A 43,515-nucleotide genomic window follows, 5' to 3' on the forward strand; every position below is an offset into this window, starting at 1 on the left:
GTAGGACTCTCATCTGCGTACCTCTCCTTTTTTAATTTTTTGAACTATTTATTTTTACTTTCTGTAAGAAACTGCCAAGCGGACGATCTTGAAAAAAGTTTTTAGAGTTAGTACGAACAACAACCTTTAGGCAGGCAAGTCCTTCGGCTGGCTTTCGACAAGCTCAGGGCCCAGCTCTTCGAAAGTCGCAGCGTATACTGCAACCTCTCTCAAGCCAGGCCCTGATGCATCATTCGTCTCGAATTCCTTCGCCCATATCTCAAAACAGCAGCTAACGAATCTCTTTTACCGTCGCACGGACTTTCGTCGCTACCTCTTGCGGCAGAGGAGCATAGGTCAACTGCTGGGCCATGGGTTCGCCCTTATCCAGCATCCAATTGAGAAAGTCCAGAATGATCTTCTGCGTGCCGGCGTCTTTGGCCTGCGCAGGGATCAGAAGCCAAGTGAAGGTGGAGATAGGATAAGCATTTTTGCCGGGTGCGTTGGTGATGGAGACACGAAAATCGGCTGGCATGTTCTTAACAGACGCAGCAGCAGTGGTTACTCCTTCGAGGCTGCCTTTCACAAAACTGCCCGCAGCGTTCTTTACGCTGCCATAGGCAATATTGTTTTGTACGGCATAAATCAACTCGACATAACCGATGGCGCCTTCACTCTGCCGCACCATACCGGCGACGCCCTCACTGCCCTTTGCGCCCAAGCCTACGGGCCACTTAGGTGCAGCACCCTTGCCGGGTCCGCTGTTCCACTCTGGACTGACTTTGGAGAGATAGTCTGTAAAACAATAGGTGGTCCCGCTACCCTCGGAGCGATGCACCACGAGAATGGCCTCATTGGGAAATTTGACACCTGGGTTGATCTTGGCAATTGCCGGGTCGTTCCAGGCGGTTATCTTGCCGAGGAAGATGCCAGCCAAAATATCAGGGGTAAACTTCAGGTCCGTGGTCACACCCGCCAAATTGTAGATGGGGACCACCGCGCCAAGGACGGTAGGAATATGGTAGATCTTGGTTTTGGCTTGAGACAGTTGCTCATCTGTCATCGGGCCATCGGAGGCGCCGAAGTCCACAGTTCCGGCCAGCACCTGGCGAATGCCGCCGCCGCTGCCGATGGGTTGATAGTTAATCTGAACATCCGGATGCTCATTGTGATATTCACTGAACCACTTGGAATAGATGGGATTGGGAAAAGTCGCTCCTGCTCCGTTCAGCGTGGTTTGCGCAACTGTCCAAGAGCAAACCAGGAGGGTCATACACAAGACGAACGTGAGGCGTCGAATCATCATAATTCTCCTAAACATTAAGTTGGATTTCAATTCACTTCTAATGGGGTCTTGTTAACGTAATGTTAAAAAACTGTGAATTTCACGTGAAAGGGGGGAATAAAAGGACTTTTCGGCGGTTACATTCGGTTTTGCGGGTGCTCTGGCGGGGTCGTCTTGGTCGCGTAGTGAGTGCGCAGGTGCTCCAGGAACATTTGCTCATAGGGCTTATTTCGCGCCATTAACAGGTGGCGGACAGAGTGCCCACTTAAAAGATGGCATATCTCTTCAGCTAAATTCTTGGCGTGGTCGCCGGCGCGCTCCAGCGCCTGGGCCATGAAGATTACCTGAATGCTCTCGGGACCCGAGGCATGCTCAAGATGTGCGATCACCAGGAGGTTGCGCAAGCGGTCAATTTCCGAGTCGGCGCGCAAGACGCCAACTGCACATTCGAGGTCTCGGTTCAGGAAGGCCTGCAAAATATCGCCCAGCATTTTCTCTAGAATGGAGCCCATCTTAATAAGCTGGCTTACATCCTCCATTTCCAGGCGATCACGTACCGCTTCGGCGCGCACGGTAAAGCTCAACGTCAGGTCACCAATGCGCTCCAGATCAATCATCAGCTTCATGCAAGCCAGCAACTCACGGGCCTGATCTGGAGATACTGTAGTAATGGTTGCTGTAACGCTCTTATCAATCTCACGATCCAGAAAATCCAGCTTCTCCTCGGCCTCTTTGACCGCCTGGAAAGACTCGCGCGATCCCTTGGCCAAACTATTTGTCGCCTCCCCGACAGCAACCCGGGTAAGATGACATGCCTCGCGCGTCAGAGCAACAATTTGCGAAGGTGCGGTTACCTCTAACGCGGTGATCTCTGAAGAAGGTGGCTTTTCCATTGTCAATCGCTCCGACCTGTACTGCGCAGCAGTAATTCTGCAACGAACACCTGCTTATGGGAGGAAAACCAGCGCACCAGCCGTATTTTGGCTGAGGGGCCTCTTTCTATTTCACCGGACGGCATTGGGCCATCGGAATCAAGAGGATTTTTGATATCACCGGATTCCACGGCCGCCACTGGAGTTGGCATACACAATCCCCCTGCATGCCATTAAAGTGAGTTGTTGTTACAAGATGATTAAGAAACCGTGAATTTGTGATGAATTTCCTCAGCAGGCAATTCCTCTGCCGAACGCAGAAGGCCAAAAAAGAAGGTTGAACCACGGTTCAGTTGGCTTTCGACGCGTACGCTGCCCCCGTGATTGAGGATGATGTGCTTCACGATGGCGAGTCCCAGGCCGGTGCCTCCGGTCTCTTTTGAGCGGGCTTTATCCACGCGATAAAAGCGCTCGAAGATGCGTGGCAGATGCTCAGAAGCGATTCCCGGACCGAAATCACGCACGTAGAATTCCGCTCCATCCGGGGTTTCCCGTGCGCCGATCTTGACCTCAGATCCCGAATGCGCATACTTCACGGCATTTTCAATGAGATTGGAAAATACCTGGAGGATAGCGTGGCGATCGGCGGCCACGACCACCGCCGGGCAATTCTCCAAATCCACGTGAAAATTGATTCCTTGTGTGAGGTCGTGGAAATTGGTAAGCGCGTCTTCCAGCAAAGCGCGCGCTTCAACCGGTTGAAATTCCATCTTCTGTTCACCGGATTCTACCCGCGCCAGGGTAAGCAGATCGTTGGTAAGACGGGCCATGCGGTCGGCATTTTTACGTATCACTTCGAGAAATTCACGCGTCCTGACTTCCGATTGAGGGACCGCATCCAACAGGGTCTCGGTATAGCCCTGGACGGAAGTCAGGGGCGTACGCAGTTCGTGCGAAACGTTGGCGATGAAGTCTCGCCGGGTCTTCTCCACGCGTTCGATCTCGGTCATGTCGTGCAGTACCGCGACCGCTCCTCCGCCAGACATCGGAGCAGCGGTGACACTGTACATTCGTCCAGGAGAAATGGAAACTGCCCGAGCGCTGCGTACCTGGCGGGAAGAGATACTCTCTTCAATGGCGCGCAGAGCTGCGGGATCGCGCAATACGTCGGTAAGCGGCGAGCCCGGGCGCACATTTCTGCCGACAAGCCGCACCATCGCACCATTTACCCACTGCGTGTGGCGGCCGGAAGAAACCGCAATCACGGCGTCCTGGATACTGTTGAGTAGGGTCTCAAGCTCGCTGCGGCTGCGTTCTAATGCACTAAAGCTCTCTTCCAATTTGCGGGCCGTGCGGTCCAGGGAGCTGCCTACCTGGGCGATCTCATCATGGGAGAACTCCGCCACACGCGCGGAGAGGTCACCGGCTGCAATCTGCTCGGCAAACAGAACCACGCGCCGCAAACGGCGCGCAATGGAGTGCGCCATTAGACCCGCAAAAATCATGGCAGCTAAAACAGCGAGCACGGAGGCCCACAAGATCCGTCGCCGAACCTGGGCAATATCCGCTTGAATACTAGATAGAGGATAGGCAAGCCGGACAGCCCCGCCGGGAATAGGCGCCGCTACGTAAAGAAAGTCAATTCCCAGAGTGTGACTGGTGCGGATATTGCTTCCCGTCTGCCCCTGCAGGGCCGCAATGAACTCGGGACGTGTGGCGTGGTTTTCCATGGTGTCTGGGTTCGCCTCGGAATCGGCCAGAACCTTGCCCGAAGAATCAATCACAGTAGCGCGGGCCCCGGCCGCGGTGGCTTCTTCTTGTACCAACTGCACAAGAGGAAGGGTCTTATCATGTTGTACACGCGCAGCAAAAAGGTGGGTTTTTTGTGTAAGGGAGGCGGTAATCTCGCGTTGGAGAGAATTTTCCCAATCGCGCCGTAGAGTCAAATCCAGGGTTATGGTGGTAGTGGCAATCACCAGCAAAAATGCAGCCAGTAATTTGCCGAATACCTTACTCTTCACTTAGGAACCTCAAAACGATACCCTGCCCCGCGCACGGTGCGCAGATAACGCGGATTTTCCGGATCGCGCTCAATCTTTTCACGCAACTTGCGCACGTAAACATCCACCGAACGGGGCGTGACAAACTGCGTCTCTCGCCAAACGGCGTCAAGAATCTGGTCGCGGGTGAAAACTCTGCCGGCATGGCGTGCAAAATAGTCGAGCAGACGAAACTCTGTAGCCGTAGTGGAAACGGGCTTGCTGCGCACAGTAAGCAGCATGGCTCCGGAATCAATCCGGATATCGCCTGCCTCCACCACCGAGGGCGCCAGCGGACGCTCGAAGCGCCGCAAAACCGCCTTCACTCGCGCCACCATCTCGCGTGGGCTGAAGGGCTTGCTGATGTAATCGTCGGCACCCAACTCCAGGCCCAGCACCCGGTCAGCCTCACTGCTTCTTGCAGTCAGAAAAATAACCGGAATTACCCGCAATGATGCATTCTGGCGAATCTGGCGGCACAAATCTAAGCCGTCGCCCCCGGGTACCATGATATCCAATAGAAATAGGCACGGGCGAAGCTGCTCTGCTTCAGTCAAAACAGAGCTCACCCGGGGATAAACACGGACTGCAAAGCCGGCGGATTCCAAATGATGCCGCACCAGTTGGGCAATATCCTGATCATCTTCCACTACGAAGATGGCCTGCTTCACAAAGTGTATTGTATCTTCAGTGGCAGGATTCACAACATAAGATGTCGAATCAATAAAGTCAGGGCGGGCCAAGGGTCTAGTATTCTCCTCTTTTTATAGAGTCACTCAGGTGCGTCTTGCCGTGGCGGACATCCACGCCGCGCACCCAATAGAAGATGTCTTCGGCAATATTGGTGCAATGGTCGGCGATGCGCTCCAGATAGCGCGACGCCAGCAAAAGCTGGAAGTTAGGCTGCACTTTCTTGGGTGTAGCCTCCATGGCAGCCAACAGCCGCTGATAAACCTTGTCGCGGTACTCATCCACCAGATCTTCGCTTTCCAGGACCTCAGTCGCTGCCACCAAGTCGTGGCTCAGCAGCGCCCCCAGGCTCTTCTGGGTCATGGCCTTCACAGGCTGGGCCATGGCGATAAGTTCAGGCGGGGTCTCCACCGGGGGCATCTCGGCCAGCGAAATAACACGCTTGGCAATACTGACCGCGAGATCTCCCATGCGCTCCAGGTCGTTATTGATTTTTACGGTTGCAATCACCAGCCGGGCTTCGTCTTCCTGCACGGCCCGTCCAACCAACGCACGAACAGCGTTCTCATCAATTACGCACTCCATGGCATTGATGGTCGATTCACTCATGATGACCGTGCGCGCCATTTGTACATTGTGTTTCAGCAAGGCATCAATCACGGTTTCCACGTTGGAACGGACGGTTTGGGCCATCCGGGAAAGAAATGGAACCAGGGCCTGCGAGCTATCCAAGCCGCGCTTGGGCGTAACGCTGGATTCCACAATAGGTTTGCGGATGATCGCCGCCGGCATGAGGGCCTCCCTGTAAGAATGTGGAACAGGACAGCTTATCGGCTGGATGTTAAGAGATTATGAATTTCCCGGCGATTCACGCGTGATTTTAGTACACTACCGCGCCCGATTTGACCCTCACTCCATGCGGTTGTTAGTATGGAACTGCGGGGTGGAGCAGTCTGGTAGCTCGTTGGGCTCATAACCCAAAGGTCGGTGGTTCAAATCCACCCCCCGCAACCAAATCTTTAAAGCACTTACCTTGACTGATCCGATTCCACGTCATTGTGCGCCTTCCCAGCCGTCTCATCGCCAACCGTTGGTTGCCATTCATTCTCATTTCTCCTAAATAGTCGAATCTCGTTACAGAATTGCGATATTTCCCGTTGAATCCCCTCATCTTGCTGCAAGCATTGAGGATGACAGAGTGCTGTTTTTTAATGCGGCTTAGGCGAGTGATAGATCATCACTGGCTTTGCGTAAGGCATGTAAGTCGAATCCCCTCGATAGCAGGCGAAAACCGTGTCGTGTCCCACGAAAGTGGCTTGGGCAGCGGTGATCTTGGCTACGCCGTTTACGTCGAGTGTGCCGCTCCCAACAAGTGTGGTTCCTTCAATGAAATCTACACTGCCTGTAGGTGTAGGAGACGAGGTCGCAGAGACCGGAGAGCAGCAAACAATATTGGGTGTGACCGTAGCTGTGTAGGTCACAGTTACAGTCTTATGGAAAACCGAAGCTAAGGGAGACAGTGCAGGCGTGATAGCGACGGCCACGAGAACAGGCGTTCCTGATCCAAAATTGACTGTCTGGCTGAGAGGGGCGGAGGAGCTGCCGCTGAAGTTTGTGTCTCCGCCGTAGCCAGCGGTGATGGAGTGTGTACCGGACGGAAGCAGTGAGCCTGAGACTGTAATCACCGCCTGGGCATTGCCGTTTAATGCACGCGTAGCCACGGCGGTTCCGTCTATAGAAAACACAACTAGCCCGGTGGGTGTACCGGTGAATTGCGGGCTCACCGTCGCGGTGAAGCTGATCGCCTGTCCGGAAAGAGAAGGGTTCGTCCCTTTCGTCAGAGCAACCGCGACGCTACTTGATGCTTGAGTTACGGTCAAGGTGAGCACGCTGGAGGTGCTGCCGAGGAAGTTTCGATCACCCGAGTAGCTGGCGGTGATGCTATGAATGCCTGGTGTCAGCGATGATGTCGTGTAGCTGGCGACTCCGCCGCTCAAGATAACCGGCGAGTTCAACGGAGTTCCGTTATCCACGAACTGCACCGTGCCGCTGGCGACAACGGAAGAAACCGTCGCTGTGAATGTTACTGTCTGCCCGAAAGGGGAAGGATTACCGCTGGAACTCACTATGGTCGAGCTTGGCTCCGGCGCCGCATTTGTCCCCGTTCCCGACAGCGCGATGGTATGGACGTGGTTGGCCACACCGTTGTTGTCGTCCGTAACGTGCACGGTTCCGGTTGCCAATCTGGCAAGATCCAAGGAGGTCGGCGCAAAAATCACGCTGATGGTGCAACTGGCTCCCGCCGCCAATTGCGCCGGGCAGTTGTCGGACTCCAGGAAATGGCCGGAAACCGAGATCCTGCCGATATCCAGCGGACCATTCGCGTTCGTCAGCGTCACGGTCTGCGCCGGGCTGTTGGTATTCACCGGCTGCTGGCCAAAATCCAGGCTCGTCGGGGAGAGTCCCGCACTCGGTGGCGCTACCACGAACGCATACCCAGTAATGTTGCTCACAAAAGGAGTGGACGACGTCCCCTGGTTCGCGGAAGTAATATCCTGCAGGTCTGCGTAGGCATAGGCGATGTGGATTCCTGGCTGCAATGGTGTTGCCAATGTCGCCGTAAATTGTTCATTGCCTTCGCTTGCCGCCAAGGTCCACGGCCCTCGCCAGGTATCGATCTGCATGTACATCGCCTGCACTGGCGGAGCAAGTGGGGGAAACGCACCGCTGTCCGAAAAATGAAGAGTGGGCGTGAAGATTCCCGTGATGTTCCCCGGCAGCGGTGTGATCGCAGCTTGTAGCGGAATGGGTGGGGCCTGCTGTTCCTGGAGGACAAGTACTTTGCCTTCGGTGCCACCCGCAGTAGTGGTGTAAACCGTGTCGGTCACCGGATTCACTGCCATGCCACCGCTGGGCCCCAACCCGGAGGGAATCGTAGCGATAATGGTATTGGTAGGCCCGTCGATCACGGTTACGGTGGTATCGCCCGAATTGGCGACGTAAATCTTGTTCGTTACCGGATTCACTACCATGCCAACTGGCTGCTGACCGACGGTGATTGTCGTGGGGGTATTCGTCGCTCCGTCGAGTATCGTCACGGTATTGAACGTGTTGGCGAAGTAGATTTTGTTGGTGATCGGATTCACGTCCACCGCAAGCGGGGGGTCAATCCCGGTGGGAATCGTGGTCGCCGAGTTCGTGGCCCCGTCAATCACGGTCACGGTGTTGTTGCCAAAGGCGTTGATAGAGGAGTCGGCAACGTAGATCTTGTTGGTCACTGGATTCACTGCGATTGCCGCTGGAGCGTCTCCGTCAGGAATTGTCGTGGTGGAGTTCGTGGCTCCATCGATCACCGTCACGCTATTGCCCAGGTTGGCAACGTAAATTTTGTTGGTCACCGGATTCACCGCCACAGCAACCGGCTGCAATCCGGCGGCAACCGTGGTAGCGGAATTGGTGGCCCCATCGATCACCGTCACGCTATTGCCCAGGTTGGCAACGTAAATTTTGTTGGTCACCGGATTCACTGCCACGGCAGCCGGCTGCGATCCGGCGGCAACCGTGGTGGCGGAATTGGTGGCCCCGTTGATCACAGTCACGTTAGCGCTGGCGTTGTTGGCAATGTAAATCCTGTTGGTCACCGGATTCACCGCCACGGCAACAGGCTGCGATCCGGCGGCAACCGTCGCCGTCGCATTGGTGGCCCCGTCGATCACCGTCACGTCGTTGCTGTCCCGGTTGGGGGCGTAAATCTTGTTCGTCTCCAGGTTCGCCGCGATTGACTGTGGGTTTGTCCCGACGGTGACCAATGTTGTGGTGATGGCCGCCCCGTCGATAACTGTTACAAAGGCAAAGTTGTTGCCATAAACCTTGTTGGTCACTGGATTGAGCAACAATCTAACCTGATTCTGTGTTCCGGCAATTGTGGTGGTAGTGTTTGTCGCCCCGTCGATTACCACTATGTTGGAATTATTACCGCAGCCAACATAAATTTTGTTCGTCAGGGGGTTTACTACCACGGCCCCCGGTATTTCTCCGGTAGCCACTGTGATGGTGGAATTGGTGGCCCCGTCAATTACCGTCACATTGGCGGTTTGATTGTTGGCAACGTAAATTTTGTTCGTCAGGGGGTTTACTGCCACGGCCTCCGGATTACCTCCAGTGGAAACTGTGGTGGTGGAATTGGTGGCCCCGTCAATTACCGTCACGTTGGCGCTGAGATTGTTGGCAACGTAAATCTTATTGGTCACCGGATTCACTGCTACTGCCACTGGATCATTTCCAGTGGAAACAGTGGTGGCGGAATTGGTGGCCCCGTCAATCACCGTCACGTTGGCGCTGAGATCGTTGGTAACGTAAACCTTATTCGTCAGCGGATTCACCGCCACGGCCGACGGCTCCGATCCGGCGGCAACCGTGGTGGTGGTGTTGGTGGCCCCGTCAATCACGGTCACGTTGTTGCTACCATTATTAGCAACGTAAATCTTGTTGGTCACAGGATTCACTGCCACGGCCGACGGATTCAATCCGGCAGCAACCGTCGCGGTGGTATTGGTGGCCCCGTCGATCACCGTCACATCGTTGCTGTTGAAGTTGGCGACGTAAATCTTGTTGGTTACTGGATTTACCCCCACTGCGACTGTCCCGACTCCGGTAGTGATTGTGGTAGTGGAATTAGTGGCCCCATCGATGACGATCACGTTATTGGGACTGGTATTGCTCGTGAAGTCGGCAACATAAACCTTGTTGGTGACCGGATTCAGTTGCATCGCGTACGGAAATGATCCGACGTTGACCGTCCCCGACACGGCTTGTGCGCCCGCCACGGGACACAGCATTCCCGCCGCGCCGGCCAGCCAAATCGCTACCACCACCCACCCAGCCCGCGAACTCCACCCGATTTTCCAGTGCTTCCTCATTTGGCCCATCCCCATCCGTTGGTTCTTGTCCCATCAATGATCGTAATGCTATTACCGCCAGAGTTGGCAACGTAACTTTTGTTGGTTGCCGGATTCACGGCAATCGCCCCGGGCAGCAAGCGCGAAGATCATCGGCGCCAGCGAGAAGAGCGCCGCAGCGTGGGCCAAAAACAGATAGTTCCCATGCATTCCACAACTCCTTAATGCGCTCATACCTGTTCTCGGTATGGCCGCCATCCTAATTACCAGGGGCCCGGTTGCACGAGCTCAGATCTAGGTTTGCTAAAACCTGCTCACACTGTTGCTACCGTTGTTCGTGACCCAAATGCTGGCGCCGTCAGAGACCACTCCAAAAGGACCCGAGCCGACGGAGAACGTCCCCAGATTTGCTCCATCACTCGCGCGCAGCTTGGTGACGTTGTTGCCAGAGTAGTTTGTGACCCAGATATTCATGCCGTCAAAGGCCACTCCTTGCGGGAGAGAGCCGACGGAAAACGTCCCCAGATTTGACCCATCGCTGGCGCGAAGTTTAGTCACATTGTTGCTGGCGAGGTTGGGGAGCCAGACGTTAGCGCCGTCAAAGACTACTGCGTAAGCGGCGCTGGCGGAGAAAGTACCTTGCAGAGCTCCATCGCTGGCACGTAGCTTCGTGACGTTGTTGCTGCCGAAATTTACGACCCAGACGTTGGCGCCATCAAAGGCGATGCCTTGTGGGCCAGAGCCCACGGCAAATGTCCCCTGATTTGCCCCATCGCTTGCGCGCAGCTTCGTGACTGTGTTGGCGCCGTTGTTTGTGACCCAAATATTGGCGCCGTCAAACGCGACTCCCCTGGGCGCAGAGCCGACGGAGAAGGTTCCCAGGTTTGCTCCATCGCTCGCGCGCAGCTTTCTGACATTGTTACCACCGGTATTAGCGACCCAGATATTGGCTCCGTCGAAGGCCAATCCGACAGGGGTAGCGCCGGTGAAGAACGATCCCTGGAGAGCGCCGTCGCTAGCGCGCAGCTTGGTGACATTGTTGCTGACTTGGTTTGCTACCCAGATATTGACGCCGTCAAAGGCGATCGCGATAGGATTGCTACCGACTCCAAAATCCTGGCGATACCACTGCAGCAGCGCTGCTTTGTGCTGGAGCAGCGATCCGCCCGCGAACTGGTTGGTACTCATATTGGTGAGCCCTGAGCCGTCCCCGTTGAACACGCCGCTGGCAGAAACCGACGCCACCGCCGTGCCCGTATTGTCTCGCCACTCCTCAAGGTTAGCGGTTTGTGAGCCCGCTCCTTGCACAGCCAACCCCACGTTGCCAGCTGCCCCGGTCTGGATAACCTGCGTGCCGGTAGCAAAAGTATTAGCCACTGCTAATTGCGAATACAGGTTGTTGGTGAAATTTGTATCAAGGCTCAAAGTTCCGCTGGAAGTGATGGTGCCGCCTGTGAGCCCGGTGCCGGAAGAAACGCTGGTCACAATGGGAAAGGTCTGGCTGTTGACGAAGTTCACGATTCCGGTGTTGGCATTGATCGTAAATCCGCTGCTGCCGATGGCGACAATCCCGCCGTTGTCCGTGATATCAGAATTGATAAGATGCCGCGGGTTGGCGTCAAACTTGGCGAGAGTGCCCGGCGTTCCCGGAGTGAAGACAAGCTGGTAGAGCACAGGCCCGTCGCTCTGCTGCCGCGATGACGGGGTACGCTGCCAGTGCAGTTCCGCTGTGGGCCGCAGGCTGGCCATCTGCACGGGTTGGGGTTGCTGGGCAAAGATGCCACTCGTAATCAGTGAAACCCCGATCAATAAAAACAAAGATACAAACAGAACACGAGATACCCGGATCATCGATCTCCTCCTTAGAACTTGCTGATGCTGTTGGCGGTGTAGTTCGCGACCCAGATGTTGGCGCCGTCAAAGGCCACTCCGGTGGGGCCGGCAGCGGTGGTGAACGTCCCCAGGTTTGCCCCATCCATCGCACGCAGCTTGGTGATGCTGTTGCCCAAGTTGTTTGCGATCCAGAGATTGGCGCCATCAAAGGCCACTCCTTCGGGACTGGAGCCAGTGGCAAAAGTGCCGAGAGGGGCTCCATCGCTCGCGTGCAGCTCGGTGACGTTGTTGCTGCCTGCGTTCGTAACCCAGATGTTGGCGCCATCAAAGGCTATTCCTTCAGGATTAGTGCCGACAGAGAACGTCCCCAGGTTCGCCCCATCGCTGGCGCGCAGCTTGGTGACGTTGTTGCTGTTGAAATTTGTCACCCAGACGTTGGCGCCGTCGAAGGCTACTGCTGTAGGAAAAGCACCGACGGAGAATGCGCCCAGGTTCGCCCCATCGCTGGCGCGCAGCTTGGTGACAGTGTTGCCGCCGAAGTTCGTGACCCAGATATTGGCCCCATCAAAGGCCACTGCTTCAGGATTAGAGCCGGCCACAAATGTGCCCAGGTTCGCTCCATCGCTCGCGCGCAGTTTGGTGACATTGTTGCCGGAGCCATTCACGACCCAAATGTTGCTGCCGTCAAAAGCTACTCCTAATGGATCAAAACCGACCAAAAACGTGCCCAGGGCTGTGCTGTCGCTGGCGCGCAGCTTAGTGACAGTTCTGAAGAGATTATTCGTGACCCAGATATTGACGCCGTCAAAGGCGATTGCGATAGGGCCATTGGGGATTGCAAAATCCTGGCGATACCACTGCATGAGCGCAGCTTTGCGCTGGCGCAGGGTGCCATCCACGATTTGGTTGTTGCTCAGGTTGGTGAGTGCCGAGCCGTCTCCGCTGAATTTACCGCCTGCGGAAATCGAGGCCATCGCCCCGCCCGCGTTATTTCTCCATTCTTCAAGGTTAGCGGTCTGCGCGCTCGCTCCCTGCACAGCCAATCCAACTGTGCCTGCGGCCCCGGTCTGTACGAGTTGCGTGCCGGTAGTGAAGGTATTGGCCGCTGCGAGCTGTGCGTACAGGTTGTTTGTGAAATTCGTATCCAGGCTCAAGGTTCCGCTGGAAGTGATGGGGCCGCCGGTGAGTCCGGGGCCGGAAGCAATGCTGGTTATAGCGTTGGGAAATGTCTGCTCGTTCACGAAGTTGATGATGCCGGTACTGACATTGATCGCGAATCCGCTGCCGCCGATGGCGACAATCCCGCCAACATCGCTGATATCAGAGCTGACGAGATGCCGCGCGTTGGTGTCGAACTTGGCAATTGCGCCGGGCGTTCCAGGGGTGAAAACAAGCTGATAGAGCACGGGCCCATCGCTGTGCTGCTGTGTGGGCGAGATGCGCTGCCAGTGCAACCCCGGAGCCGGACGCAAACTGGCCATCTGCACGGGTTGGGGCTGCTGGGCAAGGATATTTATCGTAGCTGTCAGCGAAAAAAAGAATACCGACAGAACGCGTGCGCTCCGAAACATGAATGCCTCCAGTGCTGGAAAATCTTTTTCCCGATCGATTCACGCGATTTCAAAACCCACAACGGCAACCGGGGATGTAAACTTTTGCTCTCGTCGGTTGTTGTCCTTGCGTGCTACCGAGCTTGCTGAGAATGCAGGCTGCCTTCCGAATTCTTCGTTGTTATTAGTCTTTGGGCTGTCGAAACACACCTGACCACGCGCGCCGTGCTGGATCCCGGCTTCCGGGAGTGGCCCTCTTCCGATCAACACAATTTCAAAAGTCGGGCAAGGGAACCGAGGATGCAAATTTGAGCTCCTCGGTTCCCTTTGCCTTCTCCCCCAAGCCCGCTGATAAGGCGGGCTTGATCTGGAAAATTAAGGGCAGCAGCGACATAAAGTCCTCTGGAAGTTCTCATGAATTTCTGAAAAAGGCCCCATTGTGGCTGCAACCGCAACAAACTATGCGAGATAAGGCCTTACGCGTCGGGTCAGGAATGTGGCCAATGTGAGAACTTCGTGAGGACTTTCCTGCTCTCCAGAGCTAGTCTTGCCAACATAGATGTATCTATAGATTCATAGATATAGATAAGGTCAGAACATGCCGGAACAGACGAAAAGACAGCAACTAGAAACGCACCTGGCGGCGCGCGCCACGCAGGACCCCGATTTCCGGGAGCGGCTCCTGCGGGATCCGAAGCAGGCGATTGAACAGGAAATTGGCTTAAAGTTTCCTGACGGCTTACATATTTCTGTTCACGAAGAAAAGCTGAACCAATTGTGTGTAATCCTTCCGGTGGATCTGCTGACCTCAGAGGACCTGCTGCCCCATGACATCGGTTCAGACCAGAGTGCAGCCGATGAAACGCCGTTTTGGAAGAGGCTCAAACGCCGCAAAACCATGTGATACAATTCTTTTTCCTGCTTCTTGTTAATAGCCAGTGACTGCAGGGTTGCAGCCAACCTCCCTCTGGGGTGAGCTTCCAGATTTTTGGTTTCTTGGAAAATGGCACACCAGCCCAAGCCCGCGCGTGCCACCGCCGATTTCTTTGAATTCGGCCCATTCCGGCTCGACGTTGCCAATCGTTCGCTGTATCGCTCAGACGAATACGTTCCTCTCACGCCCAAAGTTTTTGAAACCTTGCTCCTGCTCGTGGAAGAGGCCGGTCGCGTGGTGGACAAAGAACAACTGATGCAACGGGTCTGGCCTGAAGCCTTCGTAGAAGAGGGCAGCATCACCAACAATATCTCTACGCTGCGTAAGATCCTGAATCCTTATTTCGAAGGAGAGGGCCCTATTGCCACAGTAGCCCGGCGCGGCTATCGCTTTACGGCAAGCGTGAATCTGCGAAACGAAACGGCCGACATTGTGCTGCACAGCGCCGCTCCTGCTGTTGCTGCCGAACCGGTACAGCAACCCGAGACAACGCTTTTGCCCCCGCCAGCGAAAACGGCGAAGCCTCGCATGATCGCTTTCGTGGCGGTGGGAATGATCTTTCTTACTCTCACTGGTGTTTTCTTCGTACGCACGTGGAAGCAGCCTGCGCGGACTCCTGCCGTTGCCGCGCGTCCCTCGGTTGCGGTGCTTGCGATGAAAAATCTTTCCGGAAGATCGCAAGACGCGTGGCTTTCCACCGCTTTGACAGAAACCATCACTGCCGAGCTGATGGCCGGCGGACAGTTGCGCCTGATTCCTGGCGACAGTGTGACGCAAATGCAGCAGGAGTTGGCGCCGCCCCCGGGCGTGGGGTTGGACCGGCAGCAGCTCGACAGCATCGGCCGCAACCTAGGCTGCGACATGGTTTTGACCGGCGACTATCTGGTCGTCGGCGACAAGATTCGCGTGGATATCCGGCTCGATGACCTCGCCTCGCAGCAACCCGTGGCCTCTGTCAGCGAGACGCAGGACGAAAAAGACCTGCTGGAGATGGTCTCGCGCGCCGGGGATGAGCTACGTTCCAAGCTCGGGGTTGCTGTTCCGCTCGCCGGTCAGGCTGAGGCGTTCCGCGCATCGTTTTCGCCGAACCCAGAAGCGCGCCAGTTTTACTTTCAGGGCCTTGATGCGCTCCGTCTACGCGATGGGCCACGCGCACGCGATCTGTTCATCCAGGCGGCCTCCGCCGACCCCAATTTCGCATTGGCGCACTCGGCTCTCTCGACGACATGGCGTCTGCTCGGCTACGATCAGCGTGGCTCCGAAGAAGCCAAACGTGCACTTGATCTTTCTGAACCGCTCTCGCGTGAAGACCGGCTTGCCATCGAAGCTCAGTACTACGAGGCATCGTCAAACTGGAGCAAGGCGATTGAGAAGTATCAGGCGCTGTGGAACTTCTTTCCCGACAACATCGAGTACGGGCTGAGGCTGGGAAACGTGCAGCAACTCGGCGGCAGGTACAAGGATGCCCAAGCAGTCATCGCGCAAATGCGGGCGTTGCCTGCTCCGCTTAACGCCGATCCGCGCATTGACCTGCTGGAATCCACCGTTGACGATCTTCTCGCCGACCGCACCGGTGCGATGAAAGTGGTTTCGCAAGCCGTGGAAAAAGCCAAGGCCTCGAATGCACGGCTACTGTTGGCACGAGCGCGCGTCAAACAGGCAATCTATGACAGCCGTCTGGGCAAACCGGATGAAGCCTTGCAGTACCTGGCCGAGGCCAAACAGATATTTCAGTCTATGGGCGAAATTGGCGGCGTGGTCGATACCATGCGCTGGAATGCTGTTGTGCTGACCCGGCGCGGCCAGGCGGCTGACGCCAACAAAGAGCTGGAATCTGCGCTGGCTCTCTCCCAAAGTCTCAACTATGTGCGGCTCACGACTGCGATTCTGTTGGCGCAAGCCGATGCCTTCCGCGTTCAGGGACAGCTCTCGACCGCCAGAACAAAGTGCGAACAAGCCCTGGCCTCGGCCCAGCAAGCCGAGAACAAATCCCTCATAGCCCATGCTCTCTTGAGCCTGGGAGTCATTCTGAAATTACAAGGCGACTATACGGCCGCTCGCGCCAAGATGTGGGAATCTGCGGAGATGACCGGCGAACTGGGAGAAAAAAGCGACCGCACCAATGCCTTAAACAGCGTCGCCGTCATTGACCTTTCTCAGGGAAAACTGCAGCAGGCGCGCAGCGAGCTCGAAGAGATCCTTCCCATTGACCGGAAAATCGGCGACAAAACCTCCATCGCACTTCGACTCAATAATCTCTCCCGGGTGCTTCGAATGCAAGGCGACCTTGCCGGAGCCGAGAAGCTGAATACCGAAGAGTGCCAGATACAAGAAGCATTGAACGCAAAGCCGGCTTTGGCGGGATGCCGCATTCGACTGGCCGTGCTGTGGATGGCTCAGGGACGCAACTCCAATGCTCGCGCCGCAATTGATAAAGTCACTGGTGACCTCAAGCTGGAGACGCTCACTCCAGGTGATCTGACGAGCATAGCCAGTCTCCAACTGGCAGCCGGCGAGCCGGAAAAGGCTGCTGCAACTTTGGTCGAGACGCAGCGTGTGCTCAGTGGCCGCTCGTATATTGCAGAGGAGGCTGTTCCCGTTGCAATAGCGGTTGCTCGCTTGGATGCAGCACAGGGTCACACTGCAACGGCGACGAAACACCTGGAACAAGCAAAGGCCGAAGCACAAAGATTCGATCTGCTGCCTCTGGTACTGGAAGCCAGGCTGGCAATGGCTGAGATCGCCGCCCGATCCGGCAACCGCTCCGAAGCAGCGGCGATAGCTCATGAGGCTGCCCAGGCCGGCTTTGGGTTGATCGCCAGCAAGGCCAATGCACTCGCTCGCTCCAAAAAATCTTGACGTATAGGGAAAACAAAACCGCATATTAGCGCGGCCCGAGATCGGTAACATTCGCGTTGTTCTAAATGAACAACGTTGTTTTAATTTCGAGCGCAAGATCAAACAGCTTGAAAGCGGCAGCGATACGCGCCAAGATGCGCGCATGCTGATGGTATAAACCTTAAAGCCCAGCGCAGCAGAACGTCCCATCACAAGAAACACCAAAAGGGCCGCCAAAAGGAAAAGAGGAAGAAAGAAACCAAGCTTCATAATCAATATCTTGAGCGACAGATGGATCATTCAGACAATTTGACCCCAGATTGCATAAGGAGTGAATTAGGAAAGCAATAAGAATTCATAAAGAACCAACATTCAGAAATGATCATCATAAGGATGGATATAAGCAAAATCGCGTTTCATAATCCCCGGACTAGGGTAAAACTACTGTCTAGTTATGCCCTTATTTGAATGGTTTGGCACTCCCAGAAACGGAAGCGTCAATCTTAATGTAGAAAAAATCGAGCACTATGCTCCGACTTAGGACTTACGTCAATGGAGATGACGCGGTGCCCAAGTGAGCGCACGAACTCCTCCAGCTTTCGCTCCTGCCTTAGCCTCCAGCGCTTTCTTCCTCCGATGACGACCACACTATTCGGAACCAGTATCCGTTGCAGGCATTGCTTCCGGTCACGGCAGAAATAGAGCTCTATGCTGACCTCTTCTGCATCTACACCCGAGTCAGAAATAAAAGCAAGGGAACGCTGCTCAAGGACATCAACTGATACGGAAGGACGATCAAGTGGGAAATGGAAAGAAACCACTTCAGGGATCACGAGTACAATTTGGAGTTGCAGGTCTCGGGCCAAATCCTGGGCAGCTCTCAGGGCGGCAACGGTTCCTTCCTGAGTGGTAAAAATGACGGTCACTCTCAGGCAGGCGCCTAGGTCTGACGGAGAAGGCTTGAGATATTCGCTGCGGGAATTCTCAAGTTCAACTGTCTGGAATCGCCTATTCTGTACCACGGTCACAGCGTGTACTAACCTAGTCTTCAGGTCGTAAACAAGTCATAAACAATTCATTAACAACTTATTAACGCGAAGACCCACTCGAACTAGGCCGTTCAGAGCAAACCACAGCAGGCAGAACATGTTTCTCGTCCACCATTCCAATCACCCCGATTTTATTTATGAAATTTTTACGAATTCCTTACTTCACTCTTATGTCTTTCCCTCTACCTTGTGGTTGATGACTCCTGTGCCCGATAGGAATGAAGGGCGATGGAAACAATGATTCCTATTTTGGCTGAACTCAGGCATTCATCACCGCACAAGAGGTATCGGCATGAGTGGAGGCGGACGAATACTGATCGTTGACGACGAGCCCCAGATTCGGCGGGTCATGCAAACAACGCTTGTCAACAAGGGATATGAGGTTACGGAAGCTCGAAGTGGTGAAGAAGCGTTGGAATTGGTCCACTCAGCCAAATTTGATCTGGTGCTTTTGGATATGAACATGCCTGGCATGAACGGCATAGAAACTTGCAGTGCGATTCGTATCAACTCCGATGTCACGATCATCATGCTTACGGTCCGCAATACTCAAAAGGACAAAGTAGATGCGCTCGACGCGGGAGCCGACGATTATGTTACGAAGCCGTTCAGCATGCCTGAGCTGTTGGCCCGAATACGGTCAGGGCTCAGGAGGGCTGCGGTCTCTACGGAGTTCGAGGCCACACAGTTGAGTCTGGGACACATTGAGATTGACTTTCAAGCCCGACGGGTCATCTCGGGTGGTGAACAAATACGGCTCACTGGCAAAGAGTTCGACTTGCTTTCCTATCTCGCGGCTCATCCGAATAAAACCATGAGACACAGGGAATTGTTACAAGCGGTCTGGGGTTCGGACTATGGCGGAGAGCAAGAGTATCTGCGGGTTTTTGTGAATCGGTTGCGAAAAAAGATTGAACGGAACCCGGCGAACCCCAAGTACTTGCTGACAGAACCTTGGGTCGGATATCGTTTGCGTGTTCCTGAGTGATTCCTGGTTTTATGGAGTGTTCACGAATTGTTTATGCTTCTTTTATGCCCGGGGTTCTATCTTTAGAACACCGTGGACGGTCCGAATAGGAGAACTGGTCCCGGGAGTGAAGTACGCTGCCGCTCTTTTGACCAATGCTTGGTGAGGTGCAGACATGCTTGATTTGTTGATGGTTGTTTTTACCATACTGTTTTTTACGGTCGCAATCGCCTATACCGTGGCTTGCGACAAGCTCAAGTGAGGGCTTCTTATGAGTCTTGAAACGATGATCATGTTGCTGGTGACCGTCCTGATGATGGTCTACCTGGTTTATGCGCTACTGCGTCCGGAGAAGTTCTAATGACACTCAACGGCTGGTTGCAAATCCTGTTTTATTTTGTCGTCGTGCTGCTGGTCACTAAGCCAGTGGGAATTTTCATGACCAAAGTCTTTAACCGTGAGCGGACATGGCTCGACCCGGTCCTGCGTCCGGTGGAAAAGCTGATCTACAAGCTCACGCTGGTGGATGAAAACCACGAGATGCGCTGGACCGAGTATTGCATCTCCATGCTGCTCTTCAGCGCGGTCTCCATGCTGTTGCTCTACGTATTTGAGCGCACCCAGCAGTGGCAGCCACTTTGGTTGAACCCGCAAAAGTTTGCCGCCGTTCCACAGGACCTTGCCTTCAATACGGCTGCCTCGTTTGCCACCAATACCAACTGGCAGTTTTATACCGGCGAGCAGGTCATGAGCTATCTCACGCAGATGGTGGGCCTTGCCTTTCATAACTTCAAGTCGGCAGCGGTTGGAATTGCCCTCGGCATTGCGCTTATCCGTGGCATTGCCCGCCGGGAAAAAGAAACCATTGGCAATTTCTGGGTAGATACGACCCGCGCTGCCCTGTGGATCATGTTGCCGGCGTGCATCATTTACGCTCTGCTTTTGGTGCAGCAAGGCGTCATCCAGAATTTCAAGCCCTATGACACGGTGAAGGTCGTAGAGCCGCAGCAGGTGCAAAGAGTTGGACAGGATGGAAAACCCGTCGTCGGTCCTGACGGGAAGCCGGTTATGGACACCGTAACCGACCAAGTCATTGCGCAGGGGCCCATCGCATCGCAGGAAGCCGTCAAGATGCTGGGCACGAATGGCGGAGGCTTCCTCAACGCCAACAGCGCTCATCCCTTCGAGAACCCGACTCCGTTCACGAATTTTCTGGAGATGTTTTCCATCTTTATCATCCCCGCAGGCCTCACCTACACGCTTGGGCGCATGACCGGCTCGCAGAAACATGGTTGGGCCGTATTTGCGGCCATGGCAATTCTTTTTGCCGCTGGCGTGGTCACCGCATATTGGGCCGAATCACAAGGCAATCCTTTGCTGCAAGGCACAGACCAGCACGTCTCGATGATGCAATCAGGCGGTAACATGGAGGGCAAGGAAGTCCGCTTCGGCATAGCGAACTCGGCTCTGTTTACAACCGTAACCACAGACGCCAGTTGTGGCGCCGTCAACGCCATGCACGATTCTTACACGCCCATCGGAGGCATGGTGCCGCTGGTGAATATCATGCTCGGCGAGGTTGTTTTTGGGGGCGTGGGCGCAGGTATGTACGGAATTCTGCTCTTTGTCATTCTTTCTGTCTTCATCGCCGGCCTTATGGTCGGCCGCACCCCGGAATACCTGGGCAAGAAAATCGAAAGCTACGACGTAAAGATGGCCATGCTGTACGTGCTTGTCTTCCCGCTCGTGATTCTTGTGTTTGCCGGGATTTCAGCGGTGACCCCTTCCGGACTTGCGACGCTCGGCAATGCCGGACCGCATGGCTTATCGGAAATCCTGTACGCCTTTACTTCGGCTGCCGGGAACAACGGCTCTGCTTTTGCCGGCCTCGGCCCTAACCGCTGGTACAACCTCTCCATGGCTTTCACCATGCTCATGGGAAGGTTCCTCATGCATGTGCCCATGTTGGCTGTAGCCGGCAGTCTCGCAGGCAAAAAGGCGGTACCGCCATCGGCAGGCACATTCCCGGTGACAACGCCGTTGTTTACCGTGCTCCTGGTGAGCGTGATCCTGATCGTGGGCGCTTTGACGTTCTTCCCGGCGCTGAGTTTGGGACCGATTCTCGAACATCTGCTGATGCATGCAGGAAAGACTTTCTAAGAGGACTCTATGTCAACGAAACAAAGCAAATCCAGATCATTGTGGGATGCGAAGATCATCCGCCAGGCGCTGATTGATTCGTTTGTCAAACTGAATCCGCGAGTCATGATGCGCAATCCGGTGATGTTCGTGGTCGAGGTTGGCAGTGTGATTACCTCCATCCTTTTGATTCGAGATATCACCAAGCACAGTCACGCATTTGGTTTCGATCTGCAAATCACCTTGTGGCTCTGGTTTACGGTTTTGTTCGCCAACTTCGCCGAGGCCATGGCCGAGGGTCGAGGCAAAGCCCAGGCCGAGACCTTGCGTAAAGCCAAATCGGAGACGATTGCGAACAGGCTTCTGCCCAACGGGCAGATCGAGCAGGTTTCCGGCTCCAAGCTTCACGTCGGAGATCTGGTTTTGGTCTCGGCCGGAGAGATGATTCCGGGCGATGGCGATGCGATAGAAGGCGTGGCTTCGGTGGATGAATCCGCCATTACCGGCGAATCCGCTCCCGTGATCCGTGAAGCTGGCGGCGATCGCTGTGCCGTGACCGGTGGGACTCGTGTTCTTTCCGATCAGATCAAGATAAAGATCACCGCCAATCCAGGCGAAACCTTTCTCGACCGCATGATCGCCCTGGTCGAAGGCGCCGAGCGGCAGAAGACCCCAAATGAGATCGCTTTGAACATCTTGCTGGCAGGACTCACAGTGGTCTTCCTGCTCGCTGTCGTGACACTTCAACCATTTGCGATTTATTCCGGTTCTCCCCAGACCGTTTTTGTTCTGGTCTCACTTCTGGTTTGTCTTATTCCTACGACGATTGGCGGTCTCCTCTCCGCTATTGGCATCGCCGGCATGGACCGCTTGGTCCAGCACAATGTGCTGGCCATGTCCGGGAGAGCGGTTGAAGCAGCAGGGGACGTTGATACCCTTCTGCTCGACAAGACCGGAACCATTACGCTTGGCAATCGCCAGGCAGCGGAGTTTATCGCTGCCCCGGGAGTGACCAACGATCAACTTGCTGATGCCGCGCAGTTTTCCTCATTGCCCGATGAGACCCCCGAGGGCCGCTCGATCGTAGTCCTGGCCAAGGAGAAATATGGGCTGAGGGGCCGTGAACTTGCCGATGGCCAGGTTGAATTTGTTCCCTTCAGTGCGACCACTCGCATGTCGGGCGTGAACTTTGATGGACGGGTGATTCGCAAGGGGGCCGCTGACGCGATTGAGGCTTTTCTCAAAGGGAATGAAGGCTATCTTCCCCCGGAGGTTCGGACGACGGTGGAGACCATTGCTCGTTCTGGAGGTACACCGCTGGTGGTTGCCGAAAACGCTCGTGCGCTGGGCGTGATCCACCTGAAAGATATTGTCAAAGGTGGCATACGCGAACGCTTCGCCCAACTTCGCGCCATGGGCATCCGCACCGTGATGATTACCGGCGACAATCCACTCACCGCCGCCGCTATCGCCCAGGAAGCAGGAGTTGATGACTTTCTAGCGCAGGCCACGCCCAAAGACAAGATGGACCTGATCAAACAGGAACAGGCACAGGGGAAGCTGGTTGCCATGACCGGTGACGGCACCAATGACGCGCCCGCTCTCGCGCAGTCTGATGTGGGTGTCGCTATGAACACCGGCACCCAAGCGGCCAAAGAGGCCGGCAACATGGTTGACCTTGATTCCAACCCAACCAAGCTGCTGGAGATCGTTGAAATCGGCAAGCAGTTGCTGATGACTCGAGGCTCGCTCACCACATTCTCTATTGCCAATGACGTGGCCAAGTACTTTGCCATCATCCCAGCCATGTTTGCGGGGACGTTTCCGGTACTGAATGCGCTGAACATCATGCATCTGGCAACCCCCGAGTCTGCGATTCTGTCAGCCGTTATCTTCAATGCTCTCATTATCATCGCGCTCATTCCGCTGGCGCTGCGCGGAGTCAAATACAGACCGATGAGTGCGGAATCATTGCTGCAGCGCAACCTGTGGTTCTACGGTGTGGGCGGGATCATTGTGCCCTTTGTTGGAATCAAGATCATTGACATAATTATTCGTGCGGTTGGGTTGGCCTGAGCGGAGGAATCATGAAAAAAAACCTTGTTATATCTATTCTCTATACCGTAGTCACAACTGTCGTTTTGGGAATTGGTTATCCCCTGGCTGTTACATTGTTGGCTCAAGTCGCCTTCAAGGACCAGGCCAACGGCCAGTTGATTCCAAAGAATGGCGTGACGGTGGGTTCGCGTATTATCGGCCAGACCTTTACGGGTGCAGGTTACTTCCACACTCGCCCATCGGCAGCCGGCAACGGATACGATGCCACCAATTCCGGTGGCACCAACTACGGGCCTACAAACCAGAAGCTGGTTGACCGTGTAAAAGGTGACGTCGCGACCCTGCAGGCGGAGAACCCAGGCAAACCTATTCCCATTGATTTGGTCACAACCTCTGGATCGGGCCTTGATCCGCACATCACGCCAGCCGGGGCCGAGTTCCAGGTTCCTCGTGTAGCTAAGGCTCGGGGTATCGCTGAAGATGACCTTCGGACACTGGTCCGGCAGCATACCGAGGCACGCCAGTTCGGTTTCCTCGGCGAGCCGTGTATCAACGTGCTCGAACTGAATCTAGCACTGGATGACAAACATCCTCTAAAGAATTCTGCGCCGTCCAAATGAGTTCGCGTTGTTTCGCTGGCCAGTGTCTGTTGCTAGAGCGTTTTCATGGGTGCTGTAGACTTTTAGGTCGGGACACGTGTCAGGGCGGAGCCTGCGGAAAAACAATCTCCTTGTCATTCCGACGCGTAGCGGAAGAATCCCTTTTGTGCCGAAACTCTTTGTTTCCCGCGCTTCCAGAGGCACAGGCTTTATCAGTGCCACGATGATGTTTGAACGATCGTATCAGGGCCCGACTTTAGTCGGGCCCTAGAAAAATCTACATTAACCCTGAAGACGCTCTAGGGCGAGAGGTTGTCATCTGAAGATCACCGCCAAGCCGGAGCCTGACAAACGCAAACTTCAGCGGCAATATCGCATACGAGTCACAATCTTTGCCCTTTGTGCCGTTTTGACGCTCGTTGTTCTCGGCATTGTTTACGACGCGATTCAAACCTTAAGCCGCTTAGACGCGGTGGAGCGCGAACGCGACCAATGGCAGCGTCCTGCCGAGGTAATTCAGGAACTGAATCTCAAGGAAGGAAATGTCGTAGTAGACCTCGGCTCTGGAGTTGGGTACTTTTCATTGAAGCTTTCCGATACGGTTGGCAAAACAGGAAAAGTTTTGCCAGTAGATATCCTGAAATTTCCGTTGTTCGTGTTGCGAACCAGGGCTTTTATAGACGGGAAGCACAATATTGATGTAATTCTTGGGGAACCAAACGATCCGCATCTATCCGCGGGAACTGTGGATGCAATGCTGATTGCGAATACCTACCATGAACTGACCGATTCAAAAACGATTCTGGGACACGTCTTCCAAGCACTCAAGCCGGGCGGGCGGTTGGTCATCCTGGACCGCGGGCCACGCTCGGAGAACGGAGAATCCCGTAGTGATGAAGCCGAGCATCACCATATTTCCCCAGCTTTGGTTGAGGCTGAGATTCGCGGCAGTGGATTCCAGATCGTCAAACGAGAAGATCATTTCATAGACCGGCCCGGTGACAGCCAATTGTGGTGGCTCATTGTTGCCCGCAAACCGTGACCAAATGCATTGGCCGCTGCATCCGGTAGGACCTGTACTCTGAACTGGCGCACCTTCCGCAAATGGAACGGACCGTACGTGATTTACGAGCATCGCTATGATCACCTGCAAACTGGCGGGCCGTTAAACTTCGACGATCTTAGCTTCGATGCGACTAACTTCGATGACTGGTTTCTACAATCGTCACTGTTCGCGTCGTGATTTCCCCGCGCATACGAAAGGACAGGTAGTAGACTGCAATCTTCAAGACTACCATGACCGGCAAGCGCCAGAGTGCTATCACTGTCTGCAGTTAAAACGAAAGAGTCACCTTCATAGCCAAATCCTCCGTGTCAATATTGACCCTTTACTTCGAATCCAAATATCCTCTGAACAATAAGCGCTCACTATGGACTACCACGCCATGCAGAAGCCGTCACTCATTGCCTCGACGATCACCAAATTGTCAGCGGCGGAAATGGCGCGTTTGATCCGCCGAAAGCAACTTTCACCTGCTGAAGTCGTTGAGGCGCATCTTGAGCGCATCGAACAGCTCAATCCCAAGATCAACGCTTTTGCCTGCCTGAATATTGAACAGGCACGGGTGGAGGCGCGCCGCGCAGAAACGGCCCTTATGCAAGGCGTGCAATCCAGGCCCTTGCTAGGTGTACCGGTCAGCATCAAATCTTGCGTTGACGTCAAGGGTCTGCGCTGTGAGGCAGGAAGCCGTTTGCGCGATGGCTATGTTGCCGCCGAAGACGCTACGCTGGTTGCACGACTCAAGCATGCGGGAGCCATTGTGCTGGGCAATACCAGCACCCCTGAGGTGCTGATGGCTTATCACACTGAAAACGAACTGCAAGGACGAACTAATAATCCATGGGACTTGGCACGCACGCCTGGCGGTTCCAGCGGAGGAGAGGCGGCCGCTATTTCAGCTTGTATGTCGGCTGCGGGAATTGGCAGCGATGGTGGAGGTTCGATCCGCGTGCCAGCGCACTTCTCCGGCATCTGCGGACTCAAGCCCACACCTGGCCAAATCCCCGCCACCGGCCATTATCCGCCGTGTGGCGGACCGTTTTCGTTGATCGGGGTTGTAGGCCCAATGGCGCGGACCGTCGAAGACCTGCGATTGCTGTTTGAAGTAACGGCTGGTTACGATCCAGGAGACCCTGCCTCCGTACCCGTGGCTCTAGAGCTTGCAGATCAACTTCAGGCAAACAAGCTGCGTATTGGCTTTTACGAAGATGACGGATTCAGCCCACCTACACCTGAAACCCGCGCTGCCGTTCACGCCGCCGCTCGAGCACTAAAAGAAGCAGGGTTCACGGTTGAACCCTTCCGCCCAGAGGGACTCGATCGCGCGCGCGAACTATGGTTTGTGATTTTTGTGGAAGCCAGCGCGTTAGTCTTAAACCCGATGGTCAAGGGCCGCGAAAACGAAATCAGCGACAATACGAAAGAATTTCTTGCTTTGGCGGCCCTGCAACCCCCGCTCAGCGGTGACCGGCTATTACACACATTGATTGAACGAGACCAAGTGCGATTTCGTGTGCTGACGCAGATGGAAACATTTCCTATTCTGCTGGCGCCTGTCTGCTCGATTCCTGCGTTTCGCCACGAAGATGCCGGATGGGGCACGAGCCACGCTGCCGACTACCTGCGCACTATGACGTATTGCCAGCATTACAACCTGCTGGGCAACCCTGCGGCGGTCGTGCCGGTTGGAAAATCTCCTGAAGGACTACCGATTGGGGTTCAGATCATCGGACGTCCGTACAAAGAGAGCGAGGTGCTGGCGGTCGCCGCTGTCTTGGACAAGCAATTCGGATGGAAAGAACCACCGTTATAAACTACAGCGTGCGTTCACCACTGGTCTGAGAGAATGTACCCGATGCTTACCGCCTCGCAAATTGCCGTTCAGGAAATAGACTGGTCTGGGTTTCTTCATCGTCCAGCATGGCCTTCCCGTGTCTCTGACTGGAGTGAACTTATTACCGGAAAGACGATCTTGATTACAGGTGCAGGTGGTTCCATTGGCTCCTCCCTTGCTCTCCTGCTGATGGCCGGGCCTTCACACAATCTCATTTTCCTTGACCGGTCAAAGGACCATCTGGATCTCCTATATAAAAGATACAAACAACGGGATATTACCCTCCCGGAAGTCTGGTTCATCCAGGGAGACATTTCTGATCAGGTTCTGCTGGAAGAAATATTCACCAGGCATCAACCTCATGTTATTTTCCATGCCGCCGCGCTCAAGCACCTCGTGCCGCTTGAATCAGATCCTTTTGCAGCTCTTGAAAACAACACTTTGGGGACCGCGGAACTCCTGCAGATCGCCGCGCGCTTTAACGTTGAACATTTTGTGAACATTTCCACCGACAAGGCGGTCAACCCCACCAGTGTCTTAGGAGTCTCAAAACGGATTGCCGAACTTTTTTTGCTGGCACACAAACAGACAGAAGTGCGAATTACATCTCTACGGCTGGGAAATGTGCTGGGAAGTTCCGGCAGCGTCGCTTCCATTTTTTTGCGGCATCTGCAAGAGCGACTGCCTCTGGAAATAACCCATTCGGATGCATCGAGATACTTTCTCACTATGCATGAGGGAGCATCATTTTTGCTTCAATCTCTGGCACTCCGAAACTCCCGGCTGCTGCTTCCGGAAATGGGTGCGCCCAGAAAAATTATCGAGCTAGCCGGCTTTTTGCAACGTTGGTTTGATGTTGAAAATCACAACAGGCCGATGATCTCTATCGGTTTGAGAGATGGAGAAAAATTGTGCGAGCAGATTACCTATGATTTCGAATACCTCAAAACCACGGAACTGGCCCAAGTGTATGAGGTTTGCGGTACTACCCTCGATCCGGAACTCTTTATGCACGATGTAGTCCAGTTGCGGAAGCTGGTAGTGGCACGCCGAAAAAACGGCCTGCTCGAATTGCTGCTCAAGCTCGTTCCCGAATTCCACCCTAGTTCAACTTTGGTGCGGTATCTTGTCTGAGACCTGAAATGAAACGAAAAATCACAGTTGTGACGAGTTCACGCGCCGATTATTCCCATCTGTACTGGGTCTTTCGAGAACTCGCGAAAAAACCGGATGTTGAGCTTACTGTCGTGGCCATGGGGTCGCATCTTTCTCCAGAATTCGGCAATACTTTGAGTAATATCACCGCAGATGGTTTCCTTACCGAAAACATTGAATGTTTGTTGAGTTCCGATAGCGACGTGGGAATGGCCAAGACGATCGGGCTGGCGACTCTTGGCTTGGCCGACTATTTCGCAAGGCTCCGCCCCGACCTGCTTCTCTTGATCGCCGACCGTTACGAAATGCTGGCTCCGGCGTCGGTTGCCTTGGCCTTGCGCATTCCCATTGTTCATATTGAAGGCGGCGACGTCAGCCTTGGCGCCATTGACGATGCCGTGCGAAACGCTCTTACGAAATTGAGCCACATACATCTGACTGCGACTGAAACGTCCAGAAAAAGAGTCATCAGCATGGGCGAAGAGGCCTGGCGCGTGCATGTCGTAGGCAGCCCGTCACTGGACCACATTACAAAGGGAGTTCTGCTGACCCGCGCAGAAGTCGAAAATCGGTTGGGAATTCCCCTCGACGGAAGCACCGTTGCCGTAATTTACCATCCCGTTACTATCTTGCGCGATCCTGTTTGCGAGGCCGATGAGCTCTTTGCGGCCCTGCAGCGGCTTCCCCAGAAATTGTTATTTATCAGTCCCAATGCAGACGCCGGCAGCCGTGAGCTTCTTCAACGAATTCACAGATTCATTGCATCACGGCCTGATGACAGGTTCGTCACAAACATAGACCATGTCACTTATTTGAGTTTGCTGCAGTTTCTCACTGCCATGGTTGGGAATTCCAGCAGCGGAATCATGGAAGCTGCATCTTTCAAACTGCCTGCAGTCAATGTCGGCATACGCGAAAAAGGCCGTGAGCACGGTAACAACGTTCTCGATTGTGCCCCCGGCCGGGATGAGATAGAAAGGGCTGTTCATGTCGCGCTTTCCGACAATTTTCGTGCTTCCTTGCGCGACTTAACGAATCCTTACGGTGACGGACATTCCTCAGAAAAGATCGCTCAAATCCTTTCGACAGTTTCCTTATCAGAATCCCTCCTGATGAAAGAACCTGTGCCAATTCGCTGCGATTGAATACCATGAGGATACCTCTCGCAAAGCCGGAAATCCTGGAATCGGATATTGCCGCGGTTGTCGAAGTTTTGCGCTCATCCCGCCTGAGCCAGGGCCCCGTTATGCCGGCATTTGAAGAAGCGCTTGCCGCTTATCTGGGGGTCTCACATGCGGTCGTCGTAAATTCCGGCACCAGTGCGCTTCAGCTTGCCCTGCGGACCCTGGGCATCAAGGAAGGCGACGAGGTGATTTTGCCCTCTTTCAGTTTCATGGCGGTCACAAATGCGGTCCTCAACGAAAGAGCGGTACCGGTCTTCGTCGATATTCGCCCAAATACGTTCAATATTGACCCTGCCAAACTCGGAGCGGCTCTCAGCGCGAGAACCAAGGCCATCATTGTGGCCCACACCTTTGGCTATCCTGCCCAGGCCGGTGAGATTGTTGATTTTGCCCGGCATCACTCTCTTTACGTAATTGAAGATGCCTGTGAGGCAATCGGGGCCGAGATCAACGGCAGAAAAACCGGCACGCTGGGCGACATTGGAATCTTCGCTTTTTATCCCAATAAACAGATGACTACGGGTGAAGGCGGAGCCCTGGTCACCAATTCAGCAGCGTGCGCGGAGACGTTTCGACGCTTGCGTAATCAGGGGCGGCAACCTTCGCGGGAATGGTTCCAACATATCGAAGCCGGATATAGCTACAGGCTTTCAGAGATAAACTGCGCGCTTGGCCTGCAACAGCTTTCGAGAATAGAGCAGACCCTAAGCACGCGTGAAGCGCTCGCCAGAAGCTACGAGAACAGGCTCAGAAGCAATGCGAGTCTTACGCTTTACACCAAAGAATCAAAAGACCAACGAATCAGTTGGTTCACCTATCCAATACTTCTTGCAAAAGGTTTTCACCAGCGCGACCGTGACGATATATGGGAAAGATTGAAGCAGGGCGGAATCGAGTGTGGACGATATTTTCCCCCTGCACATTTGCAGCCCGTCATGCGCGTCTTCCCTTTTCGCTGCGGAGACCTCTCCCAAACTGTTTCCATCGCCGAAAGATTGCTCTGCCTGCCTTTCTTCAATTCGCTGGACGAAAATCAAATTGAATACGTCTGCGCCTCTCTCAACGAAGCACTGTCTCATCAGACTTCGCCCGGAGGCGAGGCTTAGGCTACCAGTTGATACAGAAGATTTCCGAAGAGTGGCGACTTGCATGGCGGCCTCGGCAATGCGCAAGATGCGAGTGCCTTCCGGCGCCGACATCCAGCAGAGACTCGGCGCTCTGAATGTGCGAAATTACAACCTCTTCAATTTTCCTTAGATACTCTCGTCGGCTCTCCAGCAAGGACTCATAGCACGAAGCCAAAATGTTGGATTCTTCGTCTCTATGGAAAGGCATGGCCTGGCGCAGGGATTCAGATTACAAAAAACCGGCCTGCAGGTAAAGCAAGCGCTATTACCTGCAGAACGAATACCTATTCAATCGCAACTTTCGCGGCACTGTTTGTCCTAGAAAGAAACCCTTGCGCTCAACTGAATTTGCCGGCCCGGTGTTGTGGCTTCTGTAATCGTGCCAAATTGCGGTGTATTCACGAAACGATCTGGCGTGCCAAGATTCGTATGGTTAAGCGCATTGAAGAACTCGCTGCGGAACTGAAACTTCGTTTTCTCTCCCAGGTTGAAATCGCGGACCACGGCAAAATCAAGTGTCTGCAGGCCAGGGCCATAGACCGAGTTCCGGCCAACGTTTCCAAAAGCGAAAGCCGGGGGCGCAGTGAAAGCGGCTGTATTAAACCAACCACTCGCTGTGCGCGTTCCGGGCACGAAGATCGGCTGGCCCGTGGCGTTGGCGCGAATTGGGTTCTCGCCCAACACGGTGCCGGAATTGGCCGTGTCACCAAACACGGAAATGGTAAACGGAAACCCTGTCTGTATCTGGTAAAGAGTTGAGAAATGCCAGTCCTTTGTAGCTGCCTGCAATATGTTGTTGGAATGCAGGGTAGGAATGTCATAAACCGCGCTGAGTGCGAAACGGTGGCGCACATCGCAGGCCGGACCTTTTTCCGCAGTCAGATTGCTGTTGTTCTGCGGAATGGACGATTCAAACATGGGCGAGCGAAAGTCAGGTGCATTGCTCAGGCTTTTAGACCACGTGTAGTTGGCGAGGAAGGTCAATCCGCGCGCGTAGCGGCGGCGGACATTGACGTAACCGGCGTCATACCAACTCTGCGCTGTGTTCTCCAGTAAGTTGATCGTGCTCACCGGGAAAGTCGTGCTGATTGCGTTCACGCCTGGTGGCAGAATAGTCCCGGGCACGAAGCTGATCGTCTTGAAAGGACGCCGCGGCCCAATGGGCCCCGGCCCCGGCGGAGCATTGTTGATCAGATGCGCGCGTTGCAGGTGCACGCCGTGGTTCCCAAGGTATCCCAGTTCCAGCGTTGTCTGGCGTCCTATGCTTTTCTCCACCGAAAGGCTCCACTGCTCGATGTATTGTGAAGGTGCGTGCGGGTCCATGGAGGTGAAACTGACCGTGGTCTTTCCCAGCACAGGCGGCCCGAAGTTAAAGCCCGACGCGATGAGCGTGGCCGGAGGAATAAAATTGTCGCTCTGCTGGGTTTCCGGGAAAACGTTCGGAACGTTGTGGCGTTGGTTGCACCAGGTATTCATATCCACGGGCGTAAAGAAAATACCGAATGAAGTGTGGAGCACCAAACCCATTTTGGGAATAGCTTGTGAAATGCCCATCCGCGGGGCGAAGTTATGGGGATTCGGATATTTCAGGCTGCCGGGAAAGCCTTGCTGCCCGCCTATAAAGGCGCTGGGAACACCATTCTGGAAAATGAGGTTGGAGTTGGTGAACTTGATATCCACCAGTGGATTCATGTACTCGTAGCGAAGGCCCATCTCCACCGTGGTTGTGTGCGTCAGTTGGAAGCTGTCTTGCACGTAAGCATCCGCATACCACTGGCGAAGTTGCATTTGCGGAATGCCCGCCTGGCGTTGTTTCACTGCCGGCAACCCAAGCAGGAAGCTGGCAAGGGCCGAACCGGTGTTGTCATTGGTGGCGGTTTGCGATGTGTAGCCGTTCGTGAACTGGTAGTAACCGCGGTTCTGAAAAAATCCCCACATCGGCCAAATATAGCGGCGGTAGCTGCCGCCGAACTTCAGGGCATGGCGTCCGCGTTGCCAGCTCAACTGCTCGCGTCCCTCGATGATCGTGTCCCAGGAATGCACGGGCGTCGCGGCATATGTGTCACCCATGGGAGAGAAGCCCTGGACATTGAAATACGGTGCCCCGAAGGCCCCCGCGCCGCCAAAACCAACGCCTTGAATACCAAGCTGGGTCACGATGTCGTTCACGTTGGCGTTCTGTTCAGTGCGGTCCATGGAAAGTCTGGAGACCGTGATCGCGGCCATGTTCACCATTCTGGGGCTGATGACCCGGTTCCAGGCAACACTGCCATTCTGGGAAAAATTGTCGTGATTGGAGCCGAAGCCAGGCAGGTTCTCTGGCGTGAATCCGTTTTCGGCGCTCAGTGAATACCGCGCAGTAAGGCTATCGCCCCCGTCGAAGATATGATCGACCCGGGCTGTTCCCTGATTGGTAATGTGGAGTTCGTTGCGCACGTCGGTGAAATTGTTGCAGTCGGTACCCGTCCCCACCAAGGTGGGCGCTCCCATCATCGTCATCCCGCAACCCGACATGGCCATCATCCCCATTCCCATATCGCCATTAGGATTGGGCACGTATTTCTGCAGAAACATCTGGGCGGCAGGGTTGATGAGGTTCTGTGGGATCACGTTGTCGGGGAAAGGATCACGGATAATTTGCGGGTTGCTGGGGCTAATCGGCTTGGAAGGATTGAAGCTGGGATTTGGATGAGCGCTGAAAGGGTTGTAAATCGTTGTGCCACTCATGCTGAAATCCCCGCTCGCTTCCATCATCGTAGGGACGGTATCAATCATCGTATCGGCCATGGCATGGCGAAAACCTTCAAAGTTTGCGAAAAAGAAGGTCTTTTGGTGGCCGATGGGACCGCCGAGAGAACCGCCAAAATTATTTTGCACGAGATGGTTGCTGCCCATGGCGTTAAATGTGTGTGCGTCCATCGCGCCGTTCCGCAGAAATTCATATACGGTTCCGTGTAAATGGTTCGAACCGGAACGCGTCACGATGTTCACTTGCCCGCCGCCAGCCCCTCCCATTTCAGCGGAGTAACTTCCCGTCTGTACCTTGAATTCCTGCACGGCATCGGGAACAGGACTCAAGTTCAACGTGTTGAACGTGGGATCGGTGTCGGTGACTCCATCCAGCAGAAAGTAATTTGCGTTAGGCCGGTTGCCGCCAACGCTGACCGCCGAGCGTTGTCCCGGACGCCAATACAGCGGATTCATATCACCGGCCTGCGCGCCATGACTTACGTGTGCGCCCGGCACGGTCAGCACCAGATCAATGAGCATGCGGCCGTTGAGTGGCAGTTCCCGTACCGACCGCGGCTCGACCACTTCGCCCAGGCTGGCGTCAGTTGTCTTGAGTACCTCCCTGGCGGTCACTTCGAGTGACTCCTTAACCGGCTCGATCGTCAGGGCAGCGTTGATCGTCATTTTTTGCGCCACTTCCAGCCGCACAGTTTTGGTCAGCGGCGCAAATCCATGTGCCGTCACCTTCATCGTGTACTCATCAGGCGAGAGACCGGAGACTTCGAAAAGACCTTGCTGGTTGCTGAGTACGCGGCGGATCGCCCCCGTACTTGACGCTGCCAGCTCGATGGTCGCGCCCGCGACAGAACGAGACTCAGGATCGGTCACGCTGCCGTTAAGTACGGCGTAATTGCTTTGACCCAAAGCCGAAAGAGACACGATCAGGAGCCCGAACAGAAGTAGTTTTTGAAACACGGCAACCTCTCAATTGAAATTTCTTGTGCAACTAGGATGAAGGCATGTTTGTCGTTGATCCTGAATGCTGTACCCAGGCGCGCCAAAGGCACCGAGTTCCGGAAGTGTAAAGAACACGATGGAGAAGGACAATAGTATAAAAAGACTAGTGGGTCTCTGTTTACAACCAGCCGGGGACTTTTGCGTGAGGTCCGCGGATCCCGCTCTCAGAACGAGCGCGAATAGCCAACGGTAATCAGGTAGTCGGCGAAAGCCGCGTCCCCCGCCTTGCCCTGGAGCAGATCGGGCACGCTGCGCTTTCGATTGCGCTGAACCGCGATGGGAACGTTGAGGCTCCAGGTATCTTTTGCCCGTTCATATTGGAAGCCGGGTTCAACCGAAAGCGCGTAACCAGGCCGGCGGAAGCCAAGGCTGCCACCGATGAGGTCCCTGACTTTGACCCCCTCATAGCGAAGGCCGGCCTTGACCGCCAGCCCTCGCACTCCGGGAAAAGGATAAGCCACGCCGCCATCCGCCAAATACTGGTCGGGGATGGACATGGTCGAGGTCAGCGGATTGGGAGCTATCTTCACACCAGCAAGCGAGGCATTCGGTGTCCCATTGCTCTCTTGCGGCGTGATCAGATAGGTGCCGGAAGCATAGAGGACCGCTCGGCCCACTCGTTGATACGCTTGGCTTCCTAAGCTAATGCCATAGCCTCCAGCGCCGAGTTGGATCGATTGATCCACGTAAACCGTTTGCGGGCCGGTAACGGTCTGGACCGTATCCTTAACGCGGTAATCTCCGGTTGGAAAGACAGTGCCAAAAGAAAATGCAAGGTTGTGTCCAGTTTCGCTGGGAGGTCGAATCACCCAGAACTGCGCCGAGAGGCCTACATCACCAATGCCTGTACTGTGGGTAACCTGATCAGGGGCATTGGGAATGTGGAGAAAAACTTTAAAGAGCTCGTGGTCATAGATGCGTTTGGCATTCATGATGGGCACGCTCAAGGTTATGCTCCAGCGCGGGTTGAACTTGTAAGTCAGACCAACATCGAAGAGATTGATGTCGTTCACCACCTCGGTGCCCAGCTTCTCGCGCTGGGTCTGCTCGGTGGTACCCACGAAGTGGCGGTGGGAGCGCTGGTAGCGGTAGCCAGTGGAAATGGACCAATGATGGGCGGAAAAGGGGCCGCTCTCGCTCGCCGTATCCTTGGAAGAGGTGCTGGAGCTCTCGTTCGGATTTGAAGTACCGCACAACGCGCCAATCACGGGCGCGCTAGAACGTGCGGCCACTCAACCCTGTCCGGAGGCACGCACAGAGCTGAGGCAAAGCATCACCAGAAAAAGCGATGGAACCCACCGGGCGGGTTGGCTTAGCGCCGCCAGGGCACCAACCACGTGCTCGCGTTTGTGCCAGGCAATCATTTATCACCCAAATGGTTCACTAGTACCGCCGGCTGGGCTCCGGTCCGTCCCCGAACCAGCCAATCGAGCCGCTCGGCTAGTTCTTGCTGGCGTACTTCTCCGAGCACGCGGGCGACAACATTACCTTGCTCATCAACAAAAGCGGTTGCCGGAAGGCCTGGCCCCATTCCCAGCCTGTCTAAGTCATCCGTGGTTGCGCCCACCCAAATTGGGAAGCCAACCTGATGCTCGTTGACGAAAACCGCAATCTTGTCATGCGCTTTTTTGTCATCCAGCGATGCCGCCACGAAGACGACTCCGCGGCCGCTATATTCTTTCTCGGCCTCAACCAGACGCGGCATTTCGTCTTTGCAGGGCCCACACCATGTGGCCCAGAAGTTCAATACCACAATCTTGCCGCGATAATCGTCAAGGCGCGCGCGCTTGCCCTTCAGATCTTTCAGCGACAATTCTGCCCGGCCCGATGCCGCAGCGGCGGTCATCAGCAAGACCAGCGGAAGAAGCAGCTTCGCGCCTGTATTTGGAAAACGCATTTGTGCCTCACCTCCGAGTTGAAATTTTTTGTCCAGCCAAGGAAGCGGTTGGTTTGTCGCTGATCCTGAATGCTGTACCCATGCGCGCTAAAGGCACCGAGTTCCGGAAGTGTAAAGAACCCGATGGAAAAGGACAATAGTATAAAAAGACTAGTAGGTCCCTGTTTGTAATCGGCGGCCAACCAGCTAGCCAGAAATTACCTCAACGAGAGTTTCGAGCCACAACGGTCTTTTGCCCGGTCATGGTCGTGTTAGAGAACTTCTTCGCAGATATTATTCCCTTGCCTTCTTGGACCGTGATGGTTTGGTCGGCTGCAACCTTCGAGAGTTTGTCTGTCTGCCCACTTGGCCATTCGATTTGGACGGAAGAGACGTTAGTTTTCTGACCTAAGCCAAACGTCAGTACCATTTCGCTTTGGGAAAGATAGCTGGAACCGCTGCGCATCATCTGCCACTGTTTTTCACCTTCGTATTCGATGCGGACAACCGCCCCGATGCCATCCCGGTTCGAACGCGTGCCTTGCAGCTTCACTCGCAAGGCATGGTTCCTGTTACCGCCATCGTTTCGGAAGAGAAGCGCCGGGCCGGCATTGGTAGTAATCAGCAGATCAAGGTCACCGTCATTATCTATGTCCGCATACGCGGCGCCACGCGCCACGCGAGGGGAGTCGAAGGCTGTGCCCATTGCAGCCGTGACCTCTTCAAACTTGCCGCCACCCAGGTTGCGAAATAGATGCGGCGGCTGGCGATACTTGATGCGCTTCTGGATTCGCTCAATGTCGCTGTCGATGTGGCCGTTGGCGACGAAAATATCCGGCCAGCCATCCAGATCGTAATCGAAAAAGAAGCAGGCAAAACCAAGGGTAAGCAGCGAGTTCTGACCGATGGAGGAGCGGGGCGCTTCATCCACAAAAAGCCCATTGCCCTCGTTGTGGTAGAGCGACATCATCTGGTTCGAAAAATTGCTGATGATGATGCTGGGCCGGCCGGAGCGGTCGTAGTCAACGGCATCCACGCCCATTCCGGCGCGTGCGATGCCGTCTTCACTGAACGCAATGCCTGCTGTAACTGCGCTCTCGGTAAACGTTCCATTGCCGTTGTTCTTGTAAAGCTTGTTCGGTTGCGTATCGTTGGCCACAAGCAGATCAGGCCAGCCGTCATTGTTGTAGTCGAGAATAGCAATGCCGAGCCCCTTCGACGTGGGATCGTAAAGACCTGCTTTTTTGGTTGCATCTTCAAACTTGCCGTTTCCCAGGTTGTGCCACAGCCGTACCGAGGCACCCTTGTAAGATTCCGGCGTGCAGTAGGATTTGTGCGACCCATCGAGCGTACAACGCAGATCCGTCTCCGGGGTCCACTGAACGTAATTGGCAACCAGCAAGTCCAGTTTGCCGTCGCGATCATAGTCAACCCAGACAGCACCGGTGCTGAACTCATGGATACCGGAGAGGCCGGCGCTGGTGGTGACGTCGGTAAATGTTCCGTTGCCATTGTTGTGAAACAACCGGCTTTGACCGAGAGCGCTTATAAAGATGTCGTCATGGCCATCGTTGTCATAGTCTCCAATGGCCACGCCCATTCCGTACATGCTGACCGCCAGCCCGGCCTTGGCCGTAACGTCGGTAAATGTGCCGTTACGATTATTGTGATAGAGCTTGAGTGTGGATGCAGCATGATGATGCCCAGACCAGTCTTCCCCGTTTATCAATAAGATGTCGGGATAGCCGTCGCCGTCGTAGTCAATGAATGCGCAGCCCGGCCCCAGGGTTTCAGGAAGATACTTTCCGCCAAAAGCACCGTTGTTATGAATGAAGCGGATTCCAGCAGATTGAGTAATGTCCGTGAAATGAACGGCTCCCGGTGGCGTCTGGGCAAAAGACAACAGGTTGGCCACCACGTAAACAAAACTCAAGAACAGCACCGTGAACGGAAACTTCAACTTGGTCGATATCATTTTCTTCCTTTGGGGAGTGAGAGTTTTTGCAGGTCAACCTCTCCATTGCCTGTTCGTTTTAAGCCCTGAAGTCCCGCGGTACGAGGCGGAGGCGCGATGCTTGCAGGCGTTAATGGGACCGAGTCGTGCACGTGGATCGCCTGACGTTCGTTGTTATCCTCAGGATGAAGCTGCCGGTATGTGCCGGTAAGAGCTTGGGCGGATTCATCGGCCTTAAAGCGCAAATAAAGCGTCTGCTCATGCTTTGCTTTCTCTGCTTCGCCCAAGCCCTGGTAGCAGAGCATGAGATTGTAGTGTGCCTGAAGGTCCTCAGGATCAATGCTGAGCACCTGTTGCAACTCAGCAATGGCATCACTGTACTTGCGCTGCAGGAAGTAGAGTCTGCCCAGGTCATTGCGTGCAACGCGGTCATGCGGATATTGCGCCAGCATAGTATTCAAATGAGCAACGGCTTCGTCGTATTTGCCTTCGGTGCGCAATACGCGGGCAAAGAAGTAGTTAGCACGTGCCAGATCGGGTTTGAGTTGCAGCGCCTTTTCCAGGACCTGGCGGGCGCGCTCCATGTCGCCTTCCTGAACTGCTACGCGGCCTAGATTGACCCATCCGTCCGGGTTGCCTGAATCGATTTTTGTTATTTGTTCAAAGGCCTGTTGCGCGCCCTTGAGATCGCCTTGCAGGAACAAGCCAATGCCATAGTCATTCCAGCGTGTCCAATCCTCGGCTCGCAAGTCAATCTTGGGTTGCGTACCGACAGCGTTCGCTGGCAATACTGTCACCATGACCTCGTCTTCCGAAAGGGCGACAATGGGCAAATCGGGAATGTGCTTGAGCTTGCCGGAAACGTTCGAAGTATCACCTGTGAAAACAAAGCTCCGGTCATCATAGTCAGGTGTCGTTGGCGGCTGCGATACTTTGGGATCGGGTACACCGGCAAAAGAAAACTGTGTATTCCACCAGGCAAATTTTCGGTAGCAGAGCTGGGCGTGAAGTTTAATCTTGTCGCCGGCATATTGCGGGACCTTCAAACGGTAGTGGACCGTATCAGCCGCCCCGGGTGGGATCAAGCGGACATAAACCACAGCGCGGTTTGCCCAGGCATTGCGTTTGTTGATGGCGTTGCCGTGCGCATCCACCAGGAGCGAGCGGTAGAAGTGTGCGCCCTTTTCCACCGGACCCTTTCCATCGTCTTCGACCTTTCCGCTCCAGAAAATAACTCGATCTTTATCGTCGGTTGCCTTCAACTCCAGCCAGGTGTCATAGGCATCCACCGTGCCTCCGGGGAAGAAGTGGCCGACTTTGCGGGTACGCACAACCACATCGACCAAAACCGTATCTCCGCGCCGGACTGTCGGATTAATCCGGTTCAGAGGAGCGCTAACCGGCGATACCGTTCCCCCACCGGCCTGGGGTGTGGAGGTCTCGGTTTCCTCGCCGACCGCGAATGAGGTGGCCAACTCCGAGGATGGAAGCGCTGCTCCTCCGCTTTTTGAGGGAGCGGCAGAGATGGCAAAAATGTCCACGGAGACCGTGCCTTTCATAAAGTCTTCCGTGAGTTTGAGCTGTGCGGGATCTTCATTCGCAGTCGGCACAGCGGTATTGGCGCCTGGAAAAGCATGCGAATGTACAAACCCATTGACTGCGCCGGCGTCGGCTGATTTCACCGTCGGCATGTGGCAGTCAGCGCACTGCTGGGGCTTGGGCGGATAATAAAACGAACGGGCCCCAAACCCTGAGACTCCGCTGGCTTGCCAATTGTCATATTCGTTGAAGCCGCGAATCCAGCGATAGTGGTTCACCGGGATATCCAGGTGAACTTTGTGGCAACTTGAACAGAACTCCGCCGTCTGCGTCCGCATGAAGGGTTTCAAAAACACCCGGCGATGCGGCTCGGGATTCAAATTGACTACATAGTCGTGGACCCAACGTATGGCCGGATTTTTGCTGGCGGCAAGTTCATGTAGTTTTGGATATTCCAGCATGAAGTCCCCTTGACCCATGGTGCTCTTCACCTGAGAGATGGAATGGCACATCATGCAGCCCAATCCTGCCTGCGCCTCTGGCCGGTTCACGATTTGCTTGATCGGAGTATCAAACATCCCGCTGTAAAGCAGTGCCGGATCATGACAGCCGGCGCACCATTTTGAGGGCTTCACGCCAACCACGTCTTGCATGTACTCAACGCTCTTCCGGTACCACTGATTGTTAAAAGATGAAAAATGGTGCATTGAGCCAGACCATTGCCTAAAGATGTCACTGTGGCAACGCTGGCAGGCATCAGACTCCATGAAGTAGTTGCTCGGAATTTTTCCTTTGTGGGCGGTTTGCGCCGAACTGGGAAAGAAGGGGCCATTGGGACCGTCGCCTTCTCCATCCATGCTGATTGGCGGTGATGCAGGATTGCTGATCTGGTGAGCGCTCAGCCAGAGTCCTTCGCGTATCTTCAATCCACCAAAACCTAAAGCCGCAGCCAAACCAAGAAACAACGCGAGACGGAATGCCGCCATGGCATTTCCACCTGCGAGCCAACCCTTCGATCCCACCCAGCGCGCGGCCAGAACCGCAACTCCCGCCACGGAAAATGCGATGTGCGCATACATCCAGTTCCAGTGCGAATGCGCCGTGCCTGTAAACAGAAGAACAATTCCTAACCCAGCGCCCAAGGTGATGAGCATCCATCCAGCGTGCAGCTTGAAGTTTTGTGGCGAAAAAATATGGCGTATTTTCGGAATAAGGAAAAGAGCAGCAAGGATGCCAAGACCCGCATGCAGCAACACGATCGCGATGTAAGTGAGCGTAGGCGATGGAAAAACATAAAGATAAACGGCGCTGACGAACAGGAGAATGATCAGCACCGACAGCTTGCGCCAAGATGAAGATGAAGACGAAGATGAACCCGACTTATTGGACACGAACTACCCTCATACCCAAGTCAGAAAACCTCCCGATGAGGCAATCACAGAAGCGGATTGTTACTATACCAAGCTGGCGAATATAGCCCGAGGATGACTTGGGGGACAATAGTATAAAAATACTAGAGGCCCGCAGAGTAACCCCGGGAAGAATCCAGGCAGGCTTCACTTCTCCGAGGAGTGTTAAGATTGGGCCAGGAACCAGGTAAACTCCGGTCATTCGAAAATCTATCAATGACAAGATCATTTCTCCTCTTCTCTCTGCTGGCAATCTCGATTGCTTCCGCTGCCGAAGCACCTCAACGTTCGGTCAAAAATACAGCCATTAAAAACAGTCCTGCAAAAGCGCCAGACCGCAGCGCCGAAGCCCTTCATGCCAACAATCTAGGCACGGCTTATATGAACCAGCAGCAGTTCAAACACGCGTTGGAGCTTTTCCGGCGAGCAGCGCTGCTTGATCCGAGACTGGAAGCAGCCAGGGTGAATCAGGGTATTGCTTTGCTGAACTTGCAGCAATATCGTCCTGCACTTTTCGTACTGGAGGGGATCACCAAAACTGCTCCCAGCAACGCGCGCGCCTGGTATAACATCGGACTTATCTACAAGAATCAAGGGGACGCGCAAAAGGCGCTCGAAGCGTTCCAACGTGTCGCTAAGCTTGAGCCTGACGATCCCAACGTCTTTTACTTTCTGGGCGTCGTGTTTTCTCAAGCCGGAGAACAGAAAGAGGCCATTACCGCATTTCAGCACGCCCTTGAGCTCAATCAGTTCCATGTCTCAGCTGAGTTTGGGCTCTCCCGCGCGTTTCAGCGCACCGGCGATAGCGAGAAGGCGCGTGAACATCTCGCGCGTTTTCAGCACTTGACCCAAACCAAATTGGGCTCGCCTATGAGCCTGGTTTACGGCGATCAAGGCAGGCTCTCACTTGCCGTGCAGGCTGGCAACGCCGCAGCGCCTTCTGCAACACCCATCCGAGTCCGCTTCACTGATGCCACGCGAGATGCCGGCCTGGCTTTCTTTCCGCCCGCAACCGACGCGAAACCCAGCCAACTGGGCTCTGGCGCCTGCTTCTTTGATCTCGACAACGATGGACACCCTGATCTTTTTATTGCCAATGGCGGCCCGTTGGGAGGCGCAGCTCTTTTCCATAATCTGGGCAACGGAAAATTTGAAGACATTACTCGAAAGGCAGGAGTTGATCCTGCATGGCATGGAATTGCCTGCGCCGCGGGCGATTATGACAATGACGGCCATACCGACCTGGCTCTCAGCACGCCGGAGCAAGTCTTGATTCTCCACAACGAAGGAGATGGAACGCTGAAGAATGTAACCGATGCCGTGGGCATCCATATGCAGAGTCATCCAGTTGGCCTGACGTTTGTTGACTACGATCACGATGGTGACATTGACCTCTATGTATCCAGCAGCGAAGCCGGCAAGAGCGTTCTGTGGCGGAACAATGGCAACAGCACATTTACTGAAGTCACTGCTGAAACTGGTCTCGCGGCAAACGCGGTCAGTTACGGAATCACGCCAACCGATTTTAATAATGATCGTGCGATTGACTTAGTCTCCGCCTCCAGCCCGAAGCCCGAATTGTTCTTGAATCCACGTGAGGGTAAGTGGGTCGCGACCGATTTATGGCCGCAGACCGAACTTGCGCCAGTGGTGGCTGTCGTGACTCTGGACTTCAACAAAGATGACTGGATGGATATAGCTCTCGCGCATGATGGCGCGCCTGGCATTACGCTGTGGCGAAATCAAAATGGCAAGAATGTTGAGCAGGTGAAGCTCCCACTTCCGGACTGGAGCCGAGCCTGGGGGATCGTAGCCCTGGACTACGACAACGACGGCTGGATTGACCTCGCTGCGGTGGGCGAAACGAAAGATGGACGCGGCGAAATACGCCTGTTCCGCAACCTCGGACCACAGGGTTTTAAAGATGTCACGACCGATGTTGGTCTCGATAGCGTAAAGCTGACCTCTCCGCGCGCATTGCTTACTGCCGATGTTGACGGAGACGGCGCTGCCGATCTGCTCATCATTCAGGACCATGCACCCCCGGTTCTCCTGCGCAATGATGGTGGCAATCAGAACCATTTTCTCCGCATCGCTCTTACTGGACTGGCTGATAACAAGAGCGCCATTGGAACCAAGGTGGAGGTCTTTGCCGGCACGCTGTGGCAGAAGTGGGAGATCAGTGGCTCCGGATATCTTAGCCAGAGTTCAACCGATTTGCTGGTTGGCCTGGGGAAGGAAGCTCACGTTGACACCGTACGCTTGCTCTGGCCAACGGGCGTGGTGCAGGATGAAGTTGAATTGGCCGCCAACAGGGCTCATAAGATTAGTGAAATTGACCGAAGGGGCAGCTCCTGTCCCCTGCTCTTTGCCTGGGATGGCACACGCTATCGTTTTATTGCAGATATGATCGGCGCCGGAGTGCTCGGCCACTGGGTAGGGCCGGGAGAACGCAACATTCCCGATTCCACTGAATATATAAAAGTAAATGGCGAACTCGTTCGACCACGTAATGGCCTTTTAAGTTTCCGCTTCATGGAGCCGATGGAAGAGGTCGTCTATCTTGACCAGGCACGGCTGCTTGCAATTGATCATCCGGCGGATTTAGAGGTCTATCCCAACGAGTATTTCGCGAGCAACCCTCCCTTTCCTGAATTCAAGGTGATTGCCAGCCGCAATGCACGTCCACCTGCCGGGGCCTGGGACGACCTTGGCAACGACGTTCTGGAACTGCTCAGCAAGCGAGATCGCAATTATCTCGCCGATTTTGAGCTCTTGCCTTACAAGGGATTCACCCGGCCGCATTCCCTGGAGATTGAGTTGCCATCCCCCTATCAGGGTGGGCCGCTCCGGCTCTTAATGTACGGTTATATCGAATACTTCATGGCGAACTCCATGTA

General features: G+C 54.7%; 27 protein-coding genes and 1 tRNA gene. 14 read left to right on the plus strand and 14 right to left on the minus strand.

Translation table 11 applies throughout. The features are described 5' to 3' along the window. Positions 1-271: 271 nt before the first annotated feature. From pstS to phoU, 5 genes are all read right to left on the minus strand, one after another. Positions 272-1,285, minus strand: coding sequence for a phosphate ABC transporter substrate-binding protein PstS (gene pstS, locus VK738_09240; protein HTD22825.1), 1,014 nt, complete (start codon positions 1,283-1,285; stop codon positions 272-274). 116 nt (positions 1,286-1,401) lie between these two features. Beyond that, positions 1,402-2,157, minus strand: coding sequence for a PhoU domain-containing protein (locus VK738_09245; protein ID HTD22826.1), 756 nt, complete (start codon positions 2,155-2,157; stop codon positions 1,402-1,404). 239 nt (positions 2,158-2,396) lie between these two features. Next, positions 2,397-4,157, minus strand: coding sequence for an ATP-binding protein (locus tag VK738_09250; protein ID HTD22827.1), 1,761 nt, complete (start codon positions 4,155-4,157; stop codon positions 2,397-2,399). After that, positions 4,154-4,918 (minus strand): response regulator transcription factor, encoded by a 765-nt coding sequence (locus VK738_09255; GenBank protein HTD22828.1) that lies wholly within the window; start codon positions 4,916-4,918, stop codon positions 4,154-4,156. The genes VK738_09250 and VK738_09255 overlap by 4 nt, the downstream gene beginning before the upstream one ends. A gap of 4 nt (positions 4,919-4,922) precedes the next feature. Beyond that, the gene (gene phoU / locus VK738_09260; protein ID HTD22829.1) at positions 4,923-5,657 is read right to left on the minus strand and encodes a phosphate signaling complex protein PhoU; all 735 of its coding nucleotides are present in this window, start codon (positions 5,655-5,657) and stop codon (positions 4,923-4,925) included. Positions 5,658-5,802: 145 nt separating this feature from the next. On the opposite strand from phoU, the gene VK738_09265 reads away from it, so the two are divergent. Further along, positions 5,803-5,879, plus strand: a tRNA-Met gene (locus VK738_09265). A gap of 194 nt (positions 5,880-6,073) precedes the next feature. Here VK738_09265 and VK738_09270 read toward each other — a convergent pair. The 3 genes from VK738_09270 to VK738_09280 all read right to left on the minus strand — a co-directional run bounded on the left by VK738_09270 (position 6,074) and on the right by VK738_09280 (position 13,167). Then, positions 6,074-9,784: an Ig-like domain repeat protein gene (locus VK738_09270; protein ID HTD22830.1), complete on the minus strand. Its 3,711-nt coding sequence runs from the start codon at positions 9,782-9,784 to the stop codon at positions 6,074-6,076. Positions 9,785-10,066: 282 nt separating this feature from the next. Beyond that, on the minus strand, positions 10,067-11,614 hold the full coding sequence (locus tag VK738_09275) for a hypothetical protein (protein ID HTD22831.1): 1,548 nt from the start codon (positions 11,612-11,614) through the stop codon (positions 10,067-10,069). 11 nt (positions 11,615-11,625) lie between these two features. Beyond that, a complete protein-coding gene (locus VK738_09280) occupies positions 11,626-13,167 on the minus strand; it encodes a hypothetical protein (protein ID HTD22832.1) in 1,542 nt (513 codons plus the stop codon). A 577-nt stretch (positions 13,168-13,744) separates the two neighbouring features. Here VK738_09280 and VK738_09285 point away from each other — a divergent pair. Together VK738_09285 and VK738_09290 are read left to right on the plus strand one after the other, a co-directional pair. Beyond that, entirely contained in the window at positions 13,745-14,050 is a 306-nt protein-coding gene (locus VK738_09285) for an NHLP leader peptide family RiPP precursor (GenBank protein HTD22833.1), read from the plus strand. A 99-nt stretch (positions 14,051-14,149) separates the two neighbouring features. Beyond that, positions 14,150-16,939: a tetratricopeptide repeat protein gene (locus VK738_09290; GenBank protein ID HTD22834.1), complete on the plus strand. Its 2,790-nt coding sequence runs from the start codon at positions 14,150-14,152 to the stop codon at positions 16,937-16,939. A gap of 482 nt (positions 16,940-17,421) precedes the next feature. Here VK738_09290 and VK738_09295 read toward each other — a convergent pair whose 3' ends face one another. Beyond that, complete coding sequence (locus tag VK738_09295; protein HTD22835.1) at positions 17,422-17,844, minus strand: hypothetical protein; 423 nt, start codon at positions 17,842-17,844, stop codon at positions 17,422-17,424. Positions 17,845-18,259: 415 nt separating this feature from the next. On the opposite strand from VK738_09295, the gene VK738_09300 reads away from it, so the two are divergent. The 10 genes from VK738_09300 to VK738_09345 all read left to right on the plus strand — a co-directional run bounded on the left by VK738_09300 (position 18,260) and on the right by VK738_09345 (position 30,069). Then, on the plus strand, positions 18,260-18,955 hold the full coding sequence (locus VK738_09300; protein HTD22836.1) for a response regulator transcription factor: 696 nt from the start codon (positions 18,260-18,262) through the stop codon (positions 18,953-18,955). Between the two features lie 250 nt (positions 18,956-19,205). Further along, positions 19,206-19,295, plus strand: a complete 90-nt coding sequence (gene kdpF / locus VK738_09305) for a K(+)-transporting ATPase subunit F (GenBank protein ID HTD22837.1) — start codon at positions 19,206-19,208, stop codon at positions 19,293-19,295. Beyond that, on the plus strand, positions 19,295-21,094 hold the full coding sequence (gene kdpA / locus VK738_09310) for a potassium-transporting ATPase subunit KdpA (protein HTD22838.1): 1,800 nt from the start codon (positions 19,295-19,297) through the stop codon (positions 21,092-21,094). The genes kdpF and kdpA overlap by 1 nt, the downstream gene beginning before the upstream one ends. A 9-nt stretch (positions 21,095-21,103) precedes the next feature. Next, the gene (gene kdpB, locus VK738_09315; GenBank protein HTD22839.1) at positions 21,104-23,149 is read left to right on the plus strand and encodes a potassium-transporting ATPase subunit KdpB; all 2,046 of its coding nucleotides are present in this window, start codon (positions 21,104-21,106) and stop codon (positions 23,147-23,149) included. 11 nt (positions 23,150-23,160) lie between these two features. Further along, positions 23,161-23,751, plus strand: coding sequence for a potassium-transporting ATPase subunit KdpC (gene kdpC / locus VK738_09320; GenBank protein ID HTD22840.1), 591 nt, complete (start codon positions 23,161-23,163; stop codon positions 23,749-23,751). A gap of 388 nt (positions 23,752-24,139) precedes the next feature. After that, complete coding sequence (locus VK738_09325) at positions 24,140-24,772, plus strand: class I SAM-dependent methyltransferase (GenBank protein ID HTD22841.1); 633 nt, start codon at positions 24,140-24,142, stop codon at positions 24,770-24,772. Positions 24,773-25,160: 388 nt separating this feature from the next. Then, positions 25,161-26,603, plus strand: coding sequence for an amidase (locus tag VK738_09330; GenBank protein ID HTD22842.1), 1,443 nt, complete (start codon positions 25,161-25,163; stop codon positions 26,601-26,603). A 42-nt stretch (positions 26,604-26,645) separates the two neighbouring features. After that, positions 26,646-27,758, plus strand: coding sequence for a polysaccharide biosynthesis protein (locus tag VK738_09335; GenBank protein HTD22843.1), 1,113 nt, complete (start codon positions 26,646-26,648; stop codon positions 27,756-27,758). Between the two features lie 8 nt (positions 27,759-27,766). Further along, positions 27,767-28,924, plus strand: a complete 1,158-nt coding sequence (gene neuC, locus VK738_09340) for a UDP-N-acetylglucosamine 2-epimerase (protein ID HTD22844.1) — start codon at positions 27,767-27,769, stop codon at positions 28,922-28,924. Between the two features lie 5 nt (positions 28,925-28,929). Beyond that, complete coding sequence (locus VK738_09345) at positions 28,930-30,069, plus strand: DegT/DnrJ/EryC1/StrS family aminotransferase (GenBank protein HTD22845.1); 1,140 nt, start codon at positions 28,930-28,932, stop codon at positions 30,067-30,069. Between the two features lie 339 nt (positions 30,070-30,408). Here the strand turns inward: VK738_09345 and VK738_09350 are convergent, their stop codons facing one another. The 5 genes from VK738_09350 to VK738_09370 all read right to left on the minus strand — a co-directional run bounded on the left by VK738_09350 (position 30,409) and on the right by VK738_09370 (position 40,597). Next, positions 30,409-33,795: a carboxypeptidase regulatory-like domain-containing protein gene (locus VK738_09350; GenBank protein HTD22846.1), complete on the minus strand. Its 3,387-nt coding sequence runs from the start codon at positions 33,793-33,795 to the stop codon at positions 30,409-30,411. Positions 33,796-34,001: 206 nt separating this feature from the next. Beyond that, entirely contained in the window at positions 34,002-35,069 is a 1,068-nt protein-coding gene (locus VK738_09355; GenBank protein HTD22847.1) for a hypothetical protein, read from the minus strand. A gap of 128 nt (positions 35,070-35,197) precedes the next feature. Further along, positions 35,198-35,734, minus strand: a complete 537-nt coding sequence (locus tag VK738_09360) for a TlpA disulfide reductase family protein (GenBank protein ID HTD22848.1) — start codon at positions 35,732-35,734, stop codon at positions 35,198-35,200. 202 nt (positions 35,735-35,936) lie between these two features. Next, positions 35,937-37,688 carry a CRTAC1 family protein gene (locus VK738_09365; protein ID HTD22849.1) on the minus strand — a complete coding sequence of 584 codons (1,752 nt, stop codon included), beginning with the start codon at positions 37,686-37,688 and terminating at the stop codon, positions 35,937-35,939. Next, complete coding sequence (locus VK738_09370; protein ID HTD22850.1) at positions 37,685-40,597, minus strand: tetratricopeptide repeat protein; 2,913 nt, start codon at positions 40,595-40,597, stop codon at positions 37,685-37,687. The genes VK738_09365 and VK738_09370 overlap by 4 nt, the downstream gene beginning before the upstream one ends. Before the next feature lie 234 nt (positions 40,598-40,831). On the opposite strand from VK738_09370, the gene VK738_09375 reads away from it, so the two are divergent. Continuing rightward, on the plus strand, positions 40,832-43,515 hold a 2,684-nt coding region (locus VK738_09375), incomplete at its 3' end, for an FG-GAP-like repeat-containing protein (protein ID HTD22851.1).

Source organism: Terriglobales bacterium, assembly GCA_035487355.1.
Classification (GTDB): Bacteria; Acidobacteriota; Terriglobia; order Terriglobales; family Acidobacteriaceae; genus QIAW01.

What these genes read in the sequence shown, in the direction of transcription:
- pstS (HTD22825.1), bottom strand. Translation starts at nt 1,285, where the DNA reads ATGATGATTCGACGCCTCACGTTCGTCTTGTGTATGACCCTCCTGGTT.
- VK738_09245 (HTD22826.1), bottom strand. Translation starts at nt 2,157, where the DNA reads ATGGAAAAGCCACCTTCTTCAGAGATCACCGCGTTAGAGGTAACCGCA.
- phoU (HTD22829.1), bottom strand. Translation starts at nt 5,657, where the DNA reads ATGCCGGCGGCGATCATCCGCAAACCTATTGTGGAATCCAGCGTTACG.
- VK738_09270 (HTD22830.1), bottom strand. Translation starts at nt 9,784, where the DNA reads ATGAGGAAGCACTGGAAAATCGGGTGGAGTTCGCGGGCTGGGTGGGTG.
- VK738_09275 (HTD22831.1), bottom strand. Translation starts at nt 11,614, where the DNA reads ATGATCCGGGTATCTCGTGTTCTGTTTGTATCTTTGTTTTTATTGATC.
- VK738_09280 (HTD22832.1), bottom strand. Translation starts at nt 13,167, where the DNA reads ATGTTTCGGAGCGCACGCGTTCTGTCGGTATTCTTTTTTTCGCTGACA.
- VK738_09285 (HTD22833.1), top strand. Translation starts at nt 13,745, where the DNA reads ATGCCGGAACAGACGAAAAGACAGCAACTAGAAACGCACCTGGCGGCG.
- VK738_09290 (HTD22834.1), top strand. Translation starts at nt 14,150, where the DNA reads ATGGCACACCAGCCCAAGCCCGCGCGTGCCACCGCCGATTTCTTTGAA.
- VK738_09300 (HTD22836.1), top strand. Translation starts at nt 18,260, where the DNA reads ATGAGTGGAGGCGGACGAATACTGATCGTTGACGACGAGCCCCAGATT.
- kdpF (HTD22837.1), top strand. Translation starts at nt 19,206, where the DNA reads ATGAGTCTTGAAACGATGATCATGTTGCTGGTGACCGTCCTGATGATG.
- kdpA (HTD22838.1), top strand. Translation starts at nt 19,295, where the DNA reads ATGACACTCAACGGCTGGTTGCAAATCCTGTTTTATTTTGTCGTCGTG.
- kdpB (HTD22839.1), top strand. Translation starts at nt 21,104, where the DNA reads ATGTCAACGAAACAAAGCAAATCCAGATCATTGTGGGATGCGAAGATC.
- kdpC (HTD22840.1), top strand. Translation starts at nt 23,161, where the DNA reads ATGAAAAAAAACCTTGTTATATCTATTCTCTATACCGTAGTCACAACT.
- VK738_09330 (HTD22842.1), top strand. Translation starts at nt 25,161, where the DNA reads ATGGACTACCACGCCATGCAGAAGCCGTCACTCATTGCCTCGACGATC.
- VK738_09335 (HTD22843.1), top strand. Translation starts at nt 26,646, where the DNA reads ATGCTTACCGCCTCGCAAATTGCCGTTCAGGAAATAGACTGGTCTGGG.
- neuC (HTD22844.1), top strand. Translation starts at nt 27,767, where the DNA reads ATGAAACGAAAAATCACAGTTGTGACGAGTTCACGCGCCGATTATTCC.
- VK738_09345 (HTD22845.1), top strand. Translation starts at nt 28,930, where the DNA reads ATGAGGATACCTCTCGCAAAGCCGGAAATCCTGGAATCGGATATTGCC.
- VK738_09360 (HTD22848.1), bottom strand. Translation starts at nt 35,734, where the DNA reads ATGCGTTTTCCAAATACAGGCGCGAAGCTGCTTCTTCCGCTGGTCTTG.
- VK738_09365 (HTD22849.1), bottom strand. Translation starts at nt 37,688, where the DNA reads ATGATATCGACCAAGTTGAAGTTTCCGTTCACGGTGCTGTTCTTGAGT.